A 57,671-nucleotide genomic window follows, 5' to 3' on the forward strand; every position below is an offset into this window, starting at 1 on the left:
TCGCCGCGGCGGCGCCGAGGTTGCCCAGCCCCAGCACGGCCGAGCCGTCGGTGACGACGGCGACGGTGTTCCGCTTGATCGTGAGGCTGCGCGCGTCGTCGGGCCGGCGGGCGATCGCCTGGCAGACCCGCGCGACGCCGGGCGTGTAGGCCCGGGAGAGGTCCTCGCGGGTGCGCAGGCCCACCTTGGGCGTGACCTCGATCTTCCCGCCGAGGTGGACCAGGAAGGTGCGGTCGGAGACGTTGCGGACCCGCACGCCGTCGAGGGCGTCGAGGGCCTCGGTGATCTCCTCGGCGTGCCGCTCGGACAGCGCGTTGCAGGAGATGTCGACGATGATCGCCTCGGCGCGCGACTCCACCACGTCGAACGCGGTCATCACCCCGCCGACGCGACCGACGGCGACCGCGAGGTCTCCCGCCGCGGTCGCGCTCGCGGGCGCCTCGACCCGCGCGGTGATGGCGTAGCCCGGACCCGGGACCGCCACGCTGCTCACCCCTCCCGATCGGTGACCCTCACCCGGGCCAGGTCGGCCGGGGTGTCGACGTCGTCGCGGGTCGCGACGTCGCCGACCTCGACGGGCCGGATGTCCGTGCGACCCGCAAGGTATCCCCGCGCCCCGACATCGTCGTGCGCGGCCGCCGCGACCCCGGCCAGGTGGTCCGCACCGAGCAGCACCGGGTGCCCCGGGCGGCCGTCGTAGCTCCCCCGGGCCAGGCCCTCCCGGGTCGCGGCGGCGGCCACCCGCGCGAGCGCCTCGGGGCCGATGCCCGGGGTGTCGACGAGCAGCACGAGGACGGCGTCGACGGTGTCGGACGACGCCGTCACCGCCCCGAGCCCGGCCCGCAGCGAGGCGCCCATGCCGTCGGCCCAGTCGGCGGCGACGACGACCGCGGCCTCCGGGTCGGCCGCGGCGACGACGTCCCGGGCGCGGTCGGCGTCGGCACCGAGCACCACGAGCCGCGGGGCGATCCGCGCGCCGCGCAGCGCACGCAGGGCCCGCGTCACCAGCGGCTCGCCGTCGAGCTCGACGAGCGCCTTCGGTCCGCCCATCCGGCGTCCGGCCCCCGCGGCGAGCAGGAGGCCGGCAACGCGCACTAGCGGTTGATCTCGGTGACGGGGTGCTGATAGTCGAGCTGGTCGGCGGGGAGCGGGAACTCCGTCTCACCGAACGGGGAGGAGGCACCCTGCGTCGGCGCCATCAGCTCGGTGACGGGGTGGCCGCCGTCGACCTCCGGCCACGACGGGTCCTGCCGCGGCGTGACGGCCTTCTCGCCCTCGCTGTGCGCTGCCACCGGTTCCTCCCTGGTCGGGCTCGCTGTCGGCTGCCCAGTCTGCCGCACCCGGTACGCGTCGGGCGACCCGCGGGCCCCGGGCTCGCTCGTCCCCGCCTCGCGACAGCAAGGGCACGTTCCTGGCGTCCGACGCCGGAACGGCGCCGCTCACCCACCGCGCTCGCACCCCGGCGGCCGCCCGGGAGCGCCGACTACGCTGGTAGGGATGGCCGCCCGACCCGGGACCCTGCTCGACCACCTCCGCGCCCAGGACGACGCGACCCTGGGTGCGCTGCTGCGTGCCCGCCCGGACCTGGCCCTGCCCGCGCCGGCCGACACCGGCGTCGTCGCCACCCGGGCCGGGGTGCGCACCTCGGTCGGCCGGGCGCTGGAGGACCTCGACGCGCTGCACCTCGCCGTCGTCGACGCCCTGCTCGTGGCCGGCGCCGACCAGGACCCGGTCGCGCCGGAGACGGTCCTCGACCTGCTGGGCTCGGCCGTCCCCCGCGACGCGGCCCGGGCGGCGCTCGACCGGCTGCGGGCGCTCGCCCTGGTCTGGGACGTCGGGGGCACGGGCACGCTCGACGAGGGCGAGGAGACGGGCGTCCGGGCGGTGCCCGCCCTGCGCGACGCGGGCCGCCGGCACCCCGCGGGCCTCGGCCGCCCGGCGCCCGAGTCCTCGGTGCTGCGGACCGGCGACCCGGCCGCGGTCATGGCCGCGCTCCCGGCCGACCAGCGCGCCGTCGTCGACGCCCTCGACCGCGACGGTCCCGTCGGGCGCAGCCGGGCCCGCGACGGCGACGACAACCCGGTCGCCCGGCTGCTCGCCGCCGGTGTCCTGCGCCGGATCGACGACGAGACCGTCGAGCTCACCCGCGAGGCGGGGCTCGGCCTGCGCGGCGACCGCCCGCTCGGGGAGATCGTCGCCGCCGACCCGATGCCCGCGCCCCGCGAGCACGACCCGGACACCGTCGACGCGACCGCCGCCGGCGAGGCCCTCGAGACGATCCGCCGGGCCGAGGGGGTGATCGCGGCGTGGTCGGCGGCGCCCCCCGCGGTGCTGCGCTCCGGTGGCCTCGGCGTGCGGGACCTGCGGCGGCTCGCCAAGGACCTCGAGGTCGACGAGACCGCCGCCGGGCTGCTCGTCGAGACCCTCGCCGCCGCCTCCCTGGTCGCGGTCAGCGAGGACGCCGACGCGGTGTGGTGCCCGACGACGACCGCCGACCGCTGGCTCGCCGCCCCACCCGAGACGCAGTGGGTCGCGCTGGCGCGCGCGTGGCTGGAGATGCCCCGCCAACCGTCGGCGATCGGCGGGCGCGACGCCGGCGACAAGCTCGTCGGCCCGCTGTCCGACGAGGTCCGGCGCCCGTGGGCGCCGCAGGTGCGGCGGCGCGTGCTCGAGCGGCTCGCCGAGTTCGGCGAGGGCGCCGGGCCACCGACGCTCGACGACCTCGTCGCCTCGCTCGCGTGGCGCGCGCCCCGGCGGGGCGGCCGGGTGCGCGACACGCTGGTGCGCGACGTCGTGCGCGAGGCGACCGCCCTCGGCGTCGTCGCCCTCGACGCGCTCACCTCGTCCGGGCGGGAGCTGCTGCGGGTGCCCCGGCGTCCCGACGACGACCCCGACGCGGCCGCCGCCGCCGCGTTGCGCCCCGCGCTGCCCGAGCCGGTAGACCACGTGCTGCTGCAGGCCGACCTCACCGCCGTCGCGCCCGGACGCCTCGCGCCCGAGCTCGCGGCGGCGATGGACCGGGTGGCCGACGTGGAGTCGGCCGGCGGCGCGACGGTCTACCGCATCAGCGAGGGCTCGATCCGCCGCGCGCTCGACCTCGGCTGGACCGCCGCCGACGTCCACGAGCTCTTCGCCACCCGCTCCGCCACCCCCGTGCCCCAGGGCCTGACCTACCTCGTCGACGACGTCGCCCGCCGCCACGGCCGGCTGCGCGGCGGGTCCGCCGCGTCGTTCCTGCGCTCCGAGGACGAGGCGCTGCTCGCCGAGGTGGTGTCCCGGCCGGAGGCCGAGGCGCTGGAGCTGCGCCGCATCGCGCCGACCGTGGTGGTGTCGACCCACCCGCTCGCCGAGGTGCTCGAGGCGCTGCGTGCCGCCGGCCTGTCCCCCGTCGCCGAGGACGCCGAGGGCGGGGTGCTCGACCTGCGACCGAAGGGACGCCGCGCCGCCCCGCGCCGGCCGGACCGGGCGACCAACGGCTCGCCGCGCCTGTCCGACGACCAGGTGGCGGCGCTGGTCGCGCAGCTGCGCGCCGGGGACAGGGCCGCCACGGCGTCGCGGGGCCCGGCCGTGTCGGGGTCGGTGCCCGGCTCGACCCGCCAGACCGCGTCCGCGACGGTGGCCGTGCTCGCCGACGCCGCCCGGACCGGGCGCACCGTGTGGATCGGCTACGTCGACGCGCAGGGCACCGCCTCCCAGCGGGTGGTGCGCCCGCTGCGGGTCGGCGGCGGGCTGCTCGAGGGCACCGACGCGGCCGTGGAGGACGACGCCGGGCCGGGCCCGTCGGTGAGCTTCGCGCTGCACCGGATCACGTCGGTGTCGGTGCTGAACTGACGTCCCGGCCCCCTCCGGGACGAACGACTCGTTCGTGGCGTAGAAGTGCGCGAACGAGTCGTTCGTCCCGCCGGGGTGGTGGGCCGAGCGCACGAACGGCCGGTTCGTGACCTTCGAGGGTGCCGAACCGGCCGTTCGTGCGCGTCCCGGCGGGCTCAGGCGCGCGCGCCGACCGCCCAGACCTGCATCGCGTGCTCGACGAGGGCGATCAGCGTCTCCTTCGTCGACTCCCGGTCGCGGGCGTCGACGGTGACCACCGGGACCGACGGGTCGACCGCCAGCGCCTCGGCCACGTCGGAGAGGGAATGGGCGAGCACGCCGTCGAAGCAGTTCACGCCGAGGATGTAGGGCAGGTTGCGGTCCTCGAAGAAGTCGACCGCGGCGAAGCAGTCGGCCAACCGCCGGGTGTCGACGAGCACGACCGCCCCGATCGCCCCGCGCACCAGGTCGTCCCACATGAACCAGAACCGGTCCTGCCCGGGCGTGCCGAACAGGTAGAGGATCAGGTCGGCGTCGAGCGTCACGCGCCCGAAGTCCATGGCCACCGTCGTCGTGCGCTTGTTCGGCACCGCCGTGAGGTCGTCGACGCCCGCGCTGGCATCGGTCATCACGGCCTCGGTGGTCAGCGGGTCGATCTCGGAGACCGAGCCGACGAAGGTCGTCTTGCCGACCCCGAACCCCCCGGCGACGACGATCTTGGCCGACGTGGTCGTCGGGGTCGCCACCTCAGAGCCGTCGTAGTCCACTCAACACCCTTTCCATCAACGCCATGTCCGGGGCGTCGCCCGTCGACGAGGCGGTCTCGTGCACCACGATCGATCCGTGCGCGGCCATGTCGCCCAGCAGCACGCGGGCGACGCCGAGGGGCAGGGAGAGCAGCGCCCCCACCTCGGCGACCGACTTCGGGTCGCGGCACAGATCGGCGATCATGCGGTGCTCGTACTGGGTGACCTGTTCGGGGTCCCGGCCCCGGGCCGTCGTCGAGAGCAGGGTCTCGACGGCGAGGTCGTACGCCGGGCGGGTGCGGCCGCGGGTCCACGCGTAGGGCCGCACGAACGACGACTCCGGCGGCTCGTCACCGCTGCGGGGGCCGTCGGGGTAGTCGGGCGCGCCGACCTCGTGGCGGTTGCCCAGCGGGAGCCCACCGGGCGTGGTCGGGGCGGCGGGCTCGTGGTGCGGTGGACCGGCCGGCTCCGGGTACGCCGGATCCGGGTGGGCCGGGTCCGGGTACGCGACGTCGGGACGCCACCCGCCGGACCGGGGGCCGACCGGGACGCCGTGCGGTGGGCTGCGGTGGGCACCGCCCGCGTCGGGCCCCGGCTGGCCGTCGAGCGCCCGCGCGGCGTCATGGTCGGCCGGCGAGGCGGCGTCGCCGTCCGCCGACTTCCGGCGCCGGCCGAAGAGGCCCCGCCGCTCGCTCGGACGGCGTGGGGCTCCGCCGGTGATCCCGTTGAGGACGTCGGCGAAGTCGTTGTCCTCCGGCGGTCCTTGGCTCACCGTCGCTCACCTCTCCCGGCGGCTCATCGGAAACCCGATCCCTGCAGCTCCGCGCGCAGTTCCGGGGTGAGCAGCTGGCCCACACGGTCGACCAGGAGCGTCATCTCGTAGCCGACCAGTCCGATGTCGCAGTTGGGCGCGGCCAGCGTCGCCAGGCAGGAGCCGTCGCTGATGGACATGAGGAGCACGATGCCGCGCTCCATCTCCACCACGGTCTGCACGACCTCACCGGCCTCGAAGCACCGCGCGGCGCCCTGGGTGAGGCTGATCAGCCCGGACGCGACGGCCGCGAGCTGGTCGGCGCGGTCCCGCGGGAGCCGGTTGGACGCGGTGAGCAGCAGGCCGTCCGCGGACACCACGACGGCGTGCGCGACGCCGGGCACGCGCTCGGCGAAGTTCGAGACCAGCCAGCCGAACCTGCTGGGCTGCGACTGGGGTGCCGTCACTGCTCCTCCTCCTCGGTGTGCGGTGCGGCATGGTGTGCCGGGCCGCTCGTCGGGACCTCGCCGGCGGGGCCGCCGTCGGGTCGGGGGACCGGGCGGGTCGACCGACCGTCGGCCACACCGCGCTGGTAGCTCGCCAACCGGCCGCGCACGGCCTCCGCGCTGCGGCGCGGGGTGCCCAGGGCGCCGCCGGCCTCGCCCGCCTCGGCGACGGGGGCCGGCGACGGGCTCGGCCGTGCGCTGCCCGGGACCAGGTGGGCCCGCGGGCGGCGTCGGGGGAGGCCGGACTCGGTGGTCCCGGCGTCGACCGCGGCCAGCGACGGGGCTCCGGCGTCGAAGCCGCCCCGGCCCGCGCTCGCCCACTCCGGGTCGATGCCGCTCGGGTCGTTCGGCTCCGGCTCGCGGAACCAGACCGAGGCCACCTCGTCGAAGATCGGCGTCCGCTCCCGGTTCGGGAGCACGGCCGCGGGGCGCCGCGGCAGGCCCTCCGGCGCGCTCCGGCCGGGGAGGCCGTGGCCGTTCCCGTTGGTGCCGTTGGTGCCGTTGCCGTGGGTGCCGTTCCCGTGGGTGCCGTTGGTGTGGCCGGCGCCGGGGCCGACCGCCGCGGGGTGCGCGGGGGCCACGGGGCCGGCGTCCGGCGCCGGGCCGGCCGGCGCCGCGGTCTCGTCGGCCTCGGCGAACAGCTCCTCGCCGGTGGCGGGCTGCTGGGCCGCGGGGGCGTCCTCGGCGGGTCCCGCGGCGGCGGCACCGTCGGCGTCGGCGAGCGGCCGCGGCCGCAACCGGGGCGCGGAGCCCGGGCGCAGCAGCGGTCCGCCCTCGGGCTGGCGGCGTTGGGAGAGCGGTCGCAGCGGCAGTCGCGCCGCCGGCCGGGGGGCCGCCACCTCCTCCTGCTCCGCCGGGGCCTCGGGCGCGTCGGGCTCAGCTGCGGGCTCCTCGGCGGCGTCGGGCGTGGCCACCGGCCCCGCCTCGTCGACCGCCGCGGGGGCCGTGGTCCCCGGCTCGTCGTCGCCGGCCGGGACGGCGTGCCGGTCCCCGACCGCCTCGGCCTCGGCCGGTTCCGCCGCCTCGGTGACCTCGGCGTCCGGCGTCACCGCGGGCGCCTCGCCCGTGGTGGGCCCGGGCGGGGGGACGACCTCGGCGCCGTTCCACATGGTGGGCGACGGTGCGGGCGGCGTCGCCGGAGGCGTCGGGCCCGGCTCGCCCGCGGCGGGCTGCTCCGGGCCGTCCTCACCCGGATGGCTCCAGGGACCGGGGCGCGGCCCCTGGTAGGGGGCACCCGGCCGCGCCGGCATGCCCGGGTGACCCGTCGGACCGCGCTGACCGGGAGGCGGCGGGCCCGGCTCGCGGCGCCACCAGCCCTCGGGCGGGATGGCACCGGGCCGTGGCCGCGGCGCCGGTCGGCCGTCGGGCCCGATCGGACCGGGGCCTGCGGGACCGGGACCGGCGGGACCAGGGCCGGCGGGGCCGGGCTCGGGCGCCAGGAGGCCGTGACGGCCACCCGGACCGGCCTGCTCGGCCTCGCCGGTCTCCGTCCCGCCCTCGTCGACCTCGGGCTCGCCGTCGGGACCGCGCCACGCGTGGGCCGCGACGGCGCGCGTCGGGATCGCCCCGGCCGGCGGGCCGGCGGGCCGGTCCGGGCCGGCCTCGGCGACCGGGGCCTCCTCGGTGGGCTCGGGCGCGTCGTCGGCGCCGGTCTGGCTCCAGACGGTGACGCTCTCGTCGCCGGTGTCGTCCCCGACGACCGAGGCCACGCGGTCGTCGTCCTCGTCGTCGGCGTCGTCGGGCTCGGCGTCGTCCGGAGCCCCGTGCGCGGCGGCGTGCTCCGGCGGGCCCTGGGGCGGTCCGGAGCCGGCGTCGGGCCCGGCCGGCGCGGCGGCGTCGTCGAACGTCGGGGCCGGACCGGACCGCATCGGACGGCGCGGCAGCGCCGAGGCGAGCGAGCCGCCCAGCCCGTTGCGCCGGGGCTCCTGGCCGTCGCCCGGCGCGGGCTCGGCCGGGCCCTGCGGCGCCGACTCCCCGCCCTCCGGGTCGACCGAGGGGGCGAAGAACGCGGCCGCCCCCGCCGCCGCGGCCCCCGCCGCCGCGGCACCGCCACGGGCCGCCGGGCGACGCGGCAGCCCGCCGCCACCCTCCCCGGGCCCGCCGCCCTCGCGGGGCTCCTGGCGGGGGATCGGGGTGCCCGCGGGCTCGGGGCGGGCCGAGCCGTTGGTGGCCGGCGGCCCGAACGGCGCCTGGCCCGGGGCGCGCACCGGCAGACCGGTGCCGCCGAGCGCGCGCGTCGACTGCGTGCCGCCGACGCGGTTCCCGGGGCCGCCGGAGAGCACCGCCGACGACGGGATCCGGACGGCGGCCACGACCCCACCGCCGTCCCGGGTCCGCAGCGAGACCCCGATGGCGTGGCGCGACGCGAGGCGGCCGACCACGAAGAGACCCATCCGGCGGGACGCCGAGACGTCGACGGTGGGCGGCGACGCGAGCCGCTGGTTCGCCTCGAGGAGGTCCTGGTCGGTCATGCCGACACCGCGGTCGGAGATCTCGAGGACGACGGTGCCGTCGTGCTCCGGGCGCGCGAGGACGTCGACGCGGGTCTCCGGGGCCGAGAACGCCGCGGCGTTCTCCAGCAGCTCCGCGACCAGGTGGACGACGTCGCCCGCGGTCCGGCCCAGCAGCTGGACCGACGGCGGCGGGGCGAGCTCCACCCGCTGGTACTGCTCGACCTCGGACGCCGCGGCCCGCAGCACGTCGACCAGCGGCACCGGGCGCCCGCCGCGGCGGGCGAGGTCGGTGCCGGAGAGCACCAGGAGGTTCTCGGAGTTGCGGCGCATGCGCGTCGCGAGGTGGTCGAGCTGGAAGAGCTCGGCGAGGGCCTCCGGGTCCTCCTCCTTGTTCTCCAGCTGCTCGATCAGGCGCAGCTGGCGCTCGACGAGGGCCTGCGAGCGCCGCGACAGGTTGACGAAGATGCTGTTGAACGCGGTGCGCAGGCCGGCCTGCTCGGCCGCGAGGCGCACCGCCTGCCCGTGCACCTGGTCGAACGCCCGGGCGACCTCGCCGATCTCCTCGCGCGTCTCGATCGGGGTGCGAGCCACCTCGGTGTCCGGGGCCTCGCCCTCGCGCAGACTGCGCACCGCCGCGGGCAGCCGGCGCTCGGCCACGTCGAGCGCGGTGCGGCGCAGCAGCCGCAGGGGCCGCAGCAGCGAGCGGGTCACGAAGAAGACGACCGCGGCACCGGCCATGAGGGCCAGCAGCAGCACCACCGAGGCGACGCCGGCGGCGTTGCGCGCACCGTTCTGCAGCGCGGCCGCGTTGGCCTGCAGCCGGCCGCGCAGCTGGTCGGAGACGTCGGTGACCTGCTGCTGGACCGCGTTCGACGCCGAGTCCCAGTCCTGGGCCGAGACCTGCAGCGGCAGACCCGCGCTCCCGCGGCCGAGGACGACCTGGGCGAGACGGTCGCGGGCGTCGACGTCCGGCCCGACGACGGCGTCGGCCAGCGCCGCGTTGTCGGTGCCGACCGCGCTGCGGAACTCGTCGACGGCGATGCTGCGGCGCAGCGTCGCGTTGCGGGCCTGGTCGATCGACGGGGCGTCGATCCGACCACCCGCGATCGCCGAGGCTACGACCGCCTGGACGTACGCGTCCTGCTCCCGGATCTCCGAGAGCGCGTAGAGGCCGGTCGACAGACCCGCGATCGACGGGTCCGCGGCCTCGCGGGTGAGCGACTCGTCGAAGGTCAGCACGGCCGACGTCGCGTCGGTGTAGCGGGAGATCGCGCCCGCCGGGTCGACGCCGCCGCCCCGGACGTCGTCACGGACCCGGTCGAGCTGGCTGATCGCGCTCGAGGCGTCCCGGTAGGAGGAGCGCGTCTGGTCGTCGACCGAGTTCGCCGACTCGTAGGTGCTGCGCAGCCGGGCGAACTGGTCGTTGGTGTCGTCGACCCGGTCCTGGACCGGCCCGAAGCCGCCCGCCCGGTTCGTCGCGAGGAACACGGCGGCGGCACGCCGCTCGGCGTCGAGGGAGGCGAGCAGCCGGGCGCTGTCGCCCTCGAGCGCGACCGCCTGCTGCACGCCGTCGTACGAGCGCGCCTTCTCGGTCTGCTCGACGATGCGCAGCACCCCGAGCGTGATGACGAACAACGTCGGCACCAGGAGGACGGCCGCGAGCTTGACCGGCAGGCTCCAGTTGCGCAGGGCCAGCCGCTCGCCCAGCGGCACGCGGTCGGACGCCCCCGGGTCGGGCGCGCCGCCGGCGCGGGCGTCACCTCGCGCGTCGGGTCTGCGGACGGGAGCGGTCACGCGCTCATCCTTCCCATTGCACCGGTCGGTCGGTCGCCTGCCGCGACACGCGGCCCCTGATCGGACGCCTGCCGCACCCTCTGTAGTTGTCGATGGGCTACACTCCCGACATCCCTCCCACCGCGGGGCCACCGGAGTGATGGCGACCCGTCGCGAGAGGGTGGTGCGAACGCGGAGCGTGCGCACAGCGTGGTGGAGAGGCGCATCCGTCGATCCGTCGCAGGGGTTGACCGGCTCGCGCGGACTCGGTCCGCCGGACGCCGGGCTCGGGGTTGGGTCGAAAGGGGCTCGGGCAGGTCGGCCGGACGCAGGAACACGATCAGTGCGCCCACGGCGGCCCCGTCGGGGTGGTGTGTCACTCCTCGGAGCAGGTGTCGGTGGCCGGGAAGTGTATCCGCACCCCCTGACGAGGACAGCAGCCCGTCGCGGACACCGCTCGTCCGCGCCGGAACGATCACGCGACGTGGCCGGTCAGGCCCCTGGGGGCGCGGTCCGAGTGATCGTCTGCGCGGGCGAGGACAATGGGATCCGACGGCGGGTCGCCACGCCCGCCGTCGGTACCGTCGTCGAGCGCCTCGGAGGAGGACCGCAGACCGTGAGCACCCCCGGGACCGGACCGCTGATCGTCCAGTCCGACAAGACGCTGCTCCTCGAGGTCGACCACGAGCAGGCCGGCGCCGCGCGCACCGCGATCGCGCCCTTCGCCGAGCTCGAGCGGGCCCCGGAGCACGTCCACACCTACCGCGTCACCCCGCTCGCCCTCTGGAACGCCCGCGCGGCGGGCCACGACGCCGAGCAGGTGGTCGACGCCCTCGTCACCTACTCGCGCTTCGCCGTCCCGCAGGCGCTGCTCATGGACGTCGTCGAGACCATGGGCCGCTACGGACGGCTGCAGCTCACGAACGACCCCGCCCACGGGCTCGTCCTCGTCTCGTTCGACCGCGCGGTGCTCGAGGAGGTGCTGCGCAACAAGAAGATCGCCCCGATGCTGGGCGACCGCCTCGACGACGACACCGTGGTCGTCCACCCGTCGGAGCGCGGGCGCCTCAAGCAGATGCTGCTCAAGGTCGGCTGGCCGGCCGAGGACCTCGCGGGCTACGTCGACGGCGAGGCGCACCGGATCGAGCTCGACCAGACCGGCTGGGAGCTGCGCGACTACCAGGCCGCGGCCGTCGACGGCTTCTGGGCCGGCGGCTCCGGCGTCGTCGTGCTGCCCTGCGGCGCCGGGAAGACCCTGGTGGGCGCCGCGGCGATGGCCAAGGCGGGCGCGACGACGCTGATCCTGGTGACCAACACCGTCGCGGGCCACCAGTGGAAGCGCGAGCTCGTGGCGCGGACGTCGCTCACCGAGGAGGAGATCGGCGAGTACTCCGGCGAGCGCAAGGAGATCCGGCCGGTCACCATCGCGACCTACCAGGTGATGACGCGCAAGACCAAGGGCGAGTACCGGGCGCTGGAGCTGTTCGACTCCCGCGACTGGGGCCTGATCATCTACGACGAGGTCCACCTGCTCCCCGCCCCGGTCTTCCGGATGACCTCGGACCTGCAGTCGCGGCGCCGGCTCGGGCTGACCGCGACCCTGGTCCGCGAGGACAACCGCGAGGGCGACGTCTTCTCGCTGATCGGCCCGAAGCGCTACGACGCGCCGTGGAAGGACATCGAGGCGCAGGGCTGGGTCGCGCCGGCCGACTGCGTCGAGGTCCGCGTGACGATGACCGAGAACGAGCGGATCGTCTACGCCACCTCGGAGGCCGACGAGCGCTACCGGATGTGCGCCTGCGCCCGCACGAAGATCCCGGTGGTCCGCTCGATCCTGGAGCGCCACCCCGACGAGCCCGCCCTGGTGATCGGCGCCTACCTCGACCAGCTCGACGAGCTCGGCGTCGCGCTCGACGCCCCGGTGATCCAGGGCTCGACCCGCAACAAGGAGCGCGAGGACCTCTTCGACAGGTTCCGCCGGGGGGAGATCCCGGTCCTCGTCGTCTCGAAGGTCGCGAACTTCTCGATCGACCTGCCCGAGGCGTCGGTCGCGGTCCAGGTGTCCGGGACGTTCGGGTCACGCCAGGAGGAGGCCCAGCGCCTCGGCCGGCTGCTGCGCCCCAAGGGCGACGGGCGCCAGGCGCACTTCTACTCGGTGGTCTCGCGGGACTCCGTCGACGCCGAGTACGCCGCCCACCGGCAGCGCTTCCTCGCCGAGCAGGGCTACGCCTACCGGATCGTCGACGCCGACGACCTCCTCGGCCCGCCCGTGCCCGAGGCGGACTGACGTCGCTCAGCGGCCGTACCAGGGGATCTCGGTGCGGCCGCCGGGCGCCGGGGCCGCCGGGGCCGGGCCCGGGGCGGGACGCGAGGGGCCGACGCCGAAGCTGCGCGGGTCGTCGACGTCCACGATGCGGCGGCCGAGCGGGGTCAGCGAGACCGGGACGAGCTTGAGGTTGGCCCACGCGAACGGGATGCCGATGATCGTGACGGCCAGCGCGATCGCGGTGACGACGTGGCCGATGGCCAGCCACCACCCGGCCACGACGAACCACACGATGTTGCCGAGGGTGGACCCGATCCCGGCCTCGGGCCGCCGCTCCAGCCGCTGGCCGAACGGCCACAGGGCGAACAGCGCGATCCGGAACGACGCGATCCCCCACGGGATGGTCACGATCAGCACGCAGCAGATGACGCCCGCGATGACGTAGCCGATCGCCATCCACACCCCGGCCAGCACCAGCCAGACGAGGTTCAGCAGGATCCGGATGCCCTCCATGGGTCCAGCATGCCCGCGTCGGCTGAGCTGGCCCTGAGGACTCGGGGAACTATTTTCGGGCCGTCGGGTCCTGGTGCGTGCGATCGGGCCCGGGTGGGCGGCCGCTCCAGACTCCATGATCACCAGGATGACGAGCCCGCGGACGCCCAGCCTCCACGGCCTCGTCATCACGACGATCATGGAACTCGGCGGAGCCGACAGGGCCTCGGCTCCGTCCAACCCCCGTGGACATCCAACGGTTCCTCGCCACCCACGACGGCGTGATCACCCGGGCCCAGGCCCGCGCGTGCGGGCTCAGCGACGACCAGATCGCCCGCAAAGTGGCTTCGGGCGAGTGGATTCGCCGCGCACCCGGTGTCTACTTCGCGATCGCCTGGGCGTGGACCGTGACTGCGCGCGTCCGTGTGGCGGGCGAGTGGGCCCGCCCGACCGGAGCGCTGGGGGCGACCGCGGCGGCGTGGTGGCTCGGTCTCGGCGTCACCGATCCCCGTCCCCTCACGGTCATACTCCCCCGCGGCTGTTCCAGGAAGTCGCCGCGCGGTGTCACGGTCGTGCAGCGGGACCTCCGCGGGGACCGCGTCGAGCACCGTGGGTTGCCGGTCGTGGGCCGGGCACTCGCGACGCTCGACACGGCCGTCGCGCTCGGCCCCGAAGGCCAGACGTTCCTCGACCGCGCCCTGCAGCAGGGGCAGGTCACCCTCGAGGACCTGCGAGCGGCGCAGTCCCGCCACCTCGGCCGACGGGGTTCCGCGGCCGCGCACCGGTTGCTCGTTCGGGCGGGCGACCGCGCCGCGTCGGAGCCCGAGCGGCTCGTCGCCGCGCTGCTCCGCCGAGCCGGCGTCACCGGCTGGACCCTCAACCACGAGGTGACGCTGTCGACCGGGCGCCGGGCGCTGCTCGACATCGCGTTCCCGGACGTGAGGTTCGCCATCGAGGTCGACGGGTGGGCGTTCCACGTCGATCCCGAGCGCTTCGTCGGTGACCGGGTGCGCAAGCGGACACTCGTGGCGGACGGCTGGACCGTCGTCGAGGTCACCTGGGACGACCTGCTGAACCGGCCCGACGAGGTGATCGACCAGGTCCGGCGCGTCCTGGCCCGGCTACGCGCGTGACCGCGGCCGAGCATGATCGGCAGCACGACGAGCCCCTGGGGCGCCCAGCCGTCAGGAGCTCGTCATCGCGATGATCACCGGCGACCGGGCCCGCACACGACAAAGGGCCGCACCCCCGTGGGGGTGCGGCCCTCCGTGTGACTCGGGTGGACGGACTAGAAGTCCATGCCGCCCATGCCGCCCGTCGGGTCGGCGCCGGCACCGGCGCCCGCCTTCTCGGGCTTGTCGGCCACGACGGCCTCGGTGGTGAGGAACAGCGCGGCGATCGACGCGGCGTTCTGCAGCGCCGAGCGGGTCACCTTGGCCGGGTCGATGATGCCGGCCTTGACCAGGTCCTTGTACTCGCCGGTGGCGGCGTCGAGGCCCTCACCGAGCGCGAGACCGCGGACCTTCTCGGCCACGACGCCGGGCTCGAGGCCGGCGTTGTGCGCGATCTGCTTCAGCGGCGCCTCGAGCGCGGTGCGCACGATGTTGGCACCGGTGGCCTCGTCCCCGTCCAGCCCGAGGCCGGAGAAGACGTCGCCGACCGAGGCCTGCAGCAGGGCGACGCCACCGCCGGCGACGATGCCCTCCTCGACCGCGGCCTTGGCGTTGCGGACCGCGTCCTCGATGCGGTGCTTGCGCTCCTTGAGCTCGACCTCGGTGGCGGCACCGGCGCGGATCACCGCGACGCCGCCGGCCAGCTTCGCGAGGCGCTCCTGGAGCTTCTCGCGGTCGTAGTCAGAGTCGGAGCGCTCGATCTCCGAGCGGATCTGGGTCACGCGACCCGCGATCTGCTCGGCGTCGCCGGCACCGTCGACGATCGTCGTCTCGTCCTTGGAGACCGTGACCTTGCGGGCACGGCCCAGGAGCGAGAGGTCCGCCGACTCGAGCTTGAGGCCGACCTCCTCCGAGATGACCTCACCGCCCGTGAGGATCGCCATGTCGGCGAGCATCGCCTTGCGGCGGTCACCGAAGCCGGGGGCCTTGACGGCGACCGACTTGAAGGTGCCACGGATCTTGTTGACGACCAGGGTGGCCAGCGCCTCGCCCTCGACGTCCTCCGCGATGATCGCCAGCGGCTTGCCGGACTGCATGACCTTCTCCAGCAGCGGGAGCAGGTCCTTCACCGACGAGATCTTCGAGGACATGAGCAGGACGTAGGGGTCGTCCAGCTCCGCCTCCATCCGGTCCTGGTCGGTGACGAAGTAGGGCGAGATGTAGCCCTTGTCGAAGCGCATGCCCTCGGTGAGCTCGAGCTCGAGCCCGAAGGTCTGCGACTCCTCGACGGTGATGACGCCTTCCTTGCCGACCTTGTCCATCGCCTCGGCGATGAGCTCGCCGATCTGGGCGTCGCCGGCGGAGATCGACGCGGTCGCGGCGATCTGCTCCTTGGTCTCGACCTCCTTGGCCGACTTCAGGAGCTGCTGCGAGACGGCCTCGGTGGCCTTCTCGATGCCCTTCTTCAGGGACATCGGGTTGGCGCCGGCGGCGACGTTGCGCAGACCCTCGCGGACCAGCGCCTGGGCGAGGACGGTCGCGGTGGTCGTACCGTCACCGGCGACGTCGTCGGTCTTCTTGGCGACCTCCTTGACGAGCTCGGCGCCGATCTTCTCCCAGGCGTCCTCGAGCTCGATCTCCTTCGCGATCGAGACGCCGTCGTTGGTGATCGTGGGGGCGCCCCACTTCTTCTCCAGGACGACGTTGCGGCCGCGCGGGCCGAGGGTCACCTTGACGGCGTCCGCGAGGCTGTTCATGCCCCGCTCGAGGCCGCGGCGGGCCTCCTCGTCGAACGCGATCATCTTGGCCATGCTTGGTGGTCCTCCGATGAGAGACACGTGTGCTCGGCCAGGCGCGGTGCCCGCGACGGACGACCGGCTCCGTTCCGCCGGCCTCACCGTCCCGACCTGGCACTCGAACATAGCGAGTGCCAATCACGAGTCTGGCACTCGGGTGGGGTGAGTGCAAGCGACTCAGGACCCTCCGGCCCGGTCAGGTCAGCGCGAGGACCAGGACCACGAGGAGCACGACGACGACCGCCCCCGCCACGGCCAGCACGACCACCGGCCGCCGCGGGCCGCCGTCGCGACCGAAGGCGCCCAGGTCGGCGGGCGCCGCTGGGGCCTGGACGCGCCGCGGCGGCGGGCCGGGCGGCTGCCGGCGCGGGACCGGTCCCGTCGGGGGGCGCGGGTTCCCGACGACGGGTCCGGTCCCCGGCCGCGGTCCGGCCCCGTTCCCGCCGCCGCGAGGGGGCGATCCGGTCGCTCTATCCGCACCAGGGTTCCCCTCGCGCGGGTGATCCGGCCGCACCGCCCCACGAGGGGAGGATCCCGTCGCTCTATCCGCACCGGGGTTCCCCTCGCGCGGGTGACGGGGAGGTCCCGGACGCCGGGCCAGCGCCGCCCGCGCCGCCGCCACCAGCTCGCGGGCGCTGCCCGGGCGGGCGGCCGGGTCGGCGGCGAGGGCCCGCCGGACGAGCTCGTCCACCTCGCGGCCGAGCGGCGGCGCTCCCGCGGCCGCCGTCGCGAGGACCGCCGTGGCCGCGGGGACCTGCCCGGCGAGGTGGGCGTCGATGACCTCGGTGACCGTGCCCCGGTAGGGCGCCCGGCCGGTGAGGCAGGTGAAGAGGACGCAGCCCAGCGAGTAGAGGTCGGTGCGCGCGTCCACCGGCTCGCCGCGCAGGTGCTCCGGCGCGGCGTAGGTGGGCGAGCCGAGGAAGTCCCCGGCGCCCGTGCGGTGCCCGGTCGCGCCGCGGTGCGTGAGCCCGAAGTCGGCGAGGTAGGCGTGCTCGGACCCGGCGCGGCCCTCGACCAGGACGTTCGCCGGCTTGACGTCGAGGTGCACCAGGCCGTGGGCGTGGACGGCGTCGAGCGCGTCGGCCACCTGGTCGAGCAGCCGCAGCGCGCGCTCCGGCGCCAGCGGGCGGCCACCGATCAGCGACGCGAGGTCGCGCCCGTCGACGAAGCGCATCGCGATGTAGAGCCGCTCCTCGCCGCCGGGGCCGGGCGCGCGGTCGACGTCGTAGAGCGGCACGACGTGCGGGTGGTCGACCGCGGAGGTGTTGCGGGCCTCGTCGAGGAAGCGGGCGCGGAACTCGTCGTCGCCGGCCAGCGCCGGGTCGATGACCTTGAGCGCCACCCGGCGGTCGAGCCGGGTGTCGGTGGCCCGGTACACCGTGCTCATCCCGCCGCGGCCGATCACCGACTCGACCCGGAACCGGCCGAGCGCGGTCCCGACGAGGTCCTCCTCGGTGCGCGTCGGGGTGGCCGACCGGGAACCCGGCGGCACTCCATCCGACGGGGGGACCGACACGGCGCCGAGGGTAGTCGCCGGGCACCGCCGCACGGGTCCGCTCGGGCCCCGGCGTGCCCGGCCGGGCACGATGGCGCCGTGGGCGCCGACACACCGAGACAGCAGCACGGCACGGGGCACGGGCACGGGCACGACCACGGCGACCCCGCCGCGATGCGCCCCGTCGAGGAGCACGCCGCGGCCGTCGCCGCGCTGATCGCCCCCACCGGCACCGAGACCGTCGGGCTCGCCGACGCCCGCGACCGGGTGCTGGCCGCCGACCTCACCTCACCGATCGCGCTCCCGCCCTTCGCGAACTCGGCGATGGACGGCTACGCGGTGCGCGCGGCGGACCTCGCCCAGGTCCCCGTGACGCTGCCGGTGCCCGAGGACGTCCCGGCCGGCCGCGTCGACGGACCGCCGCTCGCGCCGGGCACCGCCCACCGGATCATGACCGGCGCCCCGCTGCCCGAGGGCGCCGACGCGGTCGTGCAGGTGGAGTGGACCGACGGCGGGCTCCCGGGCGCGACGGTCACCGTCGAGAAGGCCGTCGAGGCAGGGCAGAGCGTGCGGGGCGCGGGGGACGACGTCGTCACCGGCCAGGTCGTCCTCACCGCCGGCACGGTGCTGGGCCCGGCGCAGATCGGGCTGGCCGCGGCGGTCGGCGCCGCCGAGCTCGTCGTGCACCGGCGCCCCCGGGTGCTCGTGCTCTCGACCGGCTCGGAGCTCGTCGCGCCGGGACTCCCGCTGCGCCACGGCCAGATCCACGAGTCCAACGGGCCGATGCTCGCCGCCGCCGTCGACGACGCGGGCGGGGTGGCCCGGCTGCTGCGCTTCGTCCCCGACGACGTCGAGGAGTTCCTGGCCACGCTCGACGCCGCCCTCGACGAGCCGACCGACCTCCTCATCACCTCGGGCGGGGTGAGCGCCGGGGCCTACGAGGTCGTCAAGGACGCGTTCGCGACGCGGGGGATCACGTTCAGCAAGGTCGCGATGCAGCCCGGCATGCCCCAGGGCGCGGGCCGCTACTCCCACGACGGGCGCGCCGTCCCCGTCGTCACCCTCCCCGGCAACCCGGTGAGCTCGCTGGTGTCGTTCGAGGTGTTCGTCCGGCCGGCGCTGCGGGCGGCGGCCGGGCAGCCGCAGCCGGACCGGGCCCGGGTGACGGCCCGGGTGGCCGAGGACCTGGGCTCCCCCGCGGGCCGCCGGCAGTTCCGGCGGGGCCGGCTCGACGCGGTCACCGGCACGGTGAGCCCGGTCGGGGGCGCCGGGTCGCACCTGCTCGCCGCGCTCGCCCACGCGGACTGCCTGTTCGTGGTCGGTGAGGACGTCACCCACGTGGTGGCGGGGACCGAGGTCGAGGTCTGGCTGCTCGACGCGCTGCCCTGACCGGATGTGACGGGCTGGACCGTTTCCGCACCGTTCGACCAGCGCAAAGCGAACCGTCGAGCCGCCGAGCGAGTGTTCCTGCTGCGCTGACCGAGCGAATCGCCCTTGGGATCCCGAGGAAGATCGGGCACCATGTGTGAGAACTCTCATGGCGGGGACGCCGTGGAGTTCGACCGGGGTAGTCCGATGCGCGATCGAGTGACGATCGTCGTGGACCAACCGCTTGTCGCTGGGGAGCGGACGAGCGGTTCTCGCCGGGGTCGCCGTCTCGGGGGATGGCGGCCCCGGCCCCGCCCGCTCCGCGCGCCGGTCCCGGCCGCCGGTCCCGTGCGCCGGTCCGCGCGGCGACCTCGCGCCCGCGGCACCTTCCGCCGCGTGGTCCCGGTGCGGCGCCCGATAGGTTCGTGCTGTCCGCTCCTCGACCGAGGGATCCCCATACCGATGGTCGCGTCCGACCGCTCCCCCGCCCCGGCGCCGGGTGACCCGAGCGCCACCGCCCGAGAGCGCCTGCCCGCCCCGCGGCGCCACCCCGTCCTCCACGCGGTCGACCTGGTCCGGGAGACGCTCCCGCCCCTGCACCCCGGCGGCCGTCCCGTGATCGGCGCCGTCGCCGCCGGCGCCCTCGCCCTCCGGGCGGCCCGCGGTCGCGGCACGCTCGGGGCCGCCCTGACGACGGCCGCCGTCGCCGCGTTCTTCCGCGCCCCGCACCGCACCACCCCGCGCCGGGCCGGCGTCGCGGTCGCCCCGGCCGACGGCACGGTGAGCGTGATCGGCGACGCCGAGGCTCCGCCGGAGCTCGTCGCGAAGGGCTTCCCGTCCGGGCCGCGCCCGCGGGTCAGCACCTTCCTGTCCGTCTACGACGTGCACGTGCAGCGCGTCCCCGCCGACGGGCAGGTCCTCGCCGTCGAGCACCGCCCCGGGACCTACGTCTCGGCCGACCTGCCCGAGGCCAGCGAGGGCAACGCCCGCACGTCGCTGTGGCTGCGCGACACCGAGGGCCGCGACCTCGCCGTCGTGCAGATCGCGGGCCTGGTCGCCCGGCGCATCGTGTGCGACGCCGCGCCGGGCGACGAGGTTGCCGCCGGCCAGACCTACGGGCTGATCCGGTTCGGGTCGCGGGTCGACCTGCTGCTGCCGCCGGGCGCGGAGATCGGGGTCGAGGTGGGCCAGCGCACCGTCGGCGCGGAGACCGTCGTCGCGACCCTCCCGCCGCCCGCCCCCGGCGACGGGGGCTGAGCCCCGGTGCCCGCGTCGACCGCGCCCGGGATCCGGCTGCTGCCCAACGCCGTCACGGTCCTGGCCCTGTGCTCGGGGCTCTCGGCGGTCCAGTTCATGGTCGCCGGCAACCAGGTGGCCGCCGTCGCCGCCGTCGCGCTGGCCGGGGTGTTCGACGCCCTCGACGGCCGGCTCGCCCGCCTGCTCGACGCGACCAGCCGGATCGGCGCCGAGCTCGACTCGCTCTCGGACTGCGTCTCCTTCGGCGTCTCCCCCGCGCTGGTCCTCTTCCTCTGGTCGCTGCACGACCTGCGCGTCGGCTGGGTGGTGGCGCTCGTCCTGGTGGTGTCGACGGCGCTGCGCCTCGCGCGCTTCAACACCCTCTCCGACGACGTCGAGGCGCCCCCGTTCGCGGGCGAGTTCTTCGTCGGCGTGCCGTCCCCGGCCGGGGCGCTCATCAGCCTGACGCCGCTGGCGACGGAGCTGCTGCTCGGCCCGGGCTGGTGGTCGGCGCCGGTGACCGTCGCGCTGTGGACGGTGTTCTCGGCCGGCCTGATGATCTCCCGCATCCCGACGTCGTCGCTCAAGAGCGTCCGCGTGCCGCCGGCCGCCGTCGCCCCGGCGCTGGTCCTGGTCGCCCTCGCGGCCGCGGCCGTCGTCGCCGTCCCGTTCGCGCTCTACCCCGTCGTGATCCTGCTCTACCTGGCCCACATCCCCTACGCCGTCTACCGGTACCGCTGGCTGGAGCGCCACCCCGAGGTCTGGCACGTGCCGCCGCGGCAGCGCCGGGCGGTCCGACGGGCCCACCGCCGGCTCGGCCTGGCGCCTCCCCGCCGGCCGTTGCCCCGCCGGGTCGCGGGTGCCGCCGCGCGGGCCGGGCGCCGCACCATCAACCGGGCGGGCGACCGGGGTCCCGGGTCGCGGCGGCTGGGCCAGCGGGGATCCCGACGCCGGGGCCAGGGCCGCGGCCCCGACCGCCGACCCCAGGACAACCCGGGTCCAGGTCCCGAGCGGCCCGGCCCCGATCGCCCGCAGGAGCGGCCGTGAGCACCGCCGGGAGCCCGCAGGTCACGCTGACCGCGCAGCTCTCGACCTCCGCCACCGACGCCCGCCGCGGGGTGGTCCGGCTGCACACCGAGGTGTTCGCGGCGCTCGGGCTGGCGGCCTGGGACGCGGTCCGGGTCGTCGGCACCCGGGCGACGGTGGCCCTGGCCGCGCCGGCCACCGGCCCGGTCTCCCCGGGCACCGCCACGCTCGACGAGACCGCGATGGTCAACGCGGGCATCGTCGCCGGCACCGCCGTAGCCGTGGAGCCGGTCGCGGTCACCGCCGCCCGCACGCTCACCGTCGCGGGGTCACGGCTCGCCTCGACCGCCGTGGCGCCGGAGACGGTGCGCCTGGCCCTGACCGGCAAGGTCGTCACCCCCGGCGACACCGTCTCGCTCCTCCCCCAGGACCTCGCGCCGGTACCGGGCGCGGACGCCGTCGGGACCCGGACCCGGTTGTCGGCCGAGCTCGGCGGCACGTGGACGACGGAGCTGGTCACCGTGGTGGCCGCCGAGCCCGGGTCGGACGCGGCCTACGTCGTGGGGCCGAGCACCGTCGTGGAGTGGCAGGGCGGGGCCCGCACCGGCTCGTCGCCGGACCCGGTGCCCCCGGCGGCGGCCACGCCGTCCAGCTTCTTCGGAGGGGTCCCGACGTCGAGGGGGGCGGCTCCCGGCCCGGGGCTCGCGGCCGCCGTCGCCGGGGCCTCGTCGGCGCCGGCCCCGGTGTCCTCGCCGGCGCCCGCCGCCCCGCCCGAGCCCCCGCCGCCCGCGGTCAGCGACCTGGTCGGGCACCAGGACGCGGCGCGGCGGCTGGGTGAGTGGTTCGAGCTGGTGTTCCACCGCCCCGAGCTGCTGACCCGCCTCGGGGCCGCGCCGCGGCTCGGGGTGCTGGTGGTCGGGCCGGAGGGCGTCGGGCGCACCACGCTGGTGCGCTCCGTCGCCGCCGAGGCCCGCGCCGGTGTCGTCGTCCTCGACGCGCCCGCCGCCGCCGCGCTGGAGGCCGGGGCGGCCGCCGAGCGGGTGCGGACGGCCTGCCGTCGGGCGCGGGAGGCCGCCACCGGCGACGCCCGCGCCGTGCTCCTGGTGCCCGACGTCGAGGCGCTCCTGCCCGCGTCCGACCCGCCGCCGCTGGCGACCGTGGTGCTCGACGAGCTGCGGGCCGTCGTCGCGTCGGAGCGGGTCGCGCTGGTGGCGACCGCGCAGGGCTCCGAGTCCGTCGAGCCGCGCCTGCGCGCTCCCGACCTCGTCGACCGCGAGCTCGGCCTGGCCGCCCCCGACGACCGCGACCGCGCCGAGCTCCTGCGCGTCCTGCTGCGCGAGGTGCCGCTGGCGGGCGACGCGGACCTCGGCGTCGTCGGGCTGCGGACCCCCGGCTTCGTCGCCGCCGACCTCGTGGCCCTGCGCCGGGAGGCCGCTGTGCGGGCGGCGCTGCGGAGCGCCGGGGACTCCGGGGACGCCGGGGAGCTGCGCCTGTCCCAGGACGACCTGCTCGGGGCGGTGACGTCGGTGCGGCCGGTGGCGCTGTCGTCGTCGGGGTCGCAGACGCTGCACTCGGGCGGGCTCACGCTCGACGACGTCGGCGACATGACCGAGACGAAGCAGGCCCTCACCGAGACCGTGCTCTGGCCGCTGAGCTACCCGGACTCGTTCGCCCGCCTCGGGGTCGACCCGCCGCGCGGGGTGCTGCTCTACGGGCCGCCCGGCGGGGGCAAGACGTTCCTCATGCGGGCGCTGGCCGGCACGGGGCGGCTCAACGTGTTCGTGGTCAAGGGCGCGGAGCTGCTGGACAAGTACGTCGGCGAGTCCGAGCGGGCGGTGCGCGAGCTCTTCCGCCGGGCGGCCGACGCGGCGCCGGCGCTGGTGTTCCTCGACGAGGTCGACGCGCTGGCGCCGCGGCGGGGCGGGTCGAGCGACGCCGGGGTGGCCGACCGGGTGGTCGCGGCGCTGCTCACCGAGCTCGACGGCGCGACGCCGCTGCGCGACGTGGTGGTGCTCGGCGCGACCAACCGGCCCGAGCTCATCGACCCGGCGCTGCTACGGCCCGGCCGGCTCGAGCGCCAGATCTACGTCCCGCCACCGGACGCGCCGGCCCGGGCGGCGATCCTGCGGGCCGCGGCGAAGGCGACGCCGCTGGCGCCCGACGTCGACCTCGACGCCCTCGCGGAGTCGCTCGAGGGCTACTCGGCGGCCGACTGCGCGGCGCTGGTCCGCGAGGCCGCACTCACCGCCATGCGGGCCTCGCTGGACTCCACCGAGGTCACCGCCGCCCAGTTCGAGGCCGCGCGGCAGGTGGTCCGGCCGTCGCTGGACCCGCGGCAGCTGGCCGAGCTGGAGGCGTACGCGTCGCGGGGGTGAGCCGGGGTCCTGGTCCCGAGCCTCAGCTCCCGGCTCCCGGCTCCCGGCGGAAGCAATGGCACATTCCTCCCGCTGGACGCCAGAACGGCGCCGCTCGCTCATCGGACGGCGGCCCACCCCGACGCCGACCGGGGCTCCGACCGAAGCAGTGGCGCATTCCTGGCGTCAGATGCGAGAACGGCGCCGCTCGCTCGTGGAGCCCCCACCCCGACGCCGACCGGGGCTCCGAACCGAAGCAATGGCGCATTCCTGGCGTCCGATGCCAGAACGGCGCCGCTCGCTCGTGGAGCCCCCACCCGAGCCTAGGAGCCCTTCTGCGCCGTCTGGCCCCAGTTGTTCGTCGCGATGACGATGACGCCGGGGGAGGCGTTCGCGAGCCCGGGGAAGCGCGGCTCCGAGCGCAGGCCGAACGCGGCGGCGACGGCGTCGGCAGCGCCCTGCTCGTTCGTGCCCGGCCGGTAGTAGGCGGTGCTCACCGGGATGACGCCCTGCGCGTAGTTGCCGGTCTCGACGACGTCGAACCCGCGGGCCTTCATCTGGTCGCCGGCCTTCTCGGCGAGGCCGACGATCATCGAGTTGTTGTAGACGCGGACCGGGACGCCCGCGTAGGACGACGTGCCGCCCCCGCCGCCCGAGCCACCGGAGCCGCCGCCCCCGGACGCCGCGGCGCCCGAGCCGCCGCCGGGCACGATCGGCGGGGCGGCCGCGACGGGCGGGAGTGCCCCCACCACCGGCGGCGCCGCACCCGGCGTGGGGGAGCCGGGCAGGGCCGCCCCGGGCAGTCCGGCACCGGCCTGGCCAGGCGCGACCGTGTTCGGCGCGGGAGCGGCCGGGGCCGACGACGACGGCGGGGCGAGCTGGGAGCTCGACGCGGGGCCGGCGGCGGTGGGCGGGGCCGGTGCGGCGGAGCTCCCCTGGCCCCCGAGGCTGATCAGACCCACGACGGCCGCGATGGCTGCCACGCCGAGCAGCGCGACGCCCGCGATGCGCAAGCGGGAGGCGCCGGACGCCCCGGGACCCGTCATGACCCTGCTCCCCTTCCGATCCCGTCGGTGCCCCATCACTCACAGGCGTACCGACCTCGTCGGGATCAGGAGACCACTAGCTCGGCTCTACTCCGAGCCGACGCGCCGCACGGGCGCGCTGACGTGTCTGACGCAGCCGGCGGAGGCGCTTCACGAGCATCGGGTCGGCCGCGTGCGCCTCGGGACGGTCCACGAGGGCGTTGAGCACCTGGTAGTACCGCGTGGCGGACATGTCGAACAGCTCGCGGATCGCCTGCTCCTTGGCGCCGGCGTACTTCCACCACTGCCGTTCGAAGGCGAGGATCTCCCGGTCGCGGCGCGTCAGGCCGTCGTCCGGGGCCGAGGCGTGCCGAGCGGGACCGGTGGCCGGCGCCGGGTCGGTCGAGGCTGCTGGGGCGTCCATCACTCTCCTCGGAGAGGCTCGTTCCTCCGGGCGCCCGCTCACCGGTGATCGACGAGAGGGTTCCCGTACCCGAATGACACGGGTGTCATTCGGGTGCCTCCCATTCAACCACGCCGGTCCGACAACTCCGTGGCAACGCACGGCGTCACCACCACCCCCGGCCGCGATCCCCCAGCTCACCTAGGCTGCCCCGCCGTGACCGTCCGCCCGATCGTCATCACCGGCGAACCCGTCCTGCACGCCCCGACGCGGCCGTTCGACGACGACGAGTTCGGCTCGCCGGAGCTCAAGACCCTCGTCGAGGACCTGTTCGAGACGATGGACGCGGCCCACGGCGTCGGGCTCGCCGCCAACCAGATCGGCGTCGGGCGGCGCGTGTTCGTCTACGACTGCCCCGACCCCGAGCTCGACGGCGAGCGGCGGCGCGGCGTCGTGGTCAACCCGACCCTCGAGACCGGCCCGATCCCCGAGACGATGCCCGACGAGGACGACGACGCCGAGGGCTGCCTCTCGGTGCCGGGCGAGAACTTCCCCACCGGCCGGGCCGAGTGGGCGCGGGTCACCGGGTACGACGTCGAGGGCACCCCGCTCGAGGTCTCCGGCGTCGGTTTCTTCGCCCGCTGCCTGCAGCACGAGACCGACCACCTCGACGGCCACGTCTACACCGACCGGCTCGTCGGGCGGAACAAGCGGGCCGCGAAGCGCGCGGTCCGCGACCACGGCTGGGGCGTGCCGGGCCTGTCCTGGATGCCGGGCGTGGATCCGGACCCGTTCGGTCACTGACCGGGATCGACCCTTTGTTGAACACAATGAGTAACCGATCGGCTACACACCGGCACCAGTAGCGGTGACTCCCTCGTTGCACGGGGGACGGCGACGCGGCCGTCCTCCCCGATGAGCGACGAGACTCCGGAGCGCCTCCTGTGACGACCGTCCTGACCGATCCGGTGGACGACCCGTGCGCCACGGGCCCCGTCCCGCTGACCGCGGGCCCCGCGACGTGGGCCGCCGAGCGCGGCACCTCGACCGCCTTCACGTTCAGCGACCACACGGTCTCGCCGCCCCGTCGGTCCTCGCTGACCTGGGACGAGCTGGCGCGGGACACCGACGACCTCGCCCGCCGGCTGCGCACGGTGGCCGAGCCCGGCGAGCGCTGCGCGATCATGCTGCCCACCGGCCTGGAGTTCGTCGTCGGCATGCTCGCCGCGGTGCGGGCCGGCCTCGTCGCGGTGCCGCTGTTCGGCCCGGACAACCGGGGGCACGCCGAGCGCGTCCGGGCGGTGCTCGAGGACTGCACGCCCGCGCTGGCCCTGGCCACCCCGGCGGGCGTCGAGGCCGTCGAGGCCACCGGCGCGGTCGGCCGGGTGCTCGCGCTCGGCGGCACCGGCGACGAGCTCCCCGCCCCGAGCGGGGCGGAGCTGGTGGACCCGGACCCCGACGACGTCGCCTACCTGCAGTACACGTCGGGCTCGACGCGCACCCCGGCCGGCGTCGTCGTCACCCACGCCAACGTGCTCGCCAACTGCGCGCAGCTCGTCGACGCCGTGGGGGTGCACCGCGACACGAACCGCTCCGTGACCTGGCTGCCGCTCTTCCACGACATGGGCCTCGTCGCCGGCGTGCTGCTGCCGGTGTGCACCGGGGTGTCCGCGGACCTCATGGACCCGGCGGCGTTCGTGCAGCGCCCGGCGCGCTGGCTCGACCTGCTCGCCGGGGCACCCGGCACCTTCTCCGCGGCGCCGAACTTCGCCTTCGACCACTGCGTGCGCCGCGTCCGCGACGTCGACCTGGAGCGGCTCGACCTGAGCGGGGTCACCGCGCTGGTGAACGGCAGCGAGCCGGTCCGGCCCGCGACGATCGAGCGCTTCGCGGAGCGCTTCGGCCCGGTCGGGTTCCGACGGGAGGCCCACCGCCCCTCGTACGGGCTGGCCGAGGCCACCGTCTTCGTCGCCACCGGCCCGGCCGGCCGCGAGCCGGTCACCGTCGCCTTCGACGCCGAGCGGCTGCGCAGCGGGGAGGCGGTGCCGGCCACCGACGACGACGGGGCCCGCGCGCTCGTGTCGTGCGGGACGCCGGTCGGCCAGTCGGTCGTCGTCGTGGATCCGGTGTCCCGACGACCGCGCCCGGACGGTGCCGTCGGCGAGCTGTGGTGCCGCGGGCCGAACGTGGCGGCGGCCTACCACGGCGGCGGCGAGCGGTCGCGGGAGACCTTCGAGGCCACCCTGGCCGACGACGCCCGCGGTGGGCTCCCGGCGGGCCCGTGGATGCGCACCGGCGACCTCGGCGTCGTCCACGACGGCGCCCTGTTCGTCACCGGGCGCCTCAAGGACACGATCATCGTCGACGGCCGGAACCACTACCCGCAGGACCTGGAGGCCACCGCCGAGTCGGCCGACCCGGAGGTGCGGCAGGGGCTGGTCGCCGCGTTCGGGGTGGACGACCGCGACGAGGGCGAGCAGGTGGTGGTGCTCGCCGTGCGACGGCGCCGCGACGAGGACGGCAGCGCCGCCCGGACGGTGCGCCGGGCGGTCTCCTCCGAGCACGGCGTCCCGGTGCGCGAGGTCCGGTTCGTCCCGCCGCACGAGCTCCCGCGCACCAGCAGCGGCAAGATCGCCCGGGCGGCGTGCCGCCGGGCCTACCTGGCCGACGCCGGGGCGCTCCGGTGACCGCGGCCGAGGCGGACCTGCGCGGCAGGCTGCTGGAGCTGGTCGCGACCTGGTGCGACCTCGACCCCGCCGAGCTCGACGCGGACGCGTCGCTCGGGGACCTCGGGCTCTCGTCGCGCGACATCGTCGCGCTGTCCGGCGAGATCGGCGACGAGCTCGGCGTCGACCTCCCGACGACGGTGCTGTGGGAGTCGCCGACGATCTCCACCCTGATCAGCACGCTCGCCCCGGAGGCCGCCGGGGTGGCCGCCCCCCGCGACGCCGTCCCGGCCCCGGACGAGCCCCTCGCCCTCGTCGGCCTCGGCTGCCGGCTGCCCGGTGGCGTGGACTGCCCGGAGGCGTTCTGGGAGCTGCTGGCGCGCGGCGGCGACGCCGTCGGCACGGTGCCCGCCGGCCGGTGGTCGGACCGGCCCGCCGACGTGGGCGACCGCGGCGGCTTCCTCGACGACGTCGCGGGCTTCGACGCCGGCTTCTTCGGGATCTCGCCGCGCGAGGCCGCGGCGGCGGACCCCCAGCAGCGGCTGCTGCTCGAGGTCGCCCACGAGGCCCTCGCGCACGCCGCGATCGACCCGGCGTCCCTGCGCGGCAGCGCGACCGGCGTCTACGTCGGGGTGTCCTCCGTCGACTACCCCTCCACCCCGGGCGAGCCGTGGCAGGCCACCGGCACCTCCGCCGCCGTCGTCGCGGGGCGTCTCGGCTACGTGCTCGACCTGCGCGGACCCGCCGTCACCGTCGACACCGCCTGCTCCTCCTCCCTGGTCGCCCTGCACCAGGCGGCGCAGGCCCTGCGCGCGGGGGAGATCGACCTCGCGCTCGTCGGCGGCACCAACGTGCTCGGGACCGCCCGGGGCCAGGTCGCCATGGAGGCGCTCGGGGTCCTCTCGCCGCGGGGACGCTGTGCCCCGTTCGACGCGGCCGCTGACGGCGTCGCGCGCGGCGAGGGCGCGGGCGTGGTCGTGCTCAAGCGGCTCGCGGACGCGCGGCGCGACGGCGACCGGGTGCTCGCCCTGCTCGCGGCGACCGCCGTGAACGCCGACGGGCACTCGCAGGGGCTCACCGCGCCCCACCCGGGCGCGCAGCGGGACCTGCTGGCCGCCGCGTACCGGCGCGCGGGCATCGACCCGGCGACCGTCGACTACGTGGAGGCCCACGGCACCGGGACCGCGCTCGGCGACCCCATCGAGGCGGGCGCCCTCGGCGCGGCCCTCGGGGCCGGCCGGTCCCCGGAGCACCCGCTGCTCATCGGCTCGGTGAAGTCCAACATCGGGCACACCGAGGCCGCGGCGGGCCTCGTCGGGCTGATCAAGGTCGTGCTCGCGATGGGCTACGACCGGCTCCCGGCGACCCTGCACCAGGACGAGCCCAGCCCCCACCTCGACCTCGCCGCCGCCGGGCTCCGCGTGGTCGCGCACCCGACCGGATGGCCGCGCTACGGCGGGCGGGCGAGCGCCGGGGTGTCGTCGTTCGGCTTCAGCGGCACCAACGCGCACGCCGTGCTGGTCGAGGCGCCCGCGTACCCCGCCGCCGAGGCGCCCCGGGACCGGCCCGTCGTCGCCGTCCTGTCCGCCCCCGACGAGGAGCGCCTGCAGGAGACGGCCCGCGCGCTGGGCCGGTGGCTGACCGAGCGGCCCGCCGGGGCCCGCCCGAGCCCGGTCGACGTCGCGCACACCCTCGCGCGCCGGGACGCGATCTCCGCACACACCGGCCGGCGACGCCGCCTCGCGGTGGTCGCCTCCGACCACGAGGAGCTCGCCGCCCGGCTGACCGGCGCCGCGCACGGGCCCGTCGCCGAGCCGGACCCCACCGCCGCGCCGGGCGTGGTGTGGCTCTTCGGCGGCCACGGCTCCTGGTGGCCGGGCACCGGCCGCGGCCTGCTCGACGGCGAGCCCGTGTTCGCCGCGGCCGTCGCCCGCCTCGACGAGTCCTTCACCCGGTACGCCGGGCGGAGCCTCACCGCGCTGCTCACCGATCCCCCCGCGGAGTCCGACCTCGCCGCCACCCAGCTCGCCGTGTGCGGAGTGCAGCTCGCGCTCGCCGCGACCTGGCGGGCCGCCGGGGTCCAGCCCGCGGCCGTCGTCGGGCACTCCATGGGCGAGGTGGCCGCCGCGGTCGCCGCCGGCGTGCTCACCGAGGACGCCGGGGTCCGGGTCATGGCGGTCCGCGCCCGGCGGCTCGCCGAGCTCGACGCGGCCGGGGGCGGCGCGATGGCGTCGGTGGAGCTCACCCCCGCCGAGCTGGCGTCGATCGGCGACGAGGTGGAGGTCGCGGTGCACGCCGCGCCCGACCAGCTCACCGTCTCCGGGCCGGCCGCCGCCGTGCACCGGGTGGTCGAGGCCGCCCGCGACCGGGGCCGCACCGCGCGGCTCCTGCCGCTCGGGGTGGCCTGCCACACCGCCGCCGTCGAGCCCCTCCGCGCCGCGCTGCGCCGCGAGCTCGCCGACCTGGAGACCCGGCCCGCCACGGTGCCCTGGTACGACACGACCGGCGGCGACCCGCGCCGGCACCCGACCGGCGACGCCGCGCACTGGGCCGACGCCGCCCGGCACCCGGTCCGCTGGGCCGACGCCGTCGCCGCCGCGGCGGCCGACGGGCACGCCCGGTTCCTCGAGCTCTCGCCGCACCCGGTGGTCCTCGGGGCCACCGGTCGCACCCTCGCCGCCGCCGGGACCGAGCCCGTCCTGGTCTCCTCCGTGCGGCGGGGTGACGACGAGGTGCGGGCGCTGCGGATCGCGCAGGCGCAGCTGCACGTCGCCGGCGTCGCGGTCGACTGGGCCGCCGTGCTGGGCGACGGCCGCGTCGTCGACCTGCCGGGACCGGTGTGGCGCCACGAGCGGTTCTGGGCCGAGCCGCCCGCGGCCGTCGCCGCGCCCACGGGCGCACACCCGCTCCTCGGGGCCCACCAGGAGCTCCCCGGCGGGTCCGCCGACGTGTGGCAGGCGCCGCCGCGGCACGGGGACCTCACCACCGCCCGGCTGCGCGAGCGGGTCCTCGCCGCCGCGGAGCACCGCCACGGTCCCGGCGCCGCACTCGTCGGGGAGCTCGTCCGGCTCACCGAGCCCGGCACCGGACAGGCCGGCCGGGGTGCCGCGCTGAGCACCCTCGCGCGCGGCGACGGCACCGTCGAGGTCCACCTGCGCACGCCCGACGGCGGCTGGGTGCCGGTCGCCACCGCGAGGACCACCGCCGTGACGCCCGGACCCGACGACGGCGGCTCCCCCGAGACCGCCGCCGAGGCGTCCGGCACCGGAACCCGGCTGGACGCCGTCCGCCGGCTCACCGCCGACGTCCTCGGGCTCGACCACCGGCGGCTCGACGTCGACGCCGACCTCGCCGCGGTCGGGCTGGACTCGCTCGGCGCGCTGCGGCTGCGCCGCCTCCTGGAGGCCGAGCTCGACGTCACCGTGCCGGTGCGCGAGCTGCTGGCGGGCGCGACGGTCCGGCAGCTCGCGCAGGACCCCGGCCCGGGACGCCCGGCGCCCACCCGCGGCGCTCCGGCCCGCGTGTCGGTCCCCGCGGACACGCCCGCGGTCACCGTCCTGCAGGAGGGCGAGCCCGGGGTGGTCCCGCTGCACCTGTTCCACCCCGCGGGCACCCCGACCGCGGTCTACGGGCCGCTCGTCGCCGCGCTGCCGCCCGACGTGCCCTGCCTGGGTCACGAGCGCGCCGCGGAGCCCGGGCCGGTCCCCGAGCGGGCGCGCGGTCACCTGGCACAGCTGCGCCGCCTGCAGCCCGCCGGCCCGTACCGGCTGCTGGGCTGGTCGTTCGGTGGCGTGCTCGCCCAGGAGACCGCGGTCGCGCTCACCGCCGCGGGGCAGCAGGTCGAGATCGTCGCGCTGGTCGACGCGGTGCGGGCCGCCGCCGCACCCGGCCCCGACCTCTCCGGCGACCCGCGGTCGTTCACCGCGGCCCGGCTCTCCCGGCTGGTCCGCCACCTCGAGAACGTCCACGACACGGTGCTCCCGATCGACCTCGACGGGCTCGCCGACCTCGACGAGGACGCCCAGCTGGCGCGGCTCCTCCGCGCCCTGACCCAGGCCCCCGTGCCGTGGAGCGCCGCCGCCCTCGAGCACCAGCGGACCTCGATCCTCGACGCGCGCGACGCCGAGGCCCACGTCCCGGGCCGGCTCTCCGCGCCCGTGGTGCAGTACCGCGCGCTGCACCCGTGCGAGGCCTTCGACGTCCTCGACCCGCGCTACAACCGGGTCGGGCCCGACGGCGGGTGGGGTGACGCCCTCACCGACCTCGAGATCGTCGGGCTCGAGACCGACCACCTCGGCGTCCTCGACCCGCCGCACGCGCAGGCCATCGCGCACGACCTCGCCGCCCGGTGGGGCCTCATGGCGGGGCGGAGCCGGTGAGCGGGCCGCGCCACGTCCTCGTCGCCGGGGCGTCGTCCGGCATCGGCGCCGCGACCGTCGCCGAGCTGCTCGAGCGCGGGCACCACGTCACCGCGTCGGTGCGCGCGCCCGCGGACGCCGCCGCCCTCGAGGCGCGGCACGACGGCGCCCGGCTCCGGGTCGTGCGGTTCGACGTCACCGACACCGCGCGCATGGGCGAGGTCGTGCGCGACGTCGCCGCGGCGGGCCCGCTGCACGCCGTCGTCGCGAACGCGGGGATCGCGCTCGCCGCGCCGCTCGCCCACCTGCCGGCCGACGACCTCCGCCGGGTGCTCGAGGTCAACGTGGTCGGGCAGGTCGCGCTCGTCCAGGCCGCGCTCCCCGCGCTGCGCCGCGACGGCGGGCGGGTGGTGGTCGTGGGCTCCCTCGCCGGCCGGCTCGCCGGCCCCATGCTCGGGGCCTACGCCGCGTCCAAGGCCGCCCTCGCCACGACCACCCAGGTGCTGCGGGCCGAGCTCGCCCCGCGCGGGGTGCCGGTGGTCCTCGTGGAGCCCGGCGTGACCGCCAGCGCCATCTGGGACCGGGCCCGGGACGCGACCACCGACCTCCGGGCCCGGCTCGGACCCGACGTCGCACGCGAGTACGACGCGCTGTGGGACGACCTCGCCGCCGACGCGTCGCACAACGCCGAGCGCGGCGCCCCGCCGCGGCGTGTGGCCCGGGCGATCGTCCGGGAGGTCGAGGCCCCCCGGCCCCGGCCCCGGCGGCTCGTGGGCCGCGACGCCCACCTCGCGGCCGCGATCGCGGTGCTCCCGGGGCGGGTGCGGGACCGGTTGCTCGCCGCGCGGCACTGAGCCACCACTGCGAGTGACATCCAGTCACGGTGCGCGACAACCCTCGTTGGACCCGACGGAGCGGGTCCGCCCTCCCACCCACACCACCAGACCCTCGGGGAGCCCACGTGCTGCGACGACCCAGCGGCCCGGGGCGTGCCGCGGCCCTCGTCCTCGCGCTGGTCGCGGCGCTGCTCACCGCCGGCGGCGGCACCGCGGTCGCGGCCCCCGCTCCGGGTGCCCGGGTCGTCTCGGCGGTCCCGCACGGCCCCTCGGAGATCCGCCTGCGGGTGTTCTCGCCGGCGATGGGCACGACGCTCCCCGTGACGCTGCTCCTGCCGCGCGGCTGGGCGCACGGTGGCACCTTCCCCACGCTGTACGCCCTGGGCGGGATGGACGAGGTCGACGACCGGGCCTGGACCAGGCTCACCGACCTCCCGGCCTTCGCCGCCGCGCACGACGCGCTCGTGGTCCTGCCCCCGACCAGCAAGGGGGGCATGTTCAGCGACTGGTTCGCCCCCGGCCCGCACTGGGAGACCTTCGACACCGTCGAACTGCCGGCGCTGATCCGCGCGGAGTTCCGGGGCGGCGCCCGCCAGGCCGTCATGGGCATCTCCGTCGGCGGTCACGCGGCGCTGAAGTTCGCGGCGCACCAGCCCGGCGCGTGGGCCGCGGCCGCGTCGTTCTCCGGGATCCCGTACTCCTCCGCGCCGGGCGTGTCCGCCCTGTACGAGAAGTCGATGGCGGACGCCGGGGTCGACCCGAAGGCACCGTGGGGCGACCCGGTGGCCCAGTCCGGCGTCTGGGCGGCGCAGGACCCGGCGAACGGGATGGGGAACCTCCGGGGCACCGCGGTGTTCGTCTCCGCGTCGAGCGGCGTGCCCACCCCCGCCCGCCTGGCCGGCGACCCCGGCCAGGTCCTCCGCGACCCGCCCGGTGCGCTGGGCCGGGCCACCGGGGGCAGCTCGATCGAGTCGGTCGCGTTCAGCACCTCGGTGCGGTTCGCGCAGGAGGCGCGCGCGGCCGGGGTGGCGGTCACCTCGGACTTCCCGGCCACCGGCATCCACGACTGGCCGTTCTGGAGCGCCGAGTACAAGAAGGCCTGGCCGATGATCGCCGCCGCGCTCGGGATCCCGGCCTGACGAGCACCGCGGCGCTCGCCGGGGCACCGACCGTCGAGTTCGCCGCACCCCGTCCCGACGCATTCGACGCCCCCGGCTCCCCCGACACCGACCCGACCGGATGGCGCGCCGCCGCCGTGATCGCGACGGCGAGCGCGGGCGCGGCCCTCGTCGTCGTCGACGCCACCGTGGTCACGCTGGCGGCCCCCGGGCTCGTCGCCGATCTCGGGATCGGCGGCGGGGGCGCGCAGTGGGTCGTCGAGGCCTACACCGTGGTCTTCGCGTCGCTGCTGCTCTCCGCCGGCCGGGTGGGCGACCGGTTCGGACGCCGTCGTGCCCTCGCGGCCGGGGCGCTGGTCCTCGCCGGCGCGGGCGCGCTGGCCGCCCTCGCGCCGGGGCCCGCCGTCCTCCTCCTCGCCCGGGCCCTGCAGGGGGCCGGGGCCGCCCTGGTCTTCCCGGCCACCCTCTCCGTGCTGGGGGCGACGTTCCGCGGACCCGTGCGGGGCACGGCCTTCGCGCTGTGGGGCGCGACGATCGCCGCGACGGCCGGCGTCGGTGGCCTGCTCGGTGGCTGGCTGACGACCACGCTGGGCTGGCGCGCGGTGTTCGCCGCGTCCGTCCCGGTCGGCGTGGCGGTCGCCCTCGCGGCGCACCTCGCGCTGCCGGAGAGCCGCGAGCGCACGGGGTCCGTCGACCCGGTGGGCGCCCTGCTCTCCGCGGCCGGGGTCGGCGCCGGGGTCCTCGCGCTCGTGCAGGGCCCGGCCTGGGGCTGGTGGGCCCCCGGGCCCGCCGCCCCGGCGGGCTGGCCGGTGTCCCCGGTCCCGCTGCTGGTGGGGACGGCGGTGCTCTGCGCGGCGGCGTTCGGGGTGCGGCAGCGCCGGCTCGGCGCGGCGGGCGCGGTCCCCCTGCTGTCCGGCCACCTGCTGCGGGTCCGGTCCTTCCGGGCCGGGACGGCGGCCGCGGCGGTGGTCAGCTTCGGCGAGTTCGGCCTGATGTTCGTCCTGCCCTTCTGGTGGCAGGACGTGCTGGGGTGGACCGCGGCGCAGGCCTCCGTCCTGCTGGTGTTCCCGACCGTCGCGGCGCTGACCGGCGGCCTGACGACCTCACTGCTCGTCCGCCGGGTCGGCCCGCGCGCGACCGTCCGCGCCGGGCTGGCCTGCGAGGGCGCCGCGGCGGCCGGGCTCGCCCTCCTGGTGGCGGGCGGCGCCGCCCCGTTCGCCCTCGGCGGCGCCCTGCTCGCGCTCTACGGGCTGGGGCTCGGGCTCGCCTCGGCCCAGCTCGGCTCGATCGTGCTGGCCGACCTGACCGGCGACGACGTCGGGGCCGGGTCCGGCGCGATGACCACCGCCCAACAGGTGGGGTCGGCCTTCGGGGTCGCGGTGCTGGGCGCGGTGACGTTCTCGGCGCCGGTCCTCGCGCACGGCGTCGCCCGCGCCCTCGGCCTCACCGCGACGGCGCTCGTGGTCGCCCTCGCCGTGACCTGGCGGCTCGGCGCGGCACGGGGCGGACGCCACCGCCGGGCTCGGCGGCCGAGGGGGCCCGGGTTTCGCCCTCAGCGCACACCCCTGCCCGATACCGGTGCAACGGTGTAAGCACGACGCTGTGGACGAGCTCGACTCCTACTCCCGCACCGTGGTCGCCGTCGCGGAGACGGTCGGCCCCGCCGTGGCCGCCCTCGCCGTCGGCGACCCGGAGAACCCGCGCGGCGCGGGCTCCGCGGTCGTGGTCGGCGACCCGGCCGGACCCGGCGCCGTCCTGGTCACCAACGCCCACGTCGTCGCCCGCGCCCGTGGCGGCCGCGCCACCTTCGCCGACGGCACCCACGCCGACGTCCGCGTCCTCGGCGCCGACCCGCTCTCCGACCTCGCGGTCCTCGCCGTGCACCCCGACGCCACCACCCCCGAGCCGGTGGCCCTCGGCGACGCCGCCGGCCTGCGGGTCGGCCAGCTCGTCGTCGCCGTCGGCAACCCGTTCGGTCTCGCGGGCAGCGTCACCGCCGGCGTGGTGAGCGCCCTCGGCCGCTCGCTGCCCACGCGCGACGGCAGCGCGAGCCGCGTCGTCGAGGACGTGATCCAGACCGACGCCGCGCTGAACCCCGGGAACTCGGGCGGGGCCCTCGCCGACGCGTCGGGCCACGTCGTCGGGATCAACACGGCCGTCGCCGGGGTGGGGCTCGGCCTCGCGGTCCCGGTCACGACGACGACCCGCGGCATCCTCGAGGCCCTGCGCCGCGACGGGCGGGTGCGCCGCGGCTACCTCGGCGTCGTCGGCGCCCCGGCGCCGCTGCCGGTCGAGGTGGCCGCGCGGCTGGGACGGGCGAAGGGCCTGCGGGTGGCCGACGTCGTCGCCGGGAGCCCGGCCGCGCAGGCGGGCCTGCGTCGCGGTGACATCGTCGTCGACGCCGACCGCGAGCCCGTCGTCGACGCCCAGGGACTGCAGCGACGCCTCTTCGCCGACTCCATCGGCCGCACGCTGCCGGTCACCGTGCTGCGCGGCCGGGCCATGGTCGACGTCCTCGCGGTGCCCTCCGAGCTCTCCTGACGCGCGTTTGCCCCCGCCGGGCACCGATGGCACGGTCGGGGCCCGACAGACAACTGCAGACCACGGGAGCCCGCGCCACGAGCGGGCTGAGAGGGCGGCTCGACACGTCGCGGCGCCGCCGACCGTACGAACCTGACCGGGTCATGCCGGCGTAGGGAGACGCGCAGCCATGGGCACGCCCACGATCACCACCGGTCCCGTCGACGGGTCCCACAAGATCCACCTCGACGGTGCGGACGGCGTCGCCGTCGCCGCCCGCCGCATCGAGCTCACCGACGGCGGCCACCTCGACGTCTACGACACCTCCGGCCCGTACACCGACGACACCGCCACGATCGACCTCGAGGCCGGCCTGCCTCGTCGTCGGGAGCCGTGGATCGGGACCCGGACCCAGCTCGAGCGCGCCCGCGACGGCGAGACCACCCCGGAGATGCGCTACGTCGCCGTCCGGGAGGGGATCGACGCCGAAACGGTGCGCGCCGAGGTCGCCGCCGGGCGCGCCGTCATCCCCGCGAACCACCGCCACCCCGAGTCCGAACCGATGGTCATCGGCAAGGCGTTCGCCGTGAAGATCAACGCGAACATCGGCAACTCGGCGGTGACCAGTGGTCTCGCCGAGGAGGTCGAGAAGATGGTGTGGGCCACCCGGTGGGGCGCCGACACCGTCATGGACCTCTCCACCGGCCCCGACATCCACCGCACCCGCGAGGCGATCCTGCGCAACGCGCCGGTCCCGATCGGGACGGTGCCGATCTACCAGGCCCTGGAGAAGGTCGACGGGGACCCCACGCAGCTCACCTGGGAGCTCTACCGCGACACCGTGATCGAGCAGTGCGAGCAGGGCGTCGACTACATGACGGTGCACGCGGGCGTGCTGCTGCGCCACGTCCCGCTGGCGGCCCGTCGCGTGACGGGCATCGTCAGCCGCGGCGGCTCGATCATGGCCGCGTGGTGCCTGGCCCACCACCGCGAGTCGTTCCTGTACGAGCACTTCTCCGAGCTCTGCGACATCCTCCGCCGCTACGACGTGACGTTCTCCCTCGGCGACGGGCTGCGGCCCGGCTCGATCGCCGACGCGAACGACGAGGCCCAGCTCGCCGAGCTGCGCACCCTCGGGGAGCTCACGCACATCGCCCGCGCGCAGGGCGTGCAGGTGATGATCGAGGGGCCCGGCCACGTCCCCATGCACAAGATCGCGGAGAACGTGCGCCTCGAGGAGGAGTGGTGCGGCGAGGCGCCGTTCTACACGCTCGGGCCGCTCGCGACCGACATCGCGCCGGGCTACGACCACATCACCTCGGCGATCGGGGCCGCGCAGATCGCCCAGGCCGGCACCGCGATGCTCTGCTACGTCACGCCCAAGGAGCACCTCGGGCTGCCGAACCGCGACGACGTGAAGGTCGGCGTCATCACCTACAAGATCGCCGCGCACGCCGCCGACCTCGCCAAGGGCCACCCGCGGGCCCAGGAGCGGGACGACGCGCTCTCGAGGGCCCGGTTCGAGTTCCGCTGGCACGACCAGTTCCGGCTCGCGCTGGACCCGGACACGGCGCGGGAGTTCCACGACGAGACGCTGCCCGCGGAGCCCGCGAAGACCGCCCACTTCTGCTCGATGTGCGGGCCGAGGTTCTGCTCGATGCGGATCAGCCACGACGTGCGGGCCTACGCCGACGAGCACGGCCTGACGAGCGTGGCGGCCATCGAGGCCGGTATGGCGGAGAAGTCCGAGGAGTTCGCCTCGCGCGGGAACCGCGTCCACCTCCCGGGGGCCGGGTCGTGACCGCGAGCCCGCCCGTCGCGCTCTCGATCGCGGGCACCGACTCCGGCGGCGGCGCCGGGATGACGGCGGACGTGCGCGCGTTCGCCGCGTGCGGGGTGCACGGGTCGGTGGCGGTCACGGCGGTGACGGTGCAGGACTCGCTGGGGGTGTCGGCGGTCCACGAGGTGCCGCCCGACGTCGTCGCCGCCCAGATCCGCACCGTGGCCGGCGACATGGGTGTCGACGCCGCCAAGACCGGGATGCTCGCGACCCGGGAGATCATCGAGGCGGTCGTCGGGGCGTGCGACGCGGTCGGGATCGGGGCGGCCGGGTCGGTCCCGTTCGTCGTCGACCCGGTCGCGGCATCGATGAGCGGGAGTCCGCTCCTCGCCGAGGACGCCCTCGACGCCGTCCGGACCGAGCTGCTCCCCCGGGCGACGCTGGTGACCCCGAACCTCGACGAGATCGCGCTGCTCGCCGACGTCAAGGTCGTCGACGAGGCCTCCGCCCACCGGGCGGCGGCGGCGCTGCACGCGCTCGGTGCCCGCGCGGTGCTGGTCAAGGGCGGTCACCTGGAGGCGACGACGGGCAGGCCCCAGCCGGAGTGCGTCGACCTGCTGTCCACCGCGGACGGCGGGACGCACGAGTTCCGCTCGCCGCGCCTGGACCGGCCGCACACCCACGGCGGCGGGGACTCGCTGGCCTCGGCGATCACGGCGGGCCTGGCGCGCGGCATGTCGTTGGTCGACGCGGTGGCGCTCGGCAAGGCGTTCATCACCCGCGCGGTGGAGCACTCCTACCCGCTGGGCGCCGGCCACGGGCCGGTCAGGGCGATGCCCATGTGAACGGATGTGGTCGTCCGGGCGACCACATCCGTTCACATGGGAGCGTGCTCCCCATGGCCGAGACACCGCCGCGCGCGCTGACGATCGCCGGCTCCGACTCCGGCGGCGCGGCCGGGCTCGAGGCCGACCTCCGGGCGATGACGGCGTGCGGGGTCCACGGCTGCGTCGCGGTCACGGCCGTGACCGTCCAGAACTCCCTCGGCGTCTCCGGGGTGCACCTGGTGCCGCCGGACGTCGTCGCCGCGCAGGTCCAAGCCGTCGTCTCCGACATCGGCGTGGGCGCCGCCAAGACCGGGATGCTGGCGACGGCGGAGATCATCGAGGCGGTCGCGGGGGTGGTCGACGAGGTCGGGATCGGGCGCGGCGACGACCAGGACACGCAGCGCAGCGGAGCCGGACCATCGGTCCCGTTCCTGATCGACCCGGTCGCGGCGTCGATGTACGGCGAGCCGCTGCTCGCCGACGACGCCATGGAGGCCTTCCGCACGCTGCTCTTCCCCCGCGCGGCGCTCGTCACCCCGAACCTCGACGAGGTCCGGCTGCTCACCGGTGTCACCGTCACCGGCGCGGACTCCGCCCGGAAGGCGGCCGACGCGCTGCACGACCTCGGGGCCCGGTGGGTGCTCGTCAAGGGCGGCCACCTCCACGGCTCGCCCGAGGTCACCGACCTGCTCTCCGACGGCGAGCGGACCTGGGAGTTCACCGGGCCGCGGATCGACACCCCGCACGTGCACGGCGCCGGCGACGCGCTGGGCAGCGCGACCTGCGCCGGCCTCGCCCGGGGCCTCGCCGTCCCCGACGCGGTCGCCTACGCCGAGCGCTACATCCGCCGGGCCGTCGCGGCGGCCTACCCCCTCGGGCAGGGCACCGGGCCGGTGTCCCCGCTCTGGGCGATCGCGGAGTGGGACGAACCGTAGGCTTCCGGGCGTGCTCGCGGTCCGTGTGCTCGGCGAGATCGCCGCGACCCTCGACGCACGCCCCCTCGACCTCGGTGGCCTGCAGCGCCGGGCGGTCCTCGCGCGGCTCGCGGTGGCGGGCGGCGACGTGGTGCCCACCGACCGCCTCGTCGACGACCTCTGGGCCGGCGAGCCCCCGCCCCGCGCCCTCGCGGGCCTGCAGGCCCACGTCAGCCACCTGCGCCGCGTCCTCGAGCCCGGCCGGGCGCCCCGGACCCCGGCGACCGTGCTCGTCAGCGCGGCCGGCGGCTACGCGCTGCGCGTCGGCGAGGGGCTCGACGCCACCCGGGCCGCCGTCCTGCGGGCCCGCGCCCGCGACGAGGCCCCCGCCGCAGCCACCGCGACGCTGCGGGAGGCGCTCGGGCTCTTCACCGGCCCGCCCCTGGCCGAGCTGGCCGACGCCGCGTGGGCCGCGCCGGAGGTGGAGCGCCTCGTCGAGCTGCGGCGCACCCTCGTCGAGGCGCTCGCGGCGGCGGAGCTCGCCGACGACCCGGCCCACACGGGCCGCCCGGCCGAGCGGGCCGCCGTCGTCGTCGAACTCCTCCGCCCGCACGTGCGCGACGAGCCTCTGCGCGAGGAACCCGTCCGGCTGCTGGCCCTGGCCCTCTACCGGACCGGGCGGCAGGCCGAGGCGCTCGCCGCGCTGGCCGACCTGCGGCGCCGGCTCGACGACGAGCTCGGTCTCGACCCCTCACCCGGCCTGGTCGAGCTCGAGCACCGGATCCTGACCCACGACGCGGGGCTGGCCGTTCCCGATGTCAGCGGTGTCGCATCGCAGACGCTGATCGTCCGGAAAGCCACACCGTCGGCGGGGCCGGACACCCGGATCGTCGGCCGCGACGCCGAGCTCGCCCGCCTCCTCGCGGTCGCCGCCACCGCCGCCGCCGGGCCCGGGCTGCTCGCCCTCGTCACCGGCGACGCGGGCGCGGGCAAGTCCACGCTCGCCGACGCGCTCACCGACGCCCTCGGCTGGCCCAGCGTCCGCGGCCGCTGCCCCGAGGTCGACGGCGCCCCGCCGGGCTGGGCGTGGACCGAGATCGGCGAGGCGCTCGGCGGGGTCACGACGACCGGCGCCGACGACCCCCACCGCGCCTTCCACCACGGCCGCGCCCTCCTCGCCGCCCTGGGCGCCCGGGACGCGCCCCTGCTCGTCGTCGTCGACGACCTGCACCGCGGGGACGAGGAGACGTGGCGCCTGCTCCGGGTCGTGGCGTCGGCCCGCCTCGCGGGGGTGCTCCTGCTCGCGACGTTCCGCCCCGCCGAGGCCGGCGACGACCTCCTCGCCACCGTCGCCGCCCTCGCCACCCTCACCGCCGAGCGCGTCGAGCTCATCGGCCTCGACCGCGCCGCCGTCGCCGCGCTCGTCGCCCGCGAGGGCCTCGAGGTCGACGACGACGCGGCCGCCCGGATCGCCGAGCGCACCGCGGGCAACCCGCTGTTCGTCCGCGAGGTCGCCCGGCTGGCCCGCACGGTCGGCGCCGACGCCGCCCGTCGCACCGTCCCCGCCGGCGTCCGCGACGTGCTCTCCCGCCGCGCCGCCCAGCTGCCCGCCCCCGCCGTCTCCGTGCTGCGCCGCGCGGCCGTGCTGGGCCGCGACGTCGACGTGTCGGTGCTGGTCGCGCTCGAGGACGCCGACGAGGACCGGGTGCTCGCCGCGTGCGAGGCGGGGGTGGTGACGGGGCTGCTGGTGGAGTCCGGGCCCGACGCGGTCCGCTTCGCCCACGACCTCGTCCGCGAGACCCTCTACGACGAGCTCCCCCGGCTGCGGCGCGCCCGGGTGCACGCCGAGGCGCTGACCGTGCTGGAGCGCGTCCGGCCCGGCGACCACGCGGCCCTGGCCCACCACGCGCTGGCCGCCGGCCCGGTCGCCGGGATCGACCGGGTGCTCGACCACGCCGAGCGGGCCGCCCGCGCGGCCCGCGCCGAGGACGTGCCGCGGACCGCGGCCGACCTCCTCGCCGCCGCGCTCGACCTCGCGGTCACCACCGAGGACGCCCGACGACGGGTCCGGCTGCGCTGCGCGCTCGCCTCGGCCCACTCGGCGGCCGGGGCCGGCCTACCCGCCGTCACCCAGCGGAGCGCCGCCCTGGCGGAGGTCGCGGGGATCTCCGGCCTCCCCGACGACGAGCACCGTGCCCTGCTCCTCGACGTCGCCACCTGCGTCGACGGACCCGTCACGTTCGCGCTGGCCGAGAACGCCGAGGTCGACCGGCCGCTGGTGTCGACGATCGCGTCGCTCCTGGCCGGCGACCCGGCGCCCGCCGACCGCGTGCGCCTGCTCGCGGTGCGGGCCTTCGCCTGGCACCCCCGGGAGCCGCGGCGCGCGACGGCGGACGCCGAGGCCGCGCTCGCCCTGCTCGACGGGCTCCCCGACGACGCGGGCCTGCGCTGCCTGGTCCTCAACGCCCGCTTCTGGACGCTGCTCCACCCCGACCGCTGGGACGCCCTCGACGCCCTCGGGGTCGAGATGCTCGGGGCGGCCGAGCGGGCGGGGTCGTGGGGGCACCGCGTCGTCGGGCACCACGCCCGGTTCCTGCACGCGTGCTACCGCGAGGACTTCGCCGCCGCGTCCGGGCACGCCGCGACGGCGCTGGCCGAGGCCCCCGACGGCCAGCTCGCCTCGACCCTCGGATGGACGTCGATCTTCGCCGCCCTCCAGGCCCAGCTCGCCGGGCGGTACGACGACGCCGAGCGCCTCTACACCGGCGTCGCCGCGACGCTCGCCGAGCGGGGGCTGGCGAACGCGTCGGCGCTGTCGACGGTCGGGCTCATCGGCGTGTACCACGCGCGGGGCCGCCTCGGAGACCTCGTCGAGCCCCTCGCCGCGGAGTACCGGACGCGGGGCGTGCTGATCGCCGAGGCGTACGCGGCGGCGCTCGTCGCGGCCGGCCGTCCGGACGAGGCCCGGCGCGTCTGGCGGCCCGACCTGGACATCAGCCCCGACTGGTGGTGGCTGATGTGGACCGCGCTGCGCGCCGAGACCGCCGCCGCCCTCGACGACCGGGCCGTGCTCGCCGCCTGCCGTCGGGACCTCGCGCCGTGGGAGGGGCACCTGGCCGGGGCGATGAGCGGGACGGCGACGTTGGGCCGCATAGGTGCGCTGCGCGCTCGTGAGCACTAACTGTCGCTATACCGGCATTTAGTGCTCACGGGGCCGGAGGCCACCCAGGAGCCGGGACTCCCGCCGGTACCGCGGCCCGAGGACCTTCGCGAGCAGGACCAGCACCGCCGGCGCCGACTCGCCCATCCGCGCGAACTCCTCCGGCGTGGCCACCTCGACGATGCGCGGCAGCACCCACCGGATGCCCGCGCCGCCCGCCTGCGCCGCCTTCTCCACGGCCTGCCAGTCGGGGAGCGGCACGTAGCGCAGGATCACCGGGAACACGTCCCGCTCCTCCTCGGCGATGTGCTCGTCGAGCAGGTCCGCGAGGAAGGTCAGCCGCTCGGCCAGCGGGTCGACCCGCCCGCCCGAGGCGGCGACGGCGAGGGCGGTCCGGATGTCGTCGAGGACCGGGTCGAGGGCGGCGTGGTCGTCGGAGAGCGGCGCCAGGTCGATCTCGGCGCCGGCGTGGCGCTCGATGATCGGCCACAGGTGGTCGTCCTCGGTGGCGTGGTGGTGGTGGATGTCGAGGCAGAGGCCCTCGACCCAGCGGCCGAACACCCGCCGTCGGCGGCCGACGAGCGGGTCGGAGCCGTCGGCCCAGGCGGCGGCCAGTCCGGCGAGGCGGCGCGCCTCGCGGCGCATGACCCGGTGGGCGATCCGGATGCCGAGCAGGTCGGCGTCGCGGGTGGGGGTGGTGACGGTGGCGGTCATGGTGGGCTCCTCGTCGGGCGACGGTCGGTGACGACGAGGAGCGTCGCCGACCCCACTTGCCGCCGACTTGGCGGCGACCTGCACCCGCCTACGAGGCCAGCTCCCGCACCGGCGAGCCCGCCGCGAACGCCTCGATGTCCTCCACCGCGTCGGCGTACATCTCGGCGAACGTCTCCGAGGTCACGTAGCCGAGGTGCGGGGTGAGCACGGTCCGCGGCGCCGAGCGCCACGGCGAGTCGGCCGGGAGCGGCTCGGTGCCGTACACGTCCAGCCCCGCCCCGCCGATCGACCCCGCCCGCAGGGCCTCCAGCAGCGCGTCCTCGTCGACGATCGGGCCGCGCGAGGTGTTCACCAGCACCGCGTGCGCGGTCATCCGCGCCAGGTCCTCCCGCCCGACGAGGCCGCGGCTGCCCCGGGAGAGCTTCATGTGGATCGTCACGACGTCGGAGGTGGCGAACAGCTCCTCCCTCGACACCGGCGTGACGCCCACGGCGCGGGCGTCGTCGGGGTCGAGGTGGCGGCTCCACGCCGCGACATCCATGCCGAAGGCCTGCCCGACGGCGGCCACCGGCTTCCCGATCCCGCCCAGCCCGACGACGCCGAGGCGGCGCCCCTTGAGGTCGGCGCCGACCGTCTGCTGCCAGCCGCCCTCGCGCAGCCGCCGGTCCTCCTCGGGCACGTGGCGCACCACCGCGAGGATCAGCGCCCAGGTCATCTCGACGGTGGCCGCGTTGTCGAGCACCCCGCCGGTCCCGCAGACCGTGATCCCGGCCCGGTGCGCCGCCGCCACGTCGATCGCGGCGTTCGCCGGACCCGTCGTCACCAGCAGCCGCAGGTTCGGCAGCATCTCCAGCACCTCCGCCGGGAACGCGGTGCGCTCGCGCATGACGACGAGCGCGTCGAAGGGCTCGAGGGCGGCGACGACGTCGTCGGGACCGCCGAGGTGGTGGTGGAACGTGGTGATCTCGGCGCCGAGGCCGTCGGTGACCCGCTCCCACGGCGCGCTCTGCCGGGCCACGTGCTGGTAGTCGTCCAGGATCGCGACCTTGCGGACCTCGGGCACGGTGGCCGACCTCCTCCGTCGGGCGGGGACGGGCTCCCCGGCGCGGTGTGCCCCCGGGAATGGCCGGGCACACACCCCGACGTGAGCCTCACCCTCGCCCCCCGCGGCCCCCGCCTGCTCCTCTACGCCGAGCGCCCGCGCCGGCGGATGCTGCAGGTGCTCACCGACCTCGCCGTCGCGGTGTGGGTCGTGCTGGTGGTGACCGCGGCGATCGCGCTGCACGACACGGTGCTCGCCCTGCAGGCCCCGGGCCGCGGGCTGACCGACGCGGGCGACCGCGTGCGCGGCGTGTTCGACGGGGCCGCGCAGGCGGCCGGCGGCGTGCCGTTCGTCGGCGACCGGCTCTCCGGGGCGTTCTCCCCCGGCGCCGACGCCGGGACGGCGATCGCGGACGCCGGACAGGCCCAGGTGGAGGCGGTGGCCGCCGTCGCGACCGGGCTGGCGTGGCTCGTGGTGGTCGTCGCCGCCGTGCCGGTCCTCACGACCTGGCTCGCGCTGCGGGTGCGCTGGGTGCTGCGGGCCCGGCAGTCCCTCGCCGCCCGCGACCTCGACGTGGACCTCCTCGCCCTGCGGGCCCTGACGCGCGGGGCGCCCCGCCGGGTGCGGCGCGCCGCCGGACCGGGCGGGGACGCGGCCGGGGCCTGGCGCCGCGGCGACCCCGCGGTGCTGATCCGGCTGGCGGACGTCGAGCTGCGCCGCATGGGCCTGCGCGGGGCCACGTCCGTGACGACGTCCGCCCCGATCGCGACCCGTCCGGACGAGCGACGAGACGAGTGACACGCGGGGGCGTCACCGCGGGGACACGCCGGGACGCCCTACCCTGCACCCGTCCGGAGAGCTGATCGGGCGATACGGGAAAGTGGGGACGTGGTCACCGTGGGCTCCGGCAGGACGAACGCGGCGCGAGACGTCCTCGCGCGCGCGACCGCGGCCGCGCGCGCCCGGCTCACCGGGTTCGTCGCCCGCCACTACCTCGCCTGGCGCAGCAGACGCGGGCTCGACCCGATGAGCCTGATCCCCGAGCACGCGCTCATGCCGCTGCGCCGTGACGGCCTCGACCCGGTGCCCGCGCTGCGCGAGGCCCGCGAGGACCACCCGGTGCGCGACTTCCCGCTGCCCTACGGCGTCAAGGCCTGGCTGGTGACGGGGAACGCGGAGGCCCGGGACATCCTGGGGCGCACCGAGGGCCTCTCCACCGACTTCGGTCACCTGGTGGGCTCGGCGGGCATCAAGTCGGGCCAGAACCCGGGCGGCCTCGGCTTCACCGACCCGCCCGAGCACACCCGGCTGCGGCGCCTGCTCACCCCCGAGTTCACGGGACGGCGGCTCTCGCGGCTCGGGCCGCGGATCACCGAGATCGTCGAGGGCCGGCTCGACGCCATGGCCGAGCTCGCGGCGGCCGGCGAACCGGTCGACCTGGTGCGCGACTTCGCCACCCCGATCCCCGCGCTCACGATCTGCGAGCTGCTCGGCATCCCGTACGACGAGCGCGACGAGTTCCAGGCGCTCTCGACGGCGCGGTTCGACCTGCTCAGCGGGGCCACGGCCGCGTTCGACAAGATCTCGGACTCGCTGGTGTACCTGCGCGGGGTGGTGGAGCGGCAGCGCGACCGGCCCGGCGAGGGCCTGCTCGGGATGCTGATCCGCGAGCACGGCGACGAGCTGGACACCGACGAGCTGGCCGAGCTCGCCGACGGGCTGCTCACCGGCGGGCTGGAGACCTCGGCGTCGATGCTGGCGCTGGGCGCGGTGATCCTGCTGCGCGACCCGTCCGTCGCGGCGATGGTCCGCGACGAGCCGGGCTCGGTGCACGGCTTCGTCGAGGAGCTGCTGCGCTACCTGACCGTCGTCCAGATCGCGTTCCCGCGGTTCGCGACCCAGGACATGGTGATCGGCGGGGTCGAGGTGGCGGCGGGCGACGCGCTGCTCGTCTCGCTCTCCGGCGCCGACCGGGACCCGCGGCTCACGCCCGACCCGGAGCGGTTCGACCCGCGCCGCGAGCCCACGCCGCACCTCGCGTTCGGGCACGGTATCCACCGCTGCATCGGCGCGGAGCTGGCCCGCATGGAGCTGCGGACCGCCTACCCGGCGCTGCTGCGGCGGTTCCCGCACCTGACGCTGGCCGCGGCGGAGTCGACGCTGCCGCTGCGGACGACGTCGGTGGTGTACGGGGTGGACGCGCTGCCGGTGTCGCTGGGGGCCTCCTAGTGCCAGCGGCGCCCTATCGGCGTGCTCCCCTTGACTGCTTGCGTCCAGTGGCAGGAAAGCCGCGTCGTCGAGGGGATCCGCGACCGTGAGCGAGCGCCGCGTGACCCGCGACATCGTCGTCGACGCCCCGCCGTCCGCCGTCTTCGAGGTCCTCGCCGACCCGCGGGCCCACGGCGAGTTCGACGGGTCGGGCACGGTCCGGTCCGCGATCGCGGGCCCCGCCCGGCTCTCCCTCGGCGACCGGTTCGGGATGTCGATGCGCCTCGGCGTCCCGTACACGATCAACAACGAGGTCGTGGAGTTCGAGGAGGGCCGCCGCATCGGCTGGCGCCACGTCGGGCACCACGTCTGGCGCTACGAGCTGGAGCCCGTCGGTGAGGGGTCGACGCGGGTCAGCGAGACCTTCGACTGGTCCACCTCCCGCGCGCCGTGGCTGCTCGAGCTCGTCGGCTACCCCGCCACGAACACCCGCGGCATCGAGGCGACGCTGCCGCGGCTCAAGGCCTACGTCGAGGGCCGGTCCTGACGGTCCTGCTCCACCGCCGGTGACGACGCCTGCGCCCACCACCGCCGGGGGATCCGGCCCGCCCCGCGGGCCAGCCGGCCCGACTCCACCGCCAGCCGCATCGCGGTCGCCATCGCCTCGGGATCCGACGCACGCGTCACCGCCGTCGCCAGCAGCACCGCGTCGCAGCCCAGTTCCATGGCCTGCGCCGCCTCCGACGCCGTCCCGATGCCCGCGTCGAGCACCACCGGCACCGGTGACGCCGCAACGATCATCTCGATGTTGTGCGGGTTCCGGATGCCGAGCCCGGTCCCGATCGGCGATCCCAGCGGCATCACCGCCGCGCAGCCGGCATCGGCGAGCTTGGACGCGAGCACCGGGTCGTCGTTGGTGTAGGGCAGGACGGTGAAGCCGTCGTCGACGAGCTGCTCGGCGGCGTCGAGGAGCTCGATGGGGTCGGGCAGCAGCGTGCGGTCGTCGGCGATCACCTCGAGCTTGACCAGGTCGGTGCCCAGCGCCTCGCGGGCGAGCCGCGCGGTCAGCACGGCCTCGGCCGCGGTCCGGCAGCCCGCGGTGTTGGGCAGCGCCTCGATGCCCAGCCGCTCCAGCAGCGCCAGCACCCCGGGCCCGCCACCGGCGTCGAGGCGGCGCATGGCCACCGTCGTCAGCGCCGTCCCGGACGCGACGAGCGCCCGCTCGAGCACCGACAGGTTGGCCGCGCCCCCGGTCCCCATGATCAGCCGCGAGCCGATCTCCCGGCCCCCGATCACCAGCGGATCGCCCATGTCAGCCTCCCTGCACCGCGGTGAGCACCTCGAGCACCGCGCCGTCGCGCAGCCGCGTCGACGCCCACGCCGTGCGTGGCACGACCTCCCCCGCCAGCGCCACGGCCACCCCGCGGTCGGGCACGCCGTGGGCGGCGAGGACGTCGGCGAGGGTCGCGTCGGGCGCGACCTCGGTCACCACCCCGTTCACGAGCACGGTCACGAGGACACCTCCAGCGGGGCGAGCCGGGCCGCCGCGGCCGCGCGCGACTCCTCGGGCACGGGACGACCGGCGAGCAGGTCGGCGACGACGTCGGCCGTCAGCGCGGTGAGCAGGATGCCGCCCCGGCCGTGGCCGAAGCAGGCGAGCAGACCCTCGGGGGCGCCCGGGACGGGACCCAGCACCGGCAGGTTGTCGGCGGTGCCGGGCCGGAACGACGCCGCCGACTCCTCCAGGGCGTAGTCGGCGAGCCCGGGGAACACGCGCTCGGCGTCGGCGAGGAGGTCGCGGACGCCGCCGACGGTCACGTCGGCGTCGAACCCGGCCTCGTACTGCGTCGCGCCCAGGACGAGCCGCCCGCCGTCGCGCGGGACCGCGTACACCGCGCGCCCGGCGACCGCCGCCCGCACCGTCCGCGTCGGCGGCGGCAGCGACCCGGCGCGGGCCCGCACCCGCAGGATCTCCCCCTTGACCGGGCGCACCAGGCCGCCCAGCGCCGGGTGCAGCGCCCCCGACCACGCCCCGGCCGCGACGACGACCCGCTCCGCGCGGACCTCCTCGCCGGAAGCCAGCGCGACGCCGGCCACCGCCCCGCCGGACTCGGTCACCCGCGTCGCCGGCTCGCGGCGCACGACGACCCCCGCCCGCTCGGCGGCGGCGGCGAGTGCGGCGAGCAGCAGGCGGTTGTCGACGGCGAGGTCGTCGGGCACGGCGAGCCCGGCCCGCACCGCGGGTCCCAGGGCGGGTTCCTGACGACGGGTCTCGCGGCCGGTCAGGCGTTCGGCGTCGCGTCCCCAGGCCCGCAGGTGCTCGACGATGCGGTCGAGGTCCTCGCGGTCGGCGGCGTCGACGACGACGGCGAGGGTCCCCTCGCGGCGCAGCCCGACCGACCGCCCGGAGGCACCCTCGACGGCGGCGGCGAACCCCGGCCAGCGCGCGAGCGACGCCGCACCGAGCTCGAGCAGCGCGCGCTCGCCGGGCCAGGCCTCGGTGATCGGCGCGAGCATCCCGCCGGCGACCCACGAGGCGCCCGAGCCCGGCGCGGGGTCGACGAGGACGACCTCGTCCGCGAGGTGGTCGCGGGCGGCGACCCAGGCCGCCGTCGTGCCGACGACGCCGGCGCCGAGGACGACGAGTCGGTCGGTCATGCTCTTCCCTCCCTGCGCCGGCATGACCCGGATCAGGTTCGACGGTCGGGACCGTGGGTCCCCTCTCAGCCCGGCCGCTCCGGGCTCCCGTGGTGGTGCTCGCCCGTCACCCTACGCGCTAGCGTCGCCGGCGATGACCAGCTCGACGCACGCCCCCGGGACCGGCACCCGTCGTCGGGAGCGCCTCGCCCGGGCACGGCTGTACCTGTGCACCGACGCCCGGCGGGAGCGGGGCGACCTCGCCGAGTTCGCCGACGCCGCGCTGCGCGGCGGGGTGGACGTGCTGCAGCTGCGGGAGAAGGGGATGGAGGCGCGCGAGGAGCTCGACGCGCTGGCCGTCCTCGGGGAGGCGTGCCGCCGGCACGACGCGCTGCTCGCGGTCAACGACCGCGCCGACCTCGCGCTCGCCGCGGGCGCCGACGTGCTCCACCTCGGCCAGGACGACCTGCCCGTCGACGTGGCGCGGCGGATCCTCGGCGACGACGTCCTGATCGGCCGGTCCACGCACGACGAGGCCCAGGCGCGGGCGGCGGCGGTCGAGCCCGGCGTCGACTACTTCTGCACCGGTCCGTGCTGGCCCACCCCGACCAAGCCGGGCCGTCCGGCGCCGGGCCTCGACCTGGTCCGGGCGACCGCCGCGGCGGCCCCCGACCGGCCGTGGTTCGCGATCGGCGGGATCGACCACGCGCGGCTCCCGGAGGTCCTGGCCGCGGGGGCGACGCGGGTCGTCGTCGTGCGCGCGATCACCGAGGCGGAGGACCCGGAGGCGGCCAGCAGGTGCCTGACGGCTCGTGAGCACTAAGTGTCGCTATAGCGACACTTAGTGCTCACGAGCGCGAAGCGCACCTACTGGCCGGAACCCTGCTCCTGGAACTGCGGGACCAGCGAGGACAGCACCCCGCCGCCGCCGGTGTTGCCCGACTGCCGGCTCGTGCTCGGCGTCGTGGTCCGCGAGGAGTTCGAGCCGGACTGCTGGGTCTGCTGGCCGCCGGTCCGGTCGGACGACTCGGTGGTGCTGGGCTCCGACCCGTCCGAGTTCTCCGTGGTCGGCGTGTCGCTGCTCGTCTGCGGCTGGGTCGTCGACTCGCCGAACAGCGACCCGACCGACGTCCCCGAGCTGCCGCCCGAGAGCGGGTGCCCGGCGGCCGACTCGACCGCGAAGCTCGCCAGCAGGCCGATCGCGAAGATGCTGGCCGCGACCCCGCCGAGCGTCACCCACGTCTTCCAGGAGCGCTTGCGACGGGGCCGGTCGACCGCCCCGGCGAGCTGGGTCGGGTCGTCGTCGGGAGCCGCGCCGAGGTAGGCCGTCGTCGGGTCGCCGCCGGGCGGGGGCACCGGCATCCCCGGGGGCGGGGTGGGCACGCCGGGCATGCCGACGCGGCGGGTCGGGTCGGCCGGGCCGGTGCCGCGCGGCGGCGTCCCCGGCGGCAGCAGCCGTCCGTCCGGCCCGCGGGGCGGGCCCTCGGGGGTGCGCGCGTCGGGGATGCGGCGCGTCGGGTCGGCGGGCGCGGGCACCGGCCGGCCGGCGGAGTCGAGGCGGGTCGTGACGGTGCGCCCGCCCGCGCGCAGCTGCTGCGGGGCGCCGGCCTGCTGGGTGGGCTGGGCCTGCGGGGCCGGCTGTGGGGTGCCGACCTGGCGGCGCCCGGGGGCGAGGCCGCCGTCGGGCAGCCGGTGCGTGGGCAGCGGCGGGACGGCGCCGCGGTTGGGCGGGCCACCGGGCGGCGGCGCCCCGGGTGGGCGCGCCCCGGCACCGGGCCGCGCCCCCGGGCCGCCCGGGCGCTGGGCGCCCTGCGGGTTCGCGGCCGGGATGCCGTCGCCGGTCACCTTGGCGACCGCCTGCGCGACCTTGGTCCCGGCGGCGGCGTTGACGACGAGCCGGTCCTTGACCGCGTCCCGGGTGCGCTCCAGCGAGCGCTGGTAGAGCGACGACCCGACCGTCGAGATGACCGACGCGACCGCGGCGCCGCCGATGGTCCCGGCGACGCCCATGAACGACCCCAGGATCGCCGCCGTCGCCGCGGCGAGTGCGCCGGCGACGATCTGCGGGACCGACAGCCCCGAGGACGACGTCTTCGAGTCGTCCGGTGGCGTCGCGTCGCCTCCTGCCGTCCTCGTCGAGGTCTGTGCCATGGCTCCCAGGGCTCGTCGTCACATCGGGGTCGGTGCGGTCGTGGACAGGGCAGCAGGGATCGCCCGCTGCCCCGGATCCGTCTCTGGAGACGCCCTCCAGGGTGCCAGGGTGGCCCGACGGTGAGGGCGTTCACCCGTCTTTCTCCGGATCGATCTTCGCGGCGACCAACGCGATGCTCCGTACGGGCCAGTAGTCGTGGGGCTGACCTGCGGAGGATGATCGGGCCCATGTCCTGGAGCACCTTCGTCGCCGTCGGCGACAGCTTCACCGAGGGGGTCGGGGACCTCGACCCGCGGACCGGCCGGGAGCGCGGCTGGGCCGACCGGGTGGCCGAGGCCCTGGCGGCCCGCGACCCCGACCTCCGCTACGCCAACCTCGCCGTACGCGGGCAGCTGCTCGACCAGGTCGTCGAGACGCAGGTCGAGCGCGCCCACGCCATGTCGCCGGACCTGGTCAGCGTCTGCGCGGCCGGCAACGACCTGCTGCGGCCGTCGGCGAGGCCCGCCGAGCTCGCGCAGCGGCTCGAGGCCGCCGTCGCACGGCTCGGTGACGAGGGCGCGGACGTGCTGGTGTTCACGGGCTTCAACACCCGGGCGACGCCGGTCGTCGACCTCGTGGGCCGGCGGCTGGCGACGATGAACCAGCTCATCCGTGACCTCGCGCACCGGCAGGGCGCCCACCTGGTCGACATGTGGGAGATGGACACCCTCGCCGACCCGCGGGCCCGCGCCGACGACCGGCTGCACCTCAACCCCGACGGGCACCGGCGGGTGGCCGCGCGGGTGCTCGAGGTGCTCGGCGTCCCCACCGAGGACGACTGGCGCGAGCCCTGGCCACCGATGGAGCAGGCGCCCTGGGTGCGCCGCCGCGAGGCCGACATCCGCTGGGCCCGCGAGCACCTCATCCCGTGGGTGCAGCGGCGGGTCACCGGCCAGAGCACCGGGGACGGGCGGCCGGCGAAGCGTCCGGAGCCGGCGCCGGTCCGCTGACGACGACGGGCCTTTCCTGCCACTGGATGCAAGCGAAGCGTCGTTGCTTGCATCCAGTGGCAGGAAAGCCGCGTCGTCAGCCGGGCGTCTCGGCCTCGTCGGCGGCCCGCTCCTCCACCGGCCGGGCGTCCACCGGGTGCCGCGGCCCGGGGTGCTCCGGCGGCAGCGCCGAGCGCACCAGCGGCCACGACCCCAGGGCGCAGAGGATCACCAGCGGCCACGTGAGCACGACCTGGGCGATCCCCAGCGCGACCACCTCGTCGGCGAACCACAGCGGCAGCAGCACCACGATGCGCACCAGGTACTGCGCGGCCCACAGCCAGCTCGCCCGCGAGTAGCCGCGCACCAGGTCCGGGTCGTACCGCCACGACCGCGGCTTGCCCAGCGCCGCGCTCACCACGAGCCCGAGCAGCGGCCACCGGATCGCGATCGACACGAGCCAGGCCGCGAGGCTCCCGGCGTTGGCGATGATGCGCGGGAGGAAGAAGTCCTCGGCCCGGCCGGTGTAGAGCGCGACCAGCGTGGCGGCGACGGCGATCAGCAGGCCCACGGCCGCCGCGCCCGGTCGCTCCCCGGCGCGCCAGCGCACGACGGCGACCACCCCGGCGACGACGACCGACGCGAGGCCGCCGAGCAGGATCGGCTCCGGCCACGACGCGGCCCGCGCGACCAGCCAGACGACGACGAACACCGCGGTCGGCAGCACGGCGTCCGCCATGCGGCGCCCGGTCCCCGCGAGGATCTCGAGGAGGGGGTCGTCCCGCCGCCGCAGCCGCACGACGTCCACTGTAGGTGAGGGGAGCCTCGCCTCAGATCGGTGTGAGGAGCTAGGGGCTCGCGGCCGGCGCGATCCCGCGGCGCATCATCTCGGCGCGGAACTCCGGCGAGGGCGTGGACGGTGTCGAGACGTCCACGAGCAGGCCGTTCGGGTCGGTGAGGAGCATCCGACGGCGGCCGTAGAACTGGTCGCGCGGCGGCGCCACCACCGGCACGCCCTGGCGACGGGCCTCGACGTGCAGCGCGTCGACGTCGTCGACGACGAAGGTCAGGACGATGCCCGCGGGGTCGGCGCGGTAGGGCGGTGGGACCATCTCGTGCCCGACCGCCCAGATCCCGAGCTCGGCCGCCGGCTGCCCCTCGCCGTCGGGCGTCGTCGTGAGCGCCACGTAGTACTCGCTGTCGAAGGCGACCTCGAAGCCCAGGAGGGCCACGTAGAAGTCACGCGTCTCGGGCAGCCGGTCGGACAGGATGGTCGGGAACGCTCGACGCAGCGCCATCGGGGCCTCCTCGCGGGTCGGGCCCATCATGGGCGATGCCCCCGACAGCGCCGAGGAGGGGTCACGACACGCCCGACCCCGCCTCGGACCCGATCCGGTCCAGCGCGTCCACGACCCCGCTGCCCACCGTCACGCGGATCACGGCCCAGCAGGCCTCGGTGAGCTGGGCCCCGAGCGTCGCGACGTCGGCGCCGTGGGCCTCGTCGAGCCAGTGCGCCGCGGCGGCGTCGACCATCCCGACGAGGCCGTAGGCCAGCGGGTGCGCCGTGGCCGGCGGGATCTCGGCGCCGAGCGAGCCGTCGACGAGCATCTGCGCGACGTGGGCCGACACCACGCCGCGCACGTTGGTGCTCGCGGACTCGTCGGCGTCGGCCGAGGGCAGCGAGTTGCGCTTGAGGTAGTGGTAGACGTTCGCGTGCTCCGAGAGCCAGCGCAGGTGCGCGGCGAGCGCGCGCTCGAGCATCTCCCGCGGCTCCCCGGACGGCCGCCACACCGGCTCCAGCTCGGTGACCAGCCGCTCGACGCTGCGGGCCGCGATGGCCGACTGCAGGTCGTCCTTGCCGTCGAAGTGGCGGTAGAGGCCGGGCCGCGAGACGCCGGCCTGGGCGGCGATCTGCTCGGTGGTGACCTCGGGGCCGTGCTCCTCGATGGCGACGACGGCGGCGTCGACCAGCTCGAGGCGCCGTGCCTCCCGGTGCCCTGCCCAGCGTCGTGTCCGGCCGTCCATGGTCCGACCAGAGTGCGCCCGGTCGGGCACAACCGCCAACTATGCGCTACACGGTGTACGGGGTACATTGCGTCGCATGACGACCCTCGACCGCGACCACGGCGCGGCCCGGCTGCTCACGGCCAGCGCCCGCCACACGCTGGACCCGGACCTCGAGGTCGACTGGGCGGCGCCGGTGGACCCGTGGGGCTGGGCGGTCCCGCCCGAGCGGGTCTCGCTGTACGGCACCGGTCTCTGGGACGACCTCGACGACGACGCCCGGCGCACGCTGGCCCGCCACGAGGCGGCCAGCCTGCTCTCGGTGGGGCTGTGGTTCGAGGTCCTGCTCATGCAGATGCTCACCCGCTACGCCTACGACCTCGACCTCCGGCGCCCGCACGCGCAGTACGCGCTGACCGAGGTCGGCGACGAGACCCGACACTCGGTGATGTTCGCGCGGACCGTCGACGCGCTGGGCTGCCCGGACTACCGCCCGCACGGCCGGCTGCACCGCGTCGGCGGGTGGTACGGCCACCTCGGGGCCGGGGCGAGCATGTTCGCGTCGGTGCTCGTCGCGGAGGAGGCCACCGACCGGCTGCAGCGCGAGTCGATGCACGACGACCGCGTCCTGCCGCTGATGCGCTCGGTCGCCCGGGTCCACGTCGTGGAGGAGGCCCGGCACGTGCGGTTCGCGCGCGAGGAGCTGGCCCGGCTGGTGCCGACGCTGTCGCCGGCGGCCCTGGAGAAGGAGCGGTGGTTGACCGCGCTGGTCGGCACCGAGGTCGTCAACTCGCTGTGGCAGGCGCGGATCTACCGCAGCGTCGGGCTCTCGGGCCGGGTGGGTCGCGCGGCGGCGCGGGCGAACCCGCACCACCGCGCGACGAAGCGGTTCATGCTGGAGAAGGTGCTGGCGTTCCTGGCCGAGGTCGGGATGGTCGGCGGGCCGTCGGAACGCCTCTGGCGGCGCGCGCTCGACTGACGCGTCCGGTACGAGCGGCCGGTCCATGACCTTCGATGGTCACGGACCGGCCGTTCGTGCGGACTGGCGGAGCGCTCAGAACGGCGCGTCGCCCCGGATCGCCACGCGCTCGGCCACGCGGACGTGCGACCCGTAGTCGCCCACCGCGTAGTGCTGCGTCGACCGGTTGTCCCAGAACGCCACCGTCCCCTCGGCCCAGCGGTACCGGACCTGGAACTCGGGCGTGTGCGCCTGGGCGAACAGGTGGCGCAGCAGCGCGTCGGACTCGACGGGCTCCAGGCCGACGATCCGCGTGGTGAACGCGGCGTTGACGAAGAGCGTCCGCCGCCCCGTCTCCGGATGGGTCCGGACGACGGGGTGGGTCACCGGCGGGAACGTGCCCTCCAACCGGGTCAGCTTCTCGGCCGGCAGGAAGCGCGCGAAGCCGGGCACCATGTCGTGCACCGCCACCGCGTCCTCGATCCGCGCCTTCACCTCGTCGGAGAGGTTGTCGTACGCGGCGGCCATGTCGGCCCACATCGTGTCCCCGCCGAACGGCGGCGTCGTGATCATCCGCAGGATCGCGCCCATCGCCGGCGCGGGCCGGAACGACGTGTCGACGTGCCAGATGTTCTCGTAGGTCGGGGGCCCGTCGCCGCCCTTGGCGAAGCGGACGACGCTCGGGTCCTCCCCCGCCTCGAGCAGCGGGTTGGTCTCGAGCTCGCCCCAGTGCCGCCCGAACTCGCGCTGGGCCGCGCTCGTCATGTCCTGGTCGGGGAAGAAGAGGACCTTCCACTCCAGGAGCGCGCGGTGGATCTCGGCCCGCAGCTCGTCGGTCAGCGGCGACGACAGGTCGACGCCGGTGATCGCGGCGCCGAGCGTCACGCCGACCGGGGTCAGCGTGAACGCGGTGTAGTCCTCGGAACAGCGGTCCGGCCCATCCCCCGGCAGGCGGCGCAGGTAGCGCTTGCCCTCGAGGAGATCGATGGCGGGAGTGGCACGGGGCCGGTCGGGGCTCGCCTGGTCCGTGCCGACCCCGCCGGTGGACACACCGGTTTCGAGGATGGTCGTCACGTCCACCGATCATGGGACATCGCGGGCCGGAGCGCCATCCGCTGAACGCCGAGGTCACGCCGGTCGTCGTCCGACACCGGATCAGCATCCCGCCGACACCTCGTCGATACACACGGAGAGTCAGGTGGGCCGTCGCTCCGGGGGGACCGCCGCACGACCGACGCAGGAGGGTCCTGCCGTGTCCGATCTCCGCGCTCCGGCGCCGTCACCGCCCGTGCCCGCCCTGGGCCGTTCGGCGGACGCCCCGCCGCGGCCGCGGGTGCTCGTCGTCGGGCCCCGCGCCGACGCCCACGGCGGCATCGGGAGCGTCCAGTGTGTCCTCGAGCAGCACGCGTCCGTGCTCGCCGACCTCGACGTCGTCGCCACCCACCGCGACGGACCGGCCGCGGTCCGGCTGTGGGCCATGGCGACCGGCACGGCCCGGGCCGCGTACCGCCTCGTCGCCCGGCGCCCGGCCGTGGCCCACATGCACGTCTCGCAGCGGACCTCGGTGCTGCGCAAGGGCGTGCTCGCCACGCTCGCCCGGACGCGCGGGGTACCGGTGGTGCTGCACCTGCACGGCTCGGAGTTCCTCGACTGGTTCGACGCGCTCCCACGTCCGGCCCGCGCCGCGGTCCGCGCGCTGCTGCGCCCGCACCGCCTCGTCGTGCTCTCCGAGACCCTGCGCGTGCCCTACCGCGCGCGCCTGGGGGTCCCCGACGAGCGGGTGGTCGCCCTGCCGAACCCCGTCGAGTGGCCGGCCGCGCTGCCACCGGTCGCCGCCGCCCCGGAGGAACGCGTGCTCGCGGTCTTCCTCGGGCGGCTGGGGGCGCGCAAGGGCATCTACGACCTGGTCGAGGCCTGCGCCCGCCTCGCGCCCCGGCAGCGCCGCCGGCTGCGCCTCGTGGCGGCGGGCGACGGCGAGGTCGAGGAGGTCCGGGCCGCGGTCGCCGAGGCCGGCGTCGGGGACGTCGTGGAGCCGGCGGGCTGGCTCGACCGCCCCGAGCGCGACGCCCTGCTCCGCCGCGCCCAGGTCCTCGTGCTCCCGAGCACGCACGAGGGTCTGCCCATGGCCGTGCTGGAGGCGATGGCGTGCGGGGTGGTGCCGGTCGTCACGCCGGTCGGCGCCCTGCCCGAGGTGGTG

At 76.7% G+C, this 57,671-nt stretch carries 46 protein-coding genes, 1 pseudogene and 2 riboswitches (2 of these 49 only partly in view); of the genes and pseudogenes, 25 read left to right on the forward strand and 22 right to left on the reverse strand.

Annotated elements, in window-relative coordinates; translation table 11 throughout:
• The 3 genes in view from HH311_RS04375 to HH311_RS04385 are tightly spaced (at most 5 nt apart) and all read right to left on the reverse strand, a layout consistent with a single transcriptional unit that may run on beyond the window.
• Nucleotides 1-484: the 5' portion of an NAD-dependent malic enzyme gene (locus HH311_RS04375; RefSeq protein ID WP_169182278.1), read on the reverse strand. Its footprint begins 983 nt before the window's first position; only the first 484 of its 1,467 coding nucleotides appear in the window; the start codon lies at nucleotides 482-484; its stop codon lies off the left edge, out of view.
• Between the two features lie 5 nt (nucleotides 485-489).
• Nucleotides 490-1,095, reverse strand: a complete 606-nt coding sequence (locus HH311_RS04380; RefSeq protein ID WP_169182279.1) for an NTP transferase domain-containing protein — start codon at nucleotides 1,093-1,095, stop codon at nucleotides 490-492.
• Nucleotides 1,095-1,292, reverse strand: coding sequence for a hypothetical protein (locus HH311_RS04385; RefSeq protein ID WP_169182280.1), 198 nt, complete (start codon nucleotides 1,290-1,292; stop codon nucleotides 1,095-1,097). The genes HH311_RS04380 and HH311_RS04385 overlap by 1 nt, the downstream gene beginning before the upstream one ends.
• Nucleotides 1,293-1,497: 205 nt before the next feature.
• On the opposite strand from HH311_RS04385, the gene HH311_RS04390 reads away from it, so the two are divergent.
• Nucleotides 1,498-3,831, forward strand: a complete 2,334-nt coding sequence (locus HH311_RS04390) for a helicase-associated domain-containing protein (protein ID WP_169182281.1) — start codon at nucleotides 1,498-1,500, stop codon at nucleotides 3,829-3,831.
• Nucleotides 3,832-3,986: 155 nt separating this feature from the next.
• Here the strand turns inward: HH311_RS04390 and HH311_RS04395 are convergent, their stop codons facing one another.
• The 4 genes from HH311_RS04395 to HH311_RS04410 are packed head-to-tail and all read right to left on the reverse strand — an operon-like array spanning nucleotide 3,987 to nucleotide 10,060.
• Complete coding sequence (locus HH311_RS04395) at nucleotides 3,987-4,577, reverse strand: ATP/GTP-binding protein (protein WP_169182282.1); 591 nt, start codon at nucleotides 4,575-4,577, stop codon at nucleotides 3,987-3,989.
• On the reverse strand, nucleotides 4,558-5,328 hold the full coding sequence (locus HH311_RS33095; protein ID WP_312029941.1) for a DUF742 domain-containing protein: 771 nt from the start codon (nucleotides 5,326-5,328) through the stop codon (nucleotides 4,558-4,560). Before HH311_RS33095 ends, HH311_RS04395 begins: the two co-directional genes overlap by 20 nt.
• Before the next feature lie 23 nt (nucleotides 5,329-5,351).
• Nucleotides 5,352-5,774: a roadblock/LC7 domain-containing protein gene (locus HH311_RS04405; RefSeq protein WP_169182283.1), complete on the reverse strand. Its 423-nt coding sequence runs from the start codon at nucleotides 5,772-5,774 to the stop codon at nucleotides 5,352-5,354.
• A complete protein-coding gene (locus tag HH311_RS04410; RefSeq protein ID WP_169182284.1) occupies nucleotides 5,771-10,060 on the reverse strand; it encodes a nitrate- and nitrite sensing domain-containing protein in 4,290 nt (1,429 codons plus the stop codon). The genes HH311_RS04405 and HH311_RS04410 overlap by 4 nt, the downstream gene beginning before the upstream one ends.
• 595 nt (nucleotides 10,061-10,655) lie before the next feature.
• Between HH311_RS04410 and HH311_RS04415 the strand changes: the two genes are divergently transcribed.
• Nucleotides 10,656-12,326 carry a DNA repair helicase XPB gene (locus HH311_RS04415; RefSeq protein ID WP_169182285.1) on the forward strand — a complete coding sequence of 557 codons (1,671 nt, stop codon included), beginning with the start codon at nucleotides 10,656-10,658 and terminating at the stop codon, nucleotides 12,324-12,326.
• Between the two features lie 114 nt (nucleotides 12,327-12,440).
• Here the strand turns inward: HH311_RS04415 and HH311_RS04420 are convergent.
• Nucleotides 12,441-12,809: pseudogene (locus tag HH311_RS04420) on the reverse strand (YccF domain-containing protein); the annotation flags it as partial.
• Between the two features lie 233 nt (nucleotides 12,810-13,042).
• On the opposite strand from HH311_RS04420, the gene HH311_RS33100 reads away from it, so the two are divergent.
• Nucleotides 13,043-13,930 (forward strand): type IV toxin-antitoxin system AbiEi family antitoxin domain-containing protein, encoded by an 888-nt coding sequence (locus tag HH311_RS33100; RefSeq protein WP_169182287.1) that lies wholly within the window; start codon nucleotides 13,043-13,045, stop codon nucleotides 13,928-13,930.
• A 155-nt stretch (nucleotides 13,931-14,085) separates the two neighbouring features.
• On the opposite strand, the gene groL is transcribed toward HH311_RS33100, so the two are convergent.
• A complete protein-coding gene (gene groL / locus HH311_RS04430) occupies nucleotides 14,086-15,720 on the reverse strand; it encodes a chaperonin GroEL (RefSeq protein ID WP_169182288.1) in 1,635 nt (544 codons plus the stop codon).
• 181 nt (nucleotides 15,721-15,901) lie between these two features.
• On the reverse strand, nucleotides 15,902-17,221 hold the full coding sequence (locus tag HH311_RS04435) for a serine/threonine-protein kinase (protein WP_312029942.1): 1,320 nt from the start codon (nucleotides 17,219-17,221) through the stop codon (nucleotides 15,902-15,904).
• A gap of 153 nt (nucleotides 17,222-17,374) precedes the next feature.
• On the opposite strand from HH311_RS04435, the gene glp reads away from it, so the two are divergent.
• The 4 genes from glp to HH311_RS04455 all read left to right on the forward strand — a co-directional run bounded on the left by glp (nucleotide 17,375) and on the right by HH311_RS04455 (nucleotide 23,205).
• Nucleotides 17,375-18,589, forward strand: a complete 1,215-nt coding sequence (glp, locus tag HH311_RS04440; RefSeq protein WP_169182678.1) for a gephyrin-like molybdotransferase Glp — start codon at nucleotides 17,375-17,377, stop codon at nucleotides 18,587-18,589.
• A 441-nt stretch (nucleotides 18,590-19,030) separates the two neighbouring features.
• Nucleotides 19,031-19,825, forward strand: a complete 795-nt coding sequence (locus HH311_RS04445) for a phosphatidylserine decarboxylase (RefSeq protein WP_169182289.1) — start codon at nucleotides 19,031-19,033, stop codon at nucleotides 19,823-19,825.
• Nucleotides 19,826-19,831: 6 nt separating this feature from the next.
• Entirely contained in the window at nucleotides 19,832-20,851 is a 1,020-nt protein-coding gene (locus HH311_RS04450) for a phosphatidylcholine/phosphatidylserine synthase (RefSeq protein ID WP_169182290.1), read from the forward strand.
• On the forward strand, nucleotides 20,848-23,205 hold the full coding sequence (locus tag HH311_RS04455; RefSeq protein WP_169182291.1) for an AAA family ATPase: 2,358 nt from the start codon (nucleotides 20,848-20,850) through the stop codon (nucleotides 23,203-23,205). The genes HH311_RS04450 and HH311_RS04455 overlap by 4 nt, the downstream gene beginning before the upstream one ends.
• A gap of 302 nt (nucleotides 23,206-23,507) precedes the next feature.
• On the opposite strand, the gene HH311_RS04460 is transcribed toward HH311_RS04455, so the two are convergent.
• The gene (locus tag HH311_RS04460; RefSeq protein WP_169182292.1) at nucleotides 23,508-24,230 is read right to left on the reverse strand and encodes a LytR C-terminal domain-containing protein; all 723 of its coding nucleotides are present in this window, start codon (nucleotides 24,228-24,230) and stop codon (nucleotides 23,508-23,510) included.
• 76 nt (nucleotides 24,231-24,306) lie between these two features.
• Nucleotides 24,307-24,633: a DUF3263 domain-containing protein gene (locus HH311_RS04465; RefSeq protein WP_169182293.1), complete on the reverse strand. Its 327-nt coding sequence runs from the start codon at nucleotides 24,631-24,633 to the stop codon at nucleotides 24,307-24,309.
• A 195-nt stretch (nucleotides 24,634-24,828) separates the two neighbouring features.
• On the opposite strand from HH311_RS04465, the gene HH311_RS04470 reads away from it, so the two are divergent.
• From HH311_RS04470 to HH311_RS04520, 11 genes are all read left to right on the forward strand, one after another.
• Nucleotides 24,829-25,416, forward strand: coding sequence for a peptide deformylase (locus tag HH311_RS04470; RefSeq protein WP_169182294.1), 588 nt, complete (start codon nucleotides 24,829-24,831; stop codon nucleotides 25,414-25,416).
• Nucleotides 25,417-25,556: 140 nt separating this feature from the next.
• Nucleotides 25,557-27,299: a fatty acyl-AMP ligase gene (locus HH311_RS04475; RefSeq protein WP_169182295.1), complete on the forward strand. Its 1,743-nt coding sequence runs from the start codon at nucleotides 25,557-25,559 to the stop codon at nucleotides 27,297-27,299.
• Nucleotides 27,296-31,657 (forward strand): type I polyketide synthase, encoded by a 4,362-nt coding sequence (locus tag HH311_RS04480; protein WP_169182296.1) that lies wholly within the window; start codon nucleotides 27,296-27,298, stop codon nucleotides 31,655-31,657. The genes HH311_RS04475 and HH311_RS04480 overlap by 4 nt, the downstream gene beginning before the upstream one ends.
• Nucleotides 31,654-32,490: an SDR family NAD(P)-dependent oxidoreductase gene (locus tag HH311_RS04485; RefSeq protein ID WP_169182297.1), complete on the forward strand. Its 837-nt coding sequence runs from the start codon at nucleotides 31,654-31,656 to the stop codon at nucleotides 32,488-32,490. Before HH311_RS04480 ends, HH311_RS04485 begins: the two co-directional genes overlap by 4 nt.
• A 107-nt stretch (nucleotides 32,491-32,597) precedes the next feature.
• Nucleotides 32,598-33,611, forward strand: a complete 1,014-nt coding sequence (locus HH311_RS04490) for an alpha/beta hydrolase family protein (RefSeq protein WP_169182298.1) — start codon at nucleotides 32,598-32,600, stop codon at nucleotides 33,609-33,611.
• 116 nt (nucleotides 33,612-33,727) lie between these two features.
• Nucleotides 33,728-35,182, forward strand: coding sequence for an MFS transporter (locus HH311_RS04495; protein WP_169182299.1), 1,455 nt, complete (start codon nucleotides 33,728-33,730; stop codon nucleotides 35,180-35,182).
• Nucleotides 35,183-35,192: 10 nt separating this feature from the next.
• Nucleotides 35,193-36,131, forward strand: coding sequence for a S1C family serine protease (locus HH311_RS04500; protein ID WP_169182300.1), 939 nt, complete (start codon nucleotides 35,193-35,195; stop codon nucleotides 36,129-36,131).
• Between the two features lie 62 nt (nucleotides 36,132-36,193).
• Nucleotides 36,194-36,289: riboswitch (TPP riboswitch) on the forward strand.
• Nucleotides 36,290-36,300: 11 nt separating this feature from the next.
• Nucleotides 36,301-37,911, forward strand: coding sequence for a phosphomethylpyrimidine synthase ThiC (gene thiC / locus HH311_RS04505; RefSeq protein ID WP_169182301.1), 1,611 nt, complete (start codon nucleotides 36,301-36,303; stop codon nucleotides 37,909-37,911).
• Nucleotides 37,908-38,735: a bifunctional hydroxymethylpyrimidine kinase/phosphomethylpyrimidine kinase gene (gene thiD, locus HH311_RS04510; RefSeq protein ID WP_169182302.1), complete on the forward strand. Its 828-nt coding sequence runs from the start codon at nucleotides 37,908-37,910 to the stop codon at nucleotides 38,733-38,735. Before thiC ends, thiD (HH311_RS04510) begins: the two co-directional genes overlap by 4 nt.
• A gap of 53 nt (nucleotides 38,736-38,788) precedes the next feature.
• Entirely contained in the window at nucleotides 38,789-39,652 is an 864-nt protein-coding gene (gene thiD, locus HH311_RS04515; RefSeq protein ID WP_169182303.1) for a bifunctional hydroxymethylpyrimidine kinase/phosphomethylpyrimidine kinase, read from the forward strand.
• A gap of 10 nt (nucleotides 39,653-39,662) precedes the next feature.
• Nucleotides 39,663-42,812: a BTAD domain-containing putative transcriptional regulator gene (locus HH311_RS04520; RefSeq protein ID WP_169182304.1), complete on the forward strand. Its 3,150-nt coding sequence runs from the start codon at nucleotides 39,663-39,665 to the stop codon at nucleotides 42,810-42,812.
• An 18-nt stretch (nucleotides 42,813-42,830) separates the two neighbouring features.
• Here HH311_RS04520 and HH311_RS04525 read toward each other — a convergent pair whose 3' ends face one another.
• Entirely contained in the window at nucleotides 42,831-43,505 is a 675-nt protein-coding gene (locus HH311_RS04525) for a hemerythrin domain-containing protein (RefSeq protein WP_169182305.1), read from the reverse strand.
• Nucleotides 43,506-43,593: 88 nt separating this feature from the next.
• Nucleotides 43,594-44,568, reverse strand: a complete 975-nt coding sequence (locus HH311_RS04530; protein WP_169182306.1) for a D-2-hydroxyacid dehydrogenase family protein — start codon at nucleotides 44,566-44,568, stop codon at nucleotides 43,594-43,596.
• 81 nt (nucleotides 44,569-44,649) lie between these two features.
• On the opposite strand from HH311_RS04530, the gene HH311_RS04535 reads away from it, so the two are divergent.
• The 3 genes from HH311_RS04535 to HH311_RS04545 all read left to right on the forward strand — a co-directional run bounded on the left by HH311_RS04535 (nucleotide 44,650) and on the right by HH311_RS04545 (nucleotide 47,302).
• A complete protein-coding gene (locus tag HH311_RS04535) occupies nucleotides 44,650-45,345 on the forward strand; it encodes a hypothetical protein (protein ID WP_169182307.1) in 696 nt (231 codons plus the stop codon).
• Nucleotides 45,346-45,573: 228 nt separating this feature from the next.
• Nucleotides 45,574-46,776, forward strand: coding sequence for a cytochrome P450 (locus tag HH311_RS04540; RefSeq protein ID WP_211189694.1), 1,203 nt, complete (start codon nucleotides 45,574-45,576; stop codon nucleotides 46,774-46,776).
• Between the two features lie 85 nt (nucleotides 46,777-46,861).
• The gene (locus HH311_RS04545) at nucleotides 46,862-47,302 is read left to right on the forward strand and encodes an SRPBCC family protein (RefSeq protein ID WP_169182308.1); all 441 of its coding nucleotides are present in this window, start codon (nucleotides 46,862-46,864) and stop codon (nucleotides 47,300-47,302) included.
• Here HH311_RS04545 and HH311_RS04550 read toward each other — a convergent pair.
• The 3 genes from HH311_RS04550 to thiO all read right to left on the reverse strand — a co-directional run bounded on the left by HH311_RS04550 (nucleotide 47,281) and on the right by thiO (nucleotide 49,413).
• Nucleotides 47,281-48,066, reverse strand: coding sequence for a thiazole synthase (locus HH311_RS04550; RefSeq protein ID WP_169182309.1), 786 nt, complete (start codon nucleotides 48,064-48,066; stop codon nucleotides 47,281-47,283). The genes HH311_RS04545 and HH311_RS04550 overlap by 22 nt on opposite strands.
• 1 nt (nucleotide 48,067) lies before the next feature.
• Complete coding sequence (thiS, locus tag HH311_RS31380) at nucleotides 48,068-48,268, reverse strand: sulfur carrier protein ThiS (protein ID WP_169182310.1); 201 nt, start codon at nucleotides 48,266-48,268, stop codon at nucleotides 48,068-48,070.
• Nucleotides 48,265-49,413, reverse strand: a complete 1,149-nt coding sequence (thiO, locus tag HH311_RS04560) for a glycine oxidase ThiO (RefSeq protein ID WP_169182311.1) — start codon at nucleotides 49,411-49,413, stop codon at nucleotides 48,265-48,267. Before thiO ends, thiS begins: the two co-directional genes overlap by 4 nt.
• Nucleotides 49,405-49,514, reverse strand: a riboswitch (TPP riboswitch). Its footprint overlaps the gene before it by 9 nt.
• A 32-nt stretch (nucleotides 49,515-49,546) precedes the next feature.
• Here thiO and thiE point away from each other — a divergent pair.
• Complete coding sequence (thiE, locus tag HH311_RS04565; protein WP_169182312.1) at nucleotides 49,547-50,215, forward strand: thiamine phosphate synthase; 669 nt, start codon at nucleotides 49,547-49,549, stop codon at nucleotides 50,213-50,215.
• A 44-nt stretch (nucleotides 50,216-50,259) separates the two neighbouring features.
• Here the strand turns inward: thiE and HH311_RS04570 are convergent, their stop codons facing one another.
• Nucleotides 50,260-51,543 (reverse strand): hypothetical protein, encoded by a 1,284-nt coding sequence (locus tag HH311_RS04570; RefSeq protein ID WP_169182313.1) that lies wholly within the window; start codon nucleotides 51,541-51,543, stop codon nucleotides 50,260-50,262.
• 228 nt (nucleotides 51,544-51,771) lie between these two features.
• Here HH311_RS04570 and HH311_RS04575 point away from each other — a divergent pair, with 228 nt between their 5' ends.
• Nucleotides 51,772-52,533 carry an SGNH/GDSL hydrolase family protein gene (locus HH311_RS04575; protein WP_169182314.1) on the forward strand — a complete coding sequence of 254 codons (762 nt, stop codon included), beginning with the start codon at nucleotides 51,772-51,774 and terminating at the stop codon, nucleotides 52,531-52,533.
• Nucleotides 52,534-52,609: 76 nt separating this feature from the next.
• Here HH311_RS04575 and HH311_RS04580 read toward each other — a convergent pair whose 3' ends face one another.
• From HH311_RS04580 to HH311_RS04590, 3 genes are all read right to left on the reverse strand, one after another.
• Nucleotides 52,610-53,311, reverse strand: a complete 702-nt coding sequence (locus HH311_RS04580; protein ID WP_312029943.1) for a DUF3159 domain-containing protein — start codon at nucleotides 53,309-53,311, stop codon at nucleotides 52,610-52,612.
• A 49-nt stretch (nucleotides 53,312-53,360) separates the two neighbouring features.
• Nucleotides 53,361-53,810, reverse strand: coding sequence for a VOC family protein (locus HH311_RS04585; RefSeq protein ID WP_169182315.1), 450 nt, complete (start codon nucleotides 53,808-53,810; stop codon nucleotides 53,361-53,363).
• Between the two features lie 61 nt (nucleotides 53,811-53,871).
• Complete coding sequence (locus HH311_RS04590; RefSeq protein ID WP_169182316.1) at nucleotides 53,872-54,537, reverse strand: TetR/AcrR family transcriptional regulator; 666 nt, start codon at nucleotides 54,535-54,537, stop codon at nucleotides 53,872-53,874.
• 76 nt (nucleotides 54,538-54,613) lie between these two features.
• Between HH311_RS04590 and HH311_RS04595 the strand changes: the two genes are divergently transcribed.
• Nucleotides 54,614-55,495 (forward strand): diiron oxygenase, encoded by an 882-nt coding sequence (locus tag HH311_RS04595; RefSeq protein ID WP_169182317.1) that lies wholly within the window; start codon nucleotides 54,614-54,616, stop codon nucleotides 55,493-55,495.
• Nucleotides 55,496-55,570: 75 nt separating this feature from the next.
• Here the strand turns inward: HH311_RS04595 and HH311_RS04600 are convergent, their stop codons facing one another.
• Nucleotides 55,571-56,539 (reverse strand): TauD/TfdA dioxygenase family protein, encoded by a 969-nt coding sequence (locus HH311_RS04600; protein ID WP_396027423.1) that lies wholly within the window; start codon nucleotides 56,537-56,539, stop codon nucleotides 55,571-55,573.
• A 187-nt stretch (nucleotides 56,540-56,726) separates the two neighbouring features.
• Here HH311_RS04600 and HH311_RS04605 point away from each other — a divergent pair, with 187 nt between their 5' ends.
• Nucleotides 56,727-57,671 carry the 5' portion of a glycosyltransferase family 4 protein gene (locus HH311_RS04605; protein ID WP_169182319.1) on the forward strand. Its footprint extends 303 nt past the window's final position, so 945 of the gene's 1,248 nt are visible here — the first part of the coding sequence; the start codon lies at nucleotides 56,727-56,729; its stop codon lies beyond the right edge, outside the window.

This window comes from Actinomycetospora sp. TBRC 11914 (assembly GCF_012933465.1).
In the GTDB taxonomy this organism is placed as follows: domain Bacteria; phylum Actinomycetota; class Actinomycetes; order Mycobacteriales; family Pseudonocardiaceae; genus Actinomycetospora.

Bases quoted from the DNA above. Each gene is read 5' to 3' on its own strand.
- thiE (WP_169182312.1), top strand. From the start codon at position 49,547: ATGACCAGCTCGACGCACGCCCCCGGGACCGGCACCCGTCGTCGGGAG.
- HH311_RS04550 (WP_169182309.1), bottom strand. From the start codon at position 48,066: ATGGGCGATCCGCTGGTGATCGGGGGCCGGGAGATCGGCTCGCGGCTG.
- groL (WP_169182288.1), bottom strand. From the start codon at position 15,720: ATGGCCAAGATGATCGCGTTCGACGAGGAGGCCCGCCGCGGCCTCGAG.
- HH311_RS04390 (WP_169182281.1), top strand. From the start codon at position 1,498: ATGGCCGCCCGACCCGGGACCCTGCTCGACCACCTCCGCGCCCAGGAC.
- thiO (WP_169182311.1), bottom strand. From the start codon at position 49,413: ATGACCGACCGACTCGTCGTCCTCGGCGCCGGCGTCGTCGGCACGACG.
- thiD (WP_169182303.1), top strand. From the start codon at position 38,789: ATGGCCGAGACACCGCCGCGCGCGCTGACGATCGCCGGCTCCGACTCC.
- HH311_RS04445 (WP_169182289.1), top strand. From the start codon at position 19,031: ATGGTCGCGTCCGACCGCTCCCCCGCCCCGGCGCCGGGTGACCCGAGC.
- HH311_RS04570 (WP_169182313.1), bottom strand. From the start codon at position 51,543: ATGGCACAGACCTCGACGAGGACGGCAGGAGGCGACGCGACGCCACCG.
- thiC (WP_169182301.1), top strand. From the start codon at position 36,301: ATGGGCACGCCCACGATCACCACCGGTCCCGTCGACGGGTCCCACAAG.
- HH311_RS04465 (WP_169182293.1), bottom strand. From the start codon at position 24,633: ATGGACGCCCCAGCAGCCTCGACCGACCCGGCGCCGGCCACCGGTCCC.
- HH311_RS04590 (WP_169182316.1), bottom strand. From the start codon at position 54,537: ATGGACGGCCGGACACGACGCTGGGCAGGGCACCGGGAGGCACGGCGC.
- HH311_RS04525 (WP_169182305.1), bottom strand. From the start codon at position 43,505: ATGACCGCCACCGTCACCACCCCCACCCGCGACGCCGACCTGCTCGGC.
- HH311_RS04460 (WP_169182292.1), bottom strand. From the start codon at position 24,230: ATGACGGGTCCCGGGGCGTCCGGCGCCTCCCGCTTGCGCATCGCGGGC.
- glp (WP_169182678.1), top strand. From the start codon at position 17,375: ATGCGCCCCGTCGAGGAGCACGCCGCGGCCGTCGCCGCGCTGATCGCC.
- HH311_RS04540 (WP_211189694.1), top strand. From the start codon at position 45,574: ATGAGCCTGATCCCCGAGCACGCGCTCATGCCGCTGCGCCGTGACGGC.
- HH311_RS04595 (WP_169182317.1), top strand. From the start codon at position 54,614: ATGACGACCCTCGACCGCGACCACGGCGCGGCCCGGCTGCTCACGGCC.
- HH311_RS04575 (WP_169182314.1), top strand. From the start codon at position 51,772: ATGTCCTGGAGCACCTTCGTCGCCGTCGGCGACAGCTTCACCGAGGGG.
- HH311_RS04585 (WP_169182315.1), bottom strand. From the start codon at position 53,810: ATGGCGCTGCGTCGAGCGTTCCCGACCATCCTGTCCGACCGGCTGCCC.